Origin of the sequence: Microbacterium sp. Mcb102 (assembly GCF_024519805.1) — a bacterium.
Classification (GTDB): domain Bacteria; phylum Actinomycetota; class Actinomycetes; order Actinomycetales; family Microbacteriaceae; genus Microbacterium.
The window spans coordinates 293,268-349,110 of record NZ_JALJRG010000001.1; the positions used below are offsets into that span (position 1 = coordinate 293,268).

The following is a 55,843-nucleotide window of genomic DNA, read 5'->3' on the forward strand; positions in this document are numbered from 1 at the left end:
TCGGGGTCGGACTCCCCGGGCTTGTGGGCTTCGTGCTGCTGATCTCGAGCGCGCGCCGCGAGGGCGAGCAACGCGCGGCGGAGTGACCTCCGCGGCGCGCCGAGCGTGAACTCCGCGCCGGGTGTCAGGCGTCGATACCGAGCTGCTTGCGCAGGCGCGCCACGTGACCGGTGGCCTTCACGTTGTACTGCGCGAGGACGATCGTTCCGTCCTCGTCGAGGACGAAGGTGGAGCGGATGACGCCCTCGACGAGCTTGCCGTAGTTCATCTTCTCGCCCCACGCACCGTACGCGGTGTGGGTCGCATGGTCGGGGTCGCTCAGCAGCGGGAAGGTGAGTCCGTCGCGTTCGCGGAACTTCGTGAGCGTGGCGGGCTCATCGCGCGAGATGCCGATCACTCGATAGCCCGCGCCCTGGAGCGACGAGATGCTGTCGCGGAAGTCGCAGGCCTCCGTGGTGCAGCCGGGCGTCATCGCAGCGGGGTAGAAGTACAGCACCGTCTTCTGGCCGTGCAGATCGGCGAGGCGCACGGTCTTCCCGTCCTGGTCGAGGAGGGAGAAGTCAGGGGCTGCGGTTCCGGGTTCCAGGCGCTGGGTCACGCCTCCAGCCTAACGGCCGGGAGCTTGCTCCGCTTTGTCTGCGAACGTCTGGAGCAGACGCTGCAGGGAATCGAGCCGCGCACGGCCGGTGTCGCCGAGCTCACCCCGTTCCGCCGCTTCGATGAGCGCGCAGTCGGGGGCGTCCGCGAGGTGCGTGCACCCTCTGGGACAATCCTGAGCGATCGCGGCGAGCTCCGTGAACGCGGCCAGGATGTTGGCGGGATCCACGTGGCCGAGACCGAACGAGCGGACGCCGGGGGTGTCGATCACCCAGCCGCTGCCCCCGGCCCCCTCATAGCGCAGCGAGACGGTCGAGGAGGAGGTGTGGCGGCCGCGTCCGGTGACCTGGTTCACATGTCCGGTGGCTCGCAGAGCCGTGGGCACGAGCGCGTTGACGAGGGTGGACTTGCCGACCCCCGAGTGGCCGACGAAGACGGTGGAGTGCCCGACGAGCGCTTCGCCGATCTCCTCCACGGGCATCTCCTCCTGCGCACTGGTGAACACGCGCAGATCGAGACCGTCGAAGTGGGTGAGGAATTCCGTCGGGTCGGCGATGTCGGTCTTCGTGACGACCAGGAGCGGTCGTATCCCCGCGTCCAGCGCAGCGACGAGGTAGCGGTCGACGAGACGGGCCCGCGGCTCGGGGTCGGCCGCGGCGACGACGACGAGCATCTGATCGGCGTTCGCGACGATGACGCGCTCGACCTGGTCCGTGTCATCGGCACTGCGACGCAGAAGCGAGGTGCGCTCCACGATGCCGACGATGCGGGCGAGCGTGCCCTCGTCGCCCGAGGTGTCGCCGACCACACGCGCCTGATCACCCGTGACGATCGGCATGCGTCGCAGTTCCCGTGCCCTGGTGGTGGTGATCATGCGCTCGTCGGCAGTGTTCTCACCGAGGAGCACCGAGTACCGGCCGCGGTCGACGCCGAGGACCCTGCCCACCTGCGCATCCTCGTGCGCGGGGCGGCGCTTGGTGCGCGGGCGGTTCGCCTTGGGGTTCGGGCGCGTCCTGATGCTGCTCTCGTCGAAGTCCTCGAAGTCGTCATCGAGGTCGTCGCCGTCGTCGAGCCAGCTCACCATCAACCTCGCAGCATCCGCTCCCAGAGCATCGTGAACTCCGGGAGGGTCTTGGCCGTGGTTCCGATGTCGTCGATCTCGACACCGGGAACGCGCAGGCCGATCAGTGCACCGGTCGTGGCCATCCGGTGATCGTGGTGGGCGGCCCAGCTGCCGCCGTGCAGCGGGCGGGGGATGATGCGGAGCCCGTCCGGGAGCTCCTCGGCCTCCCCGCCGAGCGCGCGGAGGTTGCCGATGAGCGCCGCGATCCGGTCCGTCTCGTGGAGCCGGATGTGGCCGATGCCACGGATCGTCGTCGGGGACTCCGCGAACGCGGCGAGGCCGACGAGTGTCGGAGTCAGCTCGCTCGCCGCGGAGAGATCGAGGTCGAGACCGCGTATGCCGGAGCCGGCGCGCACCGTGAGGGTGCCGCCGTGTCGACCCACGTGCGCTCCGGCGGCCTGCAGGATGTCCGGCAGCAGCGCCCCCGGCTGCGTGGAGTGTGCCGGCCAGCCGGTGACGGAGACGGAGCCACCGGACACGAGGGCTGCCGCGAGGAACGGTGCGGCGTTGGAGAGATCCGGCTCGATCGCGATCTCCTTCGCACGCGGCACGCCGGCTTCGACGAGCCACTCGCCGACCGCCGGACGCTCGATGCGGATGCCGCGGCGGCTCAGAGCCTCGATGGTCATGTCGATGTGCGGAAGGCTCGGGAGGTGCTCGCCGACGTGGACGAGATGGAGTCCGACATCGAATCGAGGAGCGGCGAGCAGGAGCCCGGAGACGAACTGACTCGACGCCGACGCGTCGATCTCGACTCGACCGCCGCGGATGCGCCCGTGACCGCGGATGGTGAACGGGAGCGCCCAGGTCCCCTCGTCGTCGATGTCGACGCCGAGGTCCCGCAGCGTGCTGATCAGCCCGCCCATAGGGCGATGCAGTGCGGTCTCATGCGCCGTGAGGTGCACGTCGTGCTCGGCGAGGCCCGCCAGCGGGGCGATGAAGCGCATCACGGTGCCCGCCTGGCCGCAGTCGATCGTCGTGCCACCACGGAGCTTCGCCGGGGTGACAACGAGGTCGGGGCCGAACTCGTGTCCGGCCTCCACCTCTTCGATGCCGACGCCGAGGGCGCGCAGAGCATCGACCATGCGTGCCGAGTCATCGGAATGGAGAGGAGCGATCAATCGGCCGGGGCCGTCGGCGATCGCAGCGATCATCAGCTCGCGATTCGTCAGCGATTTCGAGCCCGGAATCGTGAGCTCGGCGTGCACCGGCACGTCGGTGGTGGGCGCAGGATAGGTGCCCTGCACCCGGGCGGGGGAATACCTGTTGGCGCTCATCGGTTCTCACCTTAGTAAACGCGGGAAGCTTCGTCGCGAAAGACAGGCTCCTGAAAGCGAAGGAGAGAGAATGCCGGCGACCTTGGAGCGCGAGGTGATCGACCTCAGCGGCCTAGACTGGCCGGTGATGGATGACACCGCAACCGCAGACATCGTCGGCGACCCCCGACGCGAGTTCGAGGAGCAGGCGATCCCTTTCATGGATCAGCTCTACGCCGCCGCGATGCGCATGACGCGCAACCCCGCTGACGCCGCCGACCTCGTGCAGGAGACGTTCGTGAAGGCGTACGGCTCCTGGTCGACGTTCTCGCAGGGGACCAACCTCAAGGCGTGGCTCTACCGCATCCTCACGAACACGTACATCAACATCTACCGTAAGCGCCAGCGCGAGCCATTCCAGGGCACGATCGATGAGCTCGAGGACTGGCAGCTGGGCGGTGCGGAATCCACGACGGCTTCGCACAGCCGTTCCGCCGAGGCGGAGGCCATCGACCGGATGCCGGCATCCGTGGTCAAGGACGCGTTGCAGGCCGTGCCGGAGGACTTCCGCCTCGCGGTGTACCTCGCGGACGTCGAGGGCTTCGCGTACCAGGAGATCGCCGACATCATGAAGACCCCCATCGGCACCGTCATGAGCCGCCTGCATCGTGGCAGGCGAATGCTGCGGGAGCTGCTGGCAGATTACGCCGCCGAGCGGGGCATCGCCGCGGCTGAGACGAGGAGCAAGAAATGAGCGACTGCGGCTGCGACAAAGCGCGTCAGGATCTGGAGGAGTACCTCCGCAACGAGGTGTGCAAGACCGAGCACACCGAGATCCGTGAGCACCTCGAGCACTGCCCGTCCTGCCGTGATGAGGCGCTCGTGGCGACGACCCTCACCGAGGTCATCGCCCGTGCATGCAAGGAGACCGCTCCCGAGCAGCTGCGCGACCAGGTGTTCGCTCGCCTCCGCGAAGCCCAGGCTGCCCAGCACTGACCGCGCGTCCGAGCCCGTCGGTAGTGTGGATGGATGAGCTCCATCGATGCGCGGGATGTGCCCGCAGACACCACCTCGACTGAACGACTGGCGGCCGCCGGACTCGAGTACCGCGTCGTCGATCTGAACGATGACGCGAGCGCCGTGGCATTCCAGCGTGCGGTCGACCGCGGGTTCCTCGGCGCAGAACCGAGCAGTGAGATGCTCGCCCAGGTCACGAAGACCTTCGCCGCACGACGCAACATCGGCGTGTTCGAGAAGTCGGCAGCGGAAGCGGCGCTGCCGGTCGCGACCACCAACGCGTGGGCGACTCCGCTCACGCTTCCGGGCGGCGGCGAGATCGACATGTGGGCGATCAGCGTCGTCACCGTCGCGGCGACCCATCGGCGCCGAGGCATCGCCAGAGCCCTTCTGGAGGGGGAGCTGCGGGCCGCAGCATCAGCCGGTGTCGCCGTCGCGGGTCTCACCGTGACGGAGGCGACGATCTACGGGCGCTACGGCTTCGGCTCCGCCGTTCCGGTCGCGCGCCTGACCGTGGACACACGACGGGCGGGGTGGGGCGGCGAGACCTCGCCGGGACGCCTCGAATACGTCGACCGCGAGACACTCGCCGCCGACCTCGGGGCTGTCCACGAGCGCGCGCGTCGACGAACGGCCGGACAGATCCCCGGCTGGCGCGGCCGCTGGGAGGGGTATGCGGGCGTCGCGCCGACCGCAGATCGGGATCAGGCCCGTGGCGTGCGCTATCTCGACGAGGACGGTGCGCTTCGAGGCGTCATGGCATACACCGTGAGTGAGGCGAACGGCACTTTGCGCTTCCGCCTGGACGTGCGGCTGCTCGTGGCGGAGACCACCGAAGCGCGCGCTGCCCTGTGGCGTTTCGCGCTGCAGCACGACCTCGTCGACGAGGTCGTCGCCGACCTCCGTCCTCTCGACGATCCGCTGCCCTGGCTCGTCGCCGACTCCCGCGGCGTGAAGCAGGAGGTGCATGACCACGGCTGGCTGCGCATCCTCGATCTCCCGGCCGCGCTGACCGCACGACGCTACTCCGCTCCGCTCGACACGGTGCTGCGCGTCGAGGACTCGCTCGGGTTCGCGAACGGCGACTGGCGCGTGCGCATCGACGAGTCCGGTGACGCGACGGTCGAGGTCGCCGAGGATGGAGATCCGGCCGACATCGTGCTCGACGTGTCGGCGCTGTCTTCGCTGTACGCCGGGGGAGTTCGCGCGGCGTCTCTGCACGCCGCCGGTCGGATCTCGGGCGACGCTGCGGCCGTCGAGGCGCTCGACCGGGCGCTGGTCGCCTTCCCCGTGCCGTCCCTCGACATCTGGTACTGAACCGGAACGAGGAAGGGCGCCCCGACCGTGGTCGGGGCGCCCTTTCTCGTCGATGGATCAGCCGAGCGTGACGGCCGAGCGGATCAGTGCGGCCTGCTCGGCCGCGTGCACCTTGGACGATCCCGTCGCCGGCGATGCCGATGCCGTGCGGGCGACGGGACGGAAGGAACGGTCGCCGGGGACGTCGGCGAAGGCGAGCGCGAGGAACGGCCAGGCGCCCTGGTTCTCCGGCTCCTCCTGCACCCACACCAGTTCGGCGTTCGGGTAGGAGTCGGTGATGGCCTTGAGGTCGTCGATCGGCGTCGGGTAGAGCTGCTCGAGCCGGACGAGGGCGACCTCGGGGTTCGGGTTCTTATCGAGTTCGGCGCGCAGATCCCAGTGCACCTTGCCCGAGTGCACGAGGACGCGCTTCACGGCCGAGCGGTCGAGACCGCGGTCGTCGTCGATCACCGGCTCGAACCGGCCCTGGGTGAACGCCTCGACCGGGCTCGTCGCGCCGCGCAGACGCAGCATCGCCTTCGGAGTGAACACGATGAGCGGCTTGCGAGGACGGGCATAGGCCTGGCGGCGCAGCAGGTGGAAGTACGACGCCGGGGTCGACGGACGGGAGACGATCATGTTCTCCTGTGCGCACAGCTGCAGGAATCGCTCGATGCGCGCCGACGAGTGGTCGGGTCCTTGGCCCTCGTAGCCGTGGGGGAGGAGCAGCGTCACGCTGGACTGCTGGCCCCACTTCTGCTCGGCGGCGGAGATGTACTCGTCGATGACGGACTGGGCGCCGTTGACGAAGTCGCCGAACTGCGCCTCCCAGAGCACGAGTGCTTCGGGGGCCTCGACCGAGTAGCCGTATTCGAATCCGAGGGCGGCGTACTCGCTGAGGAGCGAGTCGTAGACGAAGAACCGGCCCTGCGCGTCGGACAGGTTCGACAGCGGCAGCCACTCCTGGCCGTTCGCGCGGTCGTGAAGGGTCGCGTGACGCTGCACGAACGTGCCGCGGCGCGCATCCTGCCCGGCGAGACGCACCGGGGTGCCCTCGACCAGAAGAGAGCCGAATGCGAGCAGCTCGCCGAAGCCCCAGTCGATACCGCCGTTGCGGCTCATGTCGAGACGCTTCTCCAGCAGCTGCTGGATCTTCGGGTGCACCGTGAAGCCCTCGGGCTTGTTCACGAACGCGTCGCCGATGAGCTGGATGACCTCACCCGGCACGCCGGTGACCTCGGGCGCGCCGACCTGATCTTCCACCGGAGGCAGGTCGGGTGCGATCGGCGTCGCCCCGGTCTCCGCCGCGTGGGTCTCGGCGAAGGCGATCTCGAGACGGTTCTGGAAGTCCGCCTTGGCCTCGTCGTACTCCTGCTCCGTGATGTCGCCACGGCCGACGAGCGACTCGGTGTACAGCCGGCGGACCGACCGCTTCGCCTGGATCAGGTCGGTCATCAGCGGCTGCGTCATCGAGGGGTCGTCGCCCTCGTTGTGACCGCGTCGGCGGTAGCACACGAGGTCGATGACGACGTCGCGGTGGAAGCGCTCGCGGTACTCGAACGCGAGCTGCGCCACGTGGATGACGGCCTCGGGGTCGTCGCCGTTCACGTGGAACACCGGTGCCTGGATGGTCTTCGCCACGTCGGTGGAGTACACCGAGGTGCGTCCGTCGTTCGGGGTCGTCGTGAAGCCGACCTGGTTGTTCACCACGACGTGGATCGTGCCGCCGGTGCGGTAGCCGCGCAGCTGCGACATCTGCAGCGTCTCGACCACGACGCCCTGCCCGGCGAAGGCGGCGTCGCCGTGGACGAGGATCGGCAGCCAGGCGAACGTGCCGATCGGCTTGCGGTCCTGCTTGGCGCGGACGATTCCTTCCAGCACGCCGTCGACCGTCTCGAGGTGCGAGGGGTTGGCCGCGAGGTAGACCGGCAGCTCGGACTTGTCGTCGGCGACGAAGGTGCCCTCGGTGCCGAGGTGGTACTTCACATCGCCGGAGCCGCGCTGGTTGCCGGGGGTCTGGGTGCCCTCGAACTCCCGGAACACCTGGCCGTACGTCTTGCCGGCGATGTTCGTGAGCACGTTGAGGCGGCCGCGGTGGGCCATACCGATCGCGGCACCCTCGAGACCTGCGGTCGCGGCGCCCTGGAGGATCTCGTCGAGCAGCGGGATCAGCGACTCGCCGCCCTCGAGCGAGAAGCGCTTCTGGCCGACGAACTTCGTCTGCAGGAAGGTCTCGAACGCCTCGGCCTCGTTCAGCTTGCGGAGAACCCGCAGCTGCTCGTCGTGGCCGGGCTTCTGGTACTTGACCTCGACCTTCTCCTGGAACCAGCGACGCTGCTCCGGGTCCTGGATGTGCATGTACTCGATGCCGAGCGTGCGGCAGTACGAGTCGCGGAGCACTCCGAGGATGTCGCGGAGCTTGGCGACGCGCCGACCGCCGAATCCGCCGGTGACGAATTCGCGGTCGAGGTCCCAGAAGGTGAGCCCGTGGCTCTCGATCTCGAGGTCGGGGTGTGACCGCTGCTGGTACTCGAGCGGATCGATGTCGGCCATCAGGTGGCCGCGGACGCGGAAGGAGTTGATGAGCTCCTGCACGCGGGACTGCTTGTCGACGCGCTCGGCGAGGTCGACCGCGATGTCGGGGTTCCACCGGATGGGGGCGTACGGGATGCGGAGCGCCGCGAAGATGTCGTCGTAGAAGCCGCGCTGGCCGATGAGCAGCTCATGCACCTTCTTGAGGAACTCGCCCGACCCGGCACCCTGGATGACGCGGTGGTCGTAGGTGCTGGTGAGCGTGATCGTCTTGCCGATCGCCAGTTCGTTGAGCGTCTTGTCGCTCGCGCCCTGGAACTCGGCGGGGTACTCGAGGGCGCCGGCGCCGATGATGCACCCCTGGCCCTTCATGAGTCGCGGCACGGAGTGCACGGTGCCGATGCCGCCCGGGTTGGTCAGCGAGACGGTGGTGCCCTGGAAGTCGGCGGCGGTGAGCTTGTTGCCGCGCGCGCGGGTGACCAGGTCTTCGTAGGCGCTGAGGTACTCCGTGAAGGACAGGGTGTCGGCGCGCTTGATGCTGGGCACCATGAGTGCGCGAGTTCCGTCGGGCTTGGGCAGGTCGATCGCGATGCCGAGGTTGACGTGCGCCGGGGCGACGACCGAGGGCTTGCCGTCGATCTCGGCGTAGAACACGTTCTGGCTGCGGAACTCGTCGAGCGTGCGGATGAGCGCCCAGCCGATGAGGTGGGTGAAGCTGATCTTGCCGCCGCGGGTGCGCGCCATGTGGTTGTTGATGACGATGCGGTTGTCGATCATCAGCTTCGCGGGCACGGTGCGCACGCTGGTCGCGGTCGGGACGGTCAGCGACTCGTCCATGTTCGCGGCAAGGGTCTTCGGCAGGCCGCGCAGCGGAGTGACCTTGTCCTCCTCGACCGTCTCGGCGGCTTCCTTCGACTCGGGCTTGGGCGCGGGCTTGGGCGCCTGGGCCGGGATCGGCGCGGCGGCCGCGGGCTTCGCGGTCGTGCGGGCGACCGGCTGCGAGCCGATCACCGGGATCGGGGCGGTCACCGGATGTGCCGACGTGTCCGCGGCGGCGGGTGCCGATGAGGACGTGTCCGAGTGGTACTTCTCGAGGATCGGCCACCACTCCTTGTCGACGGAGTCGCGGTTCACCTTGAACTGCTCGTAGAGCTCTTCGACGAGCCAGGAATTGGCTCCGAACCCCCCGTCGCCGTTGACGCCGGTCACCTGGTTCGACACTCTCGATCGCCCTCTTTCATCGCTGAAGCTCTCTGGTGCGGACGTCGACGCAGGATGCGTTCGGATCCGCACACTCTCGACCAACAAGCCTAACGTGTTTCGCTCGAGGAATCGTCGGAAGCGACGCGCCCACGCGGCTGCGATCTGGGTACCGTGGAGACATGGAGTTCTCTGGAGCGCAGCCGACCGTCGACCTGACCTACTCGGACGTCTTCCTGGTGCCGCGGCGATCCGGGGTCACCAGCCGTCTTCAGGTCGATCTGGCACCACTGGACGGCACCCCGGCCACCCTTCCGATCGTCGCCGCGAACATGAACTCCGTGACCGGACCGCGCATCGCGGCGGTGCTCGCCCGCCGAGGTGCGCTCGGCGTCCTTCCCCAGGACCTGCCGCTGCAGGACCTCGATTCCGCGATCCGCGACGTGAAGGCGCAGCCGGTCCTCTGGGACACCCCGATCGTGCTCCCGCCCGAGGCCTCCGTCTCCGACGCCCTCCGTCTGCTCCCGGCCGCCGCCGGCCACGGGATCGTGGTGGCGCAGGGTGCCGCGCCGATCGAGGTCGGCCGGATCCTCGGCGTGCTCCCGGCGACCAGACTCGCCACCGCTCTGCCGGATGCCCAGCTCGGAGATCTCGTGCACCGCGGGACGCCGTCCATCGACGCGGACGACATCGGTTCGGAGCGGCACGCCTTCGACGTCATCACGGACGCCGACGTCGAGATGGTGACCGTGGTCCATCACGGACATCTCGTGGGCACCCTGAGCGCGCGCAGTGCGCTGCGCTCGACCCTGTACCGCCCGGCCGTCGATACCGACGGGCGTCTGGCCGTCGCCGCGGCCGTCGGAATCAACGGCGACGTCGCAGCGAAGGCCAAGGCGCTCGCCGGAGCCGGTGTCGACGTGCTGGTCGTCGACACCGCGCACGGCCACCAGGAGAGCATGCTGCGCGCTCTGCGTGCGATCGCCGAGCTCGACCTCGGCCTGCCCATCGTCGCCGGCAACATCGTCACCGCCGACGGCGTCGCCGACCTGGTCGATGCGGGCGCGACGATCCTCAAGGTGGGCGTGGGCCCGGGGGCGATGTGCACGACGCGCATGATGACCGCGGTCGGCCGCCCCCAGTTCTCCGCGGTGCTCGAGACCGCCCAGGCCGCCAAGGAGCTCGGCGCCCATGTCTGGGCCGACGGTGGCGTGCGGTACCCCCGCGACGTCGCGCTCGCGCTCGCGGCCGGCGCGGCATCCGTCATGGTCGGCTCGTGGTTCGCCGGCACGATCGAGGCGCCGGGGGAGCTGCAGCGCGACGGCGACGGACGCCTGTTCAAGGAATCCTGGGGCATGGCGTCGACCAAGGCGGTGCAGGCGCGCTTCGGCCGACTCGACGCCTACGAGCGGGCCCGCAAAGAGCTCTTCGCCGAGGGCATCTCCTCGTCCAAGATCTATCTCGACCCCCTGCGTCCCGGCGTGGAGGACCTGCTGGACATGATCACCTCGGGCGTGCGTTCGTCGTTCACGTATGCGGGTGCGTCGTCCGTGCCGGAGTTCCACGATCGCGCGCTGGTCGGACTCCAGTCGGCGGCGGGGTACGAAGAGGGCAAGGCGCTGCCCGTCAGCTGGTGATCGCGAGCGCGAGCACAGTCGTCTTCTGTACAATCGTCCGCATAATGGACGACCCTCCCAGTTGCAGAACATCGCCCCACTGTCCGCCTCTCTCGCAGGAGAGGAACCGCTGATGGACTACATCATGTTGGGCGTGGGGCTCCTTCTCACGGTCGGCACCGGCCTCTTCGTCGCCAGCGAGTTCGCGCTGGTCAACCTTGACCGCGCCGAGCTCGAGGCGCGACAGGCCAGAGGTGAATCCCGGCTCTCGCTCACGATCGGCGCCCTCAGGCACACGTCCACGCATCTCTCCGCAGCGCAGCTCGGCATCACGCTGACGACGCTGCTGACCGGTTACACGATGGAGCCGGCGCTGTCGAACCTGCTTCGTCCGACGCTCCTCGCCTGGAGCATCCCGGAGGCGGCGGTCGCGCCCATCGCGACGATCGTGGCGATGCTCGTCGCCACCGTGCTCTCGATGATCCTCGGCGAACTCGTGCCGAAGAACTTCGCGCTCGCCCTGCCGCTGGCGACGGCGAAGCTCGTCATCCCCTTCCAGGTCGCCTTCACGACAGTCTTCAAACCGGCCGTGGTCGTGCTCAACGGCAGTGCCAACGGCGTGCTGCGGAGCATGGGCATCGAGCCCAAGGAGGAGCTCTCCGGTGCCCGCAGCGCGGAGGAGCTCTCCTCGCTCGTCCGACGCTCCGCCAATGCGGGCCTGCTCGAGGCCGACACCGCGACGCTGCTCGACCGCACCCTGATGTTCTCCCGGCTGACCGCCGCCGATGTGATGACCGCGCGGCCGAGCATGCACGCGATCGCCGCGGGCGACTCGGTGGACGACGTCATCCAACTCGCGCGACGGACCGGCCACAGCCGCTTCCCGGTCTACGACGACGATCTCGACGACATCACGGGCGTCGTGCACCTCAAGGCGGCCATCTCGGTGCCGCGTGATCGCCGGATCGACGTCCCCGTCGGTGCTCTGGCGACCGAGCCCCTGCGCGTACCCGAGACGGTGCACGTCGACGCCCTGATCTCCGAGCTCCGTGCTCGCGGTTACCAGCTCGCCGTCGTCGTCGACGAATACGGCGGGACTGCGGGTCTCGTCACCCTCGAAGACCTCGTCGAGGAGCTGGTCGGCGAGGTCGCCGACGAGCACGATCGCACCAGAGCAGGAGTCATCCGCAACCGGGAGGGTGTGACCTTCCCCGGCGAGCTGCGGCCCGATGAGCTGCGCCGTCGCGCGGGCGTCGAGGTGCCGGAGGGCGACGTGTACGACACAGTGGGCGGCTACGTCATGAGCGTGCTCGAGCGCGTGCCCTCGGTCGGCGACGAGGTGCCGCTCGACAGCGGCATCCTCCAGGTCGTCCGCATGGACGGCCGGCGCGTCGACCGCGTCCGCTACGTTCCGAGTCCGCTCGACGGGGGAGAGGAGGCCACCCGATGAACGATTGGGGAGGACTCGCCTGGCTCGTCGTGCTTCTGATCGCGAACGCGTTCTTCGTCGGTGGAGAGTTCGCGGTGATCTCGGCTCGTCGGTCGCAGATCGAACCGCGCGCAGACCAGGGCTCGCGTGCAGCGAAGACGGCGCTGTACGCGATGGAGCACGCGACTCTGATGCTCGCGACCTCGCAGCTCGGCATCACCATCTGCTCGCTCCTGATCCTGAACGTCTCGGAGCCCGCGATCCACCACCTGCTCGCCGTGCCGCTGCATGCGCTCGGCTGGCCGGACGGTGCCGTCGATGCGGTCTCCTTCGCGATCGCGCTGCTGATCGTCTCGTTCCTGCACGTCGTGTTCGGCGAGATGGTGCCGAAGAACCTGGCGTTCTCGGTGCCGGATCGTGCCGTGCTGATCCTGGCTCCGCCGCTCGTGTGGGTGTCGAAGGTATTCATGCCGGTGATCTGGGTGCTCAACGCGGCCGCCAACGGTGTGCTGCGCCTCTTCCGGGTGGAGCCGAAGAACGAGGCCGCCTCCACGTTCACGCTCGACGAGGTCGCGACCATCGTGAGCCAGTCGCGACGTGAGGGTCTGCTGATGGACACCGCGGGAACGGTCGCCGCCGCCGTCGAATTCACCGACAAGAAGGCGCGGGATGTCGCCGTGCCGCTCGGCGATCTCGTGACGCTGCCGCAGTCGACCACGCCGGACGACATCGAGAAGGCCGTGTCCCGCTACGGGTTCTCCCGCTACGTGATCGTCGACCACGAAGCGGTGCCGATCGGATATGTCCACCTGAAGGACATCCTCCGCGCATCCGAAGGGCCGGATGCCGAGACGAAGATGATCCAGCCGGTCCCGGCCAAGCGCATCCACCACATGGTGCCGGTGCAGGAGGATACGGATCTGGAGGATGCCCTCGCGGTCATGCGCCGCGCGGGCCGCCACCTGGCCAAGGTGCGCGACGCGCAGGGGAACACCACCGCCGTGCTGTTCCTGGAGGACATCCTGGAGGAGCTGGTCGGCGAGGTGCAGGACGCGACGCGTCGCTTCCGCGGACGCTGATCCGGACAGATACGCGAAGGCCGCCGACCCGGGAGGATCGGCGGCCTTCGTCGCGTGCGCGCCCGCTCAGCGCCAGTGCGCGCGCTCGTACTGCGGGGGCCAGGCGATCTCCGCACCGAGCTCGTGGGCGGCGCGGAGGGCGAAGTGCGGGTCACGCAACCACTCCCGACCCGCGAAGATCACGTCCGCCGCGCCGTCGGCGAGCACCTGCTCCGCCTGGGCCGACGCGGTGATGAGCCCGACCGCGGACACCGGGATGCGGCCCCCCTGGCGCACCGTCTCGGCGAGCGGCACCTGGTAGCCGGGGAACACGTCGATCCGCTGATGCGCGACGAGGCCGCCGCTGGAGACGTCGATCAGGTCGGCCCCGTGCTGTGCCGCCCAGTCGCCGACGATCGTCGCCTCCTCCGGGGTGAAGCCGCCGTCCGCGTGATCGGTGGCCGAGATGCGCACGAGCAGCGGCACCTCGGCGCCGGCGGTGGCACGAACGGCGTCGACCACGCGGAGCAGCAGTCGGGCACGGTTCTCGAGCGATCCGCCGTACTCGTCGTCGCGCAGGTTCGACAGCGGCGACAGGAACTGGTGCAGGAGGTAGCCGTGCGCCCCGTGGATCTCTATGACGTCGAAGCCGGCGTCGAGCGCGCGGCGCGTGGCGGACGCGAACCCCTCGACCACCCGGTCGATGCCCGCCAGGTCGAGGGCCACCGGTTCCGCGAAGCCGTCGAACGCCACTGCCGAGGGCGCCGTGGTCGTCCAGCCGCCGTCCTCCTGCGGGACGGAGCCGCGCTGGGGAGCCCAGGGCCACCAGGTCGAGGCCTTCCGTCCCGCGTGCGCGAGCTGGATGCCGGCGTGCGCTCCGCGGTCGTGGATGGCCTGCACGATCGGCGTGAGTGCGTCGCGCTGCTCGTCGTTCCAGAGGCCGACGTCGCGAGGGGAGATCCGGCCCTCGGGGACGACCGAGGTGGCCTCGGCGACGATCAGCCCGGCGCCGCCCGAGGCGAACTGGGCGAGGTGGGCGTGGTGCCACTCCTGAGCGACGCCGTCGACGGCGCTGTACATGCACATGGGTGAGACCCAGAGGCGATTGCGGAAGGTGACGGATCGGATGCTCAGAGGGGAGAAGAGAAGACTCACCGTTCGACGCTACCCCCGCGGGCGTGCGCCTCGGGCCGCCGCACTAACGTGGAGTCATGATCGAGGTGCGGGAGTGGTCACGCAGCGATACGGCACGCCTGTTCCGTGCGCCCACGGCGGAGGACGACAAGTACGCCCGCGGGGTCGTGGCGCTGCGTACCGGATCTCCCGCCTACCCCGGCGCCGCGGTGCTCGGAGTCGAGGCGGCCTGGCGGGCCGGGGCGGGGTTCGTGCGGTACGTGGGCGCGGAACGGGTGGCGGACGCCGTGCTGGCTCGGCGACCCGAGACCGTCGTGGGAGCGGACATCGGCAGTTCGCGCGTCGGAGCCTGGGTGATCGGCTCCGGGACGGATCCGATGCACCGCACGGACGCGGAGAGCGTCGCGCTCCGCGAGATCCTCGCCGGTGCGGTCCCCGTGGTCATCGATGCGGGTGCTCTGGACCTCGCGCCGGGAGCGCGGGCGCCGTTCCTCGTCACCCCGCACGCACGGGAGTTCAGCCGGTTGCAGGAGCGCCTCCGCGTGCAGCCCCACGACGACGAAGACGACGATCGGGCGGATGTGGCACGGCAGGTGGCCGCGAAGATCGGCGGCACCGTGCTGCTCAAGGGGGCACGGACGCTGGTCGCCGACCCCGACGGAGCCGTCATCGCCGTCGAAGCGGGAACGGGGTGGCTGGCGACGGCCGGTACCGGAGACGTGCTCGCCGGCGTGCTCGGGGCGGTCATGGCCGCGAACCCCGGAGCGGCGCTCGCCGAGGTCGCCGCCGCCGGGGCCTGGCTGCATGGTCATGCCGCGCGGATCGCGGCCGGCACGCTCGTCGGCGGCCCGGGTCACCCGATCGTCGCGATGGACGTGGCCGAGGCGCTCCCGCACGCGATCCAGGACGTCCTGGCGTGAGCCGCGACTCGACGATGAGGGTGCTCGTCCTGTGGGGCGCATTCCTCCTCGTCCACCTGCTCACCGCTCTCCTCGGGTGGGTGTATCCGAGCCAGCCCATGGGTGATGTCGTGCTCGTGTACGAGCCGTGGGCGTCGGCGGCTCTCGGGGGCGGACCGATCGTCGGCATCACCGAGACCTGGGTCTACCCCCAGCTCGCGCTGGTGCCCCTGCTGCTCGCCGCCGGACTCGCTGCCCCTCTGGTTCCCGTGCTCGGCGTCTCGAGCGCTTACCTCGTCGGCTGGGCCGTGCTGGTCATCGTCCTCGATGCGGTCGCCTTCGGCGTGCTCATCGGGCGCTCACCCTCGCATGCGCGGCGGGTCGCGGCCTGGTTCTGGTGCGGCGCCGTCCTGCTGCTCGGACCGATCGCGCTGTACCGGATCGACGCGATCACCGTGCCCCTCGCCGTGATTGGGGGTCTCTGGCTCGTCGCGCGACCGATGATCGCCGCCGCCCTGCTGACGGCCGGCGCCTGGATCAAGATCTGGCCCGGCGCGCTCGTCGTGGCCGCCGTCGTCGCGGTCCGCGCGCGGTGGCGTGTGCTGCTCGCGGCGATCATCGTCACGGGTGGTGTCGTGGTGCTGCTGCTCCTGTTCGGCGCGGACACCGAGATCCTCGGGTTCCTGACCGAGCAGACCGGGCGCGGGCTGCAGATCGAGGCGGTGGCGGCGACGCCGTTCCTCTGGCTCGCTGTCGCGGGGGCTGCACGCATCGAGTACAGCTTCGAGATCCTCACCTTCCAGGTGACGGCGCCGGGGGTGGATGCCGTAGCCGCGGCCCTCACCCCGCTGATGATGATCTGCGTGCTGGCGGTCGCGGCGATCGGCGCGGTGAAGGCGATGCGCGGTGCCGCCTTCCCCCGGTTGTTCCCGCCGCTCGCCCTCACACTCGTGACGCTGCTCATCGTCACCAACAAGGTCGGCTCGCCCCAGTTCCAGACTTGGCTCATTGCGCCGGTGATCCTGTGGATCGTGCTCGACCGTGCCAGAGCGCGCACGCCCGCGGTCATCGTCCTCGCACTCTGTCTGCTCACCTGTCTCGTGTATCCGCTGGGCTACGACGCCCTCCTGCGCGCTGAAGCGCTTCCCGTCGCGGTGCTTACGGTGCGAAACGTCCTTCTCCTCGTCCTGCTCGTCCTCGGCATCCGCGCTCTCCTGCGCGTGCCCGTCCGTCATCCGAATCTCCAGGAGTGAACCCATGCTGATCGCCTTCTCCGTCGCCCCGAGCGGCACACCCGCCGAAGGAACCGAGCGGACCGATGCCTCCGTGCACGACGCGGTGGCCGCGGCTGTGCGCGTGGTGCGCGAGTCAGGTCTGCCGCACCGCACGACGAGCATGTTCACCGAGATCGAGGGGCCGGACTGGGACTCGGTGATGGACGTCGTGAAGCGCGCCACCGAGGCCGTCATGCCGTTCGGCTCGCGGGTGTCGCTGGTGCTCAAGGCCGACATCCGCCCCGGGTACTCGGGCGAGCTCGAGGCGAAGATCGAGCGACTCGAGGCGGCGATCGAGGAGTCGGATGACTGATCGGCGCGCTCCTGCCGAGGTCCGGACACGTCCGGCTGTCGACGATGACGTCGACTGGATCGCGGAACTGCGGGCGATCGTGCTCCGGTCCGATCTGACGAGGCTCGGTCGCTATGACGACGTGCGTGTGCGGCAGCGGTTCCGGGACGCGTTCGCGCCGGAGGAGACCCGCGTCATCATCGTGGACGGAGAGGAGGTCGGCGCCGTCGCGCTCCGTGACGAAGGCGGGTCGCGCTGGCTGGAGCACTTCTACATCGCTCCTTCGCACCAGGGGGCCGGCGTCGGAGGTCGCATCCTGACGATGCTCCTGGACGATGACGTGCCCCATCGTCTCAACGTGCTCCAGGGCAGTCCTGCCCGGGCGCTGTATGAACGCCACGGTTTCGTTCTCGAGAGGCAGGACGAGGTCGACGTCTTCATGCGGCGTGAGCGGACGAGCACGGACGGCGTGGCGTCGGACGGCCGCTAGGCTGTACCGGTGAATCCCTCGACTGAATCGAGGGGTGCGGCGAAGTGGGCGCTCCTCTCTCTCGCCATCGGCAGCTTCGGCATCGGCATGACCGAGTTCGTGGTCATGGGTCTGCTGCCCAACATCGCCGCCGACCTGCTGCCCTCGCTCTGGGCCACCAGCCAGGAAGACGCGCTGAGCCAGGCCGGTTGGCTGATCTCGCTGTACGCGCTGGGCGTGGTGGTCGGTGCGCCGACCATCGCCGGATTCGTCGCGCGCTTCCCGCGGCACCGGGTCATGATCGTGCTGGCCCTCGCGCTGACGGTCTTCAACGCGCTCACAGTCATCCTGCCCACGTTCGAACTGGTCGCCGCCTCCCGGTTCCTGGCGGGGCTCCCGCATGGCGCGTACTTCGGCATCGGCGCCCTGGTCGCGGCCGACGTCATGGGTCCGGGGAACCGCGCCAAGGGTGTGGCGTTCATCCTCACTGGCCTCACGGTCGCCAACGTGGTCGGCGTGCCGCTCGGCACGTTCCTCGGACAGCAGTGGGGGTGGCGCGCGGCGTTCGCCGTCGTCGCGCTCGTGTTCGCGTTGGCGACGGTCTTCATCGCGGTGTTCGTTCCGCAGCACCCCGGTGATCCCGGACGCACGATGCGTCAGGAGCTGCGAGTCTTCCGCATCCCGCAGGTGTGGTTCACACTCGGCATCGGTGCGATCGGTTTCGGTGGTTTCTTCGCCGTCTACAGCTACATCGCGCCTCTCGTGACCGAGGTCGCCGGGTCGCCGGACTGGGCGGTGCCGATCGTCCTGGTGCTGATGGGGCTCGGCATGACCGCGGGAAACCTCGTCGGCGGCCACCTCGCAGACATCGACCTGCGCCGCACGCTGCTGTTCGGGCTCGCGGCCCTCGTCGTCGTCCTCGGCCTGCTCGCGGTCCTGGCCTTCTGGATCGTGACGCTCGGGCTGCTGGTCTTCGTGGTCGGCTTCGTGTCGTCGGTGCTGAGCCCGACGATCCAGACGCGACTGATGGATGTGGCTGAAGACAACCAGTCGATCGCGGCGGCGATGAACCACTCGGCCCTCAACATCGGGAACAGCCTGGGCGCTTTCCTCGGTGGCCTCGTGATCGCGGCAGGTTGGGGCTTCACGGCTCCCGCATGGACCGGTGCCGCGCTCGCCGTGGCGGGATTGCTGATCGCCCTGCTGTCCTACCGCGTGGAAGCGCGTCGTCCCGCGGCCAGGGAACGCGTCGCGTCGTAGAGTGACGGGGTGATCGCGCCCGATTCCTCACTCCCCGTCGCCGGCACGGTCGTGCTGCTGCGCGCAGCCGACCCCGGCTTCGAAGTGCTGCTGATGCGGCGTCCCGATCGTGGATCATTCGCGGGTGCGTGGGTCTTTCCCGGTGGCAAGGTCGAGCCGGCCGACCTCCGAGACGGTGACGAGGAGGTCGAGGACGCACGTCGTGCCGCGATCCGGGAGACCTTCGAAGAGGTCGGGGTCGTCGTCGAGGAGCTGGTGGCGTTCTCCGAATGGCATCCGCCGGTCGAGGCACCCACGCGCATCCGCACCTGGTTCTTCCTCGCCGCGGCGCCGGCCGCCGATCCGTCACCCGCCGAAGACGAGGTGGCCGCGATCGCCTGGGTCCGTCCTGCCGAGGCTCTCGCGCGGCACGGTGCAGGGGAGTGGATGCTGTACCCGCCGACCTGGATCACGCTGCATCAGCTGTCGGCGTTCACCGACGCGGCATCCGCGTTGTCTTCCGGCGGTGCCGTGCAGCTGTTCCAGACACGTGTTCTCGGTGCGGGCGCTGGGCAGGCGTTCGCGTGGGAGCAGGGGCGTCTCGAGGCGGGCGAACTGCCGTGGCGGTTCGTTCCGGGCTGAGCGACGCGGATCAGCTCTCGAGCAGCCGCCGCAGGTTCGCGCCGACGACCTCGGTCTCGATGAGGAAGCCGTCGTGCCCGAAGTCGCTGGAGACCACCACGGCCTCCCCTTCGATCACGTTCCGGATGCTGCGGGCGATGCGCTGCTGTCCGTCGACGGGGAACAGGCGGTCGCTGTCGATACCGAGGACGAGCGTCGTGGCTGTGACCGCGTGCAGCGCCTCTTCGACACCGCCGCGCCCGCGGCCGACATCGTGCGAGTTCATGGCCTCGACGAGCGTGATGTAGCTGTTCGCGTCGAAGCGACGGGTGAACTTGTTGCCGTGGAAATCGAGGTACGACTCCACGGCGAAGCGCCCGCCGTGACCGAGAGGTGAGACATCCGACTGCCACGACCGCTGGAAGCGTTGGTTCAGCTCGATGGGGCTGCGGTAGTTCAGCAGAGCCATCCGGCGTGCCAGCGCGAGTCCGCGGTGCGGGCCGTCGCCGTCTCCGAGGTCGTAGTACTCGCCGCCCTGGAACCGCGGGTCCATCCGGATGGTCTCGAGCTGCACGGTGTTCAGCGCGATCTGGTCGGCCGTCGTCACCGGGGGAGAGGAGAGCACGGCCAGCCGCTGCACGCGCTGGGGATGCGTCACCGCCCACTCCAGGGCGTGCATGCCGCCCATGGATCCGCCGATGACCGCGGCCCAGCTGTCGATGCCCAGCGCATCGGCGAGCCGCACCTGCGCCGCCACCTGGTCGCGGATCGTCAGGTAGGGGAAGCGTGATGCCCATTCGTAGCCGTCGGGGGCGACGCTCGCAGGCCCGGTCGACCCCTGGCAGCCGCCCAGCATGTTCGGAGCGATCACGAACCAGCGGTCGGTGTCGAGCGGTGCACCGGGGCCGGTGATGTCCTCCCACCACCCCACGGTCGGATGGCCGGAGCCGGCGGGGCCCCGCACATGGCTGTCGCCCGTGAGCGCATGCAGCACGAGGATCGCGTTGTCGCGCGCGGCATTCAGTTCGCCCCACGACTCGTAGGCGATGCGGATTCCCGGCAGCTCCTGGCCGCTCTCGGTCGAGAAGGCGCCGAATGCGGCGAAACGCCTGCCGCCGACCGGGTCGCCGTCGCGCCATGCGCCCGTCGCCGGTGGGCGGGCACGGAGCAGCCGGACGTCGGCCTCCGTCACGGGTGCCGACGGCACCGTGTCCTCGGAGGTCGTCTGCCAGTCCATGCTTCCATTGTCGCGTGGTCCAGGACCCACCGGTGGCAGGTTACGACCCGGTGTCGTGTCGCTGTGCGCGCGACGGCTCGGACGAAGGGGCGTGCGACTCAGCGCACGCGGGTCATCGTGGCGAGGTGGTCGCTGTTCCCGGCACGTCGGGTGCTCGAGGCGACGACGTCGAGTCCGCGGACGAACACCTGGTCGATCCGGACGAGCGGGAAGGCGGCGGGCCACGTGAACCCGAGGGTTCCGTCGGTCGGCCGTGCCCAGTCCGCTTCCGCTCGCAGCGCAGCCAGGCTCGGGTCCGTCGACGGTGCGTTGAAGTCACCGACGACGACGAGCGCGGTGGCTGCGTCGGAGGCGACCTGCTCGGCGATGCCGTTGAGCATCGTGTCGCGGTCCTGTTGCTGTCCGGGGCGCACGGATGCGGCATGCAACACGTAGACGGCGACCGGTCCCGCGGGGCTCTGCACCTCGACGCGGAGCGCGCGCTTCCAGCTGAGCCCGAGAGTGAGCGGTTCGGCGCTCGCCAGGGGGTATCGACTCCACAGCGCCACTGTGCCGACCGTGTAGGAGTGCGGGTAGGCGTCGGCGAGCACCTCGCTCGCGGCGGAGAGGCTGTCGCCGTCGAGTTCGGTGAGGGCGATCACATCCGCCTCGCTCTGCGCGAGTTCTGCGGCGGAGGCGGCAGCGCTGCCGGAGTGCGCGCGCACGTTCTGGCTGGCGATCGTGAGCTCGCTCTCCGCACTGGCTGATGCCGGGAGGCCGGGGAACGTCGCGGCCATCGCGAGGAACCAGAGGAGCGTCGGCACCAGGAGGAGGACGATCATGCGCCGCGCGAGGAAGAGCGCGATGACGACGAGTGCGAGGAGGACGAGTCCGAGCCAAGGGAGTGCGGCGGCGACGGCGGTGCCGACCACACCGGGAATCCAGCCGCACATGAGCAGGATCAGCACGGTGATGCCGGCGATCGCGATACGGCGGGCATGGCGCGTCGTGGTTCGTCGGGCGAGCGGTGGTCGGTGTTCGACGTCGATCATGCTCTCCTCACAGCGGGGATCCCATTCTCAACGGAGCCGCCTGTGGGTCGGCCGGGTGGTGCCCGCACCCCGCGAACGCGAGGATGCCCCGGACCGCGTGGTCCGAGGCATCCTCGTGGTGGTGCGTGTGGAACGTCAGGCGCGAGCAGCCTCCGACACGGCGCGTGCCGCAGCGAGAGCCTGGTCGAGGTCGGCCTTCAGATCGTCGATGTTCTCGATGCCCACGGAGAGGCGGACGAGGCCCGGGGTGACACCCGCGGTGAGCTGCTGCTCGGGGGTGAGCTGCGCGTGCGTGGTCGACGCGGGGTGGATGACGAGCGAGCGCACGTCGCCGATGTTGGCGAGGTGGCTGAACAGCGACAGGCTGTTCACGAACTCGCGGCCGGCCTCGACACCGCCCTTGAGCTCGAACGACAGCACCGCGCCGACGCCCTTGGGGGCGTACTCGTTCGCCTTGGCGTACCACGGCGAGGAGGGAAGGCCCGAGTAGTTGACGGTCGCGACGTCGTCACGGCTGTCGAGCCACTCGGCGATCTCCTGCGCGTTCTGCACGTGACGCTCGATGCGCAGCGACAGGGTCTCGATGCCCTGGATGAGGTTCCACGCGCTCTGCGGCGCGATGGCCGAGCCGAGGTCGCGCAGCAGCTGCACGCGGGCCTTGATGATGTAGGCGAGCGGGTCGCCGACCGCGGCGGTGTAGCTGGCACCGTGGTACGAGGGGTCCGGAACCGTGAGGCCCGGGAACTTGTCGACGTTCTTCGACCACTCGAACGTTCCGCCGTCGATGATGGCGCCGCCGATGGTGGTGCCGTGTCCGCCGAGGAACTTCGTGACCGAGTGCACGACGATGTCGGCGCCGAACTCGAACGGGCGGATCAGGTACGGGGTGGCGATCGTGTTGTCGACGATCAGCGGGACGCCGGACTCGTGTGCGATGTCGGCGACGGCGCGGATGTCGAGGATGTTGATCTGCGGGTTGCCGATGGTCTCCGCGAAGAACAGCTTCGTGTTCGGGCGCACCGCGCGGCGCCACTCCTCGGCGTCATCCTGGTTCTCGACGAAGGTGACCTCGATGCCGAGCTTGGCGAGGGTGTACTTGAAGAGGTTGTAGGTGCCGCCGTAGATCGAGCTCGAGGCGACGAAGTGGTCGCCGGCCTGAGCGATGTTGAGGATCGCGAAGGTCGAGGCTGCCTGGCCGCTGGCGAGCACGAGTGCGCCGGTGCCGCCTTCGAGCGCGGCGAGACGCTGCTCGAGCACGTCCTGCGTCGGGTTCTGGATGCGGGTGTAGATGTTGCCGAACTCCGCGAGGGCGAAGAGGTTGGCCGCATGGTCCGCGCTGTCGAACACGTACGACGTGGTCTGGTAGATCGGCGTGGCGCGGGCCTTCGTGACCGGGTCGGGGGCGGCGCCGGAGTGGATCTGCTTGGTCTCGAAGCGCCAGGACTCGGGTGCGGACATGATTTCCCCCAGGAGTGGTCGGAAGGTCGGATGGCGGATGCCGTTGCAGCGAGAGTACGGAACATCGGCCCGTGTCAACAACAACCGGGAAATGTGACGTAACACGGCGGAGGCCCGGAATCACGGGGGAGAGAGGGTTCTGCGACAGCCCCGTGCGGGACTCCGCAATCTCGGCGGAACATCGTACGGTGGAGGCATGGTGAACAGACGTGCAGTGGTGACAGGTGCGAGTTCGGGAATCGGCGCGGCGACGGTGCGCGCACTCCGGGCACGAGGATGGGATGTCGTCGGCGTCGCCCGACGTGAGGACCGTCTGTCTGCGCTCGCCGCGGAGACCGGTGCTTCGGCCATCGCGTGCGACCTGACCGACCCGGCAGCCGTCGATGCGCTGGTCTCGGAGCTCGAAGCGTCGGGACCGGTGCACGCGCTCGTGCAGGTGGCCGGCGGTGCCCGGGGGACCGACCGCATCGAGGATGCCTCGGCCGCGGACTGGCAGTGGATGTTCGACGCCAACGTGCTCGCGTCGCAGCGCCTCGTCGCCGGACTGCTCCCGCTGCTGCGCCGGGCTGCTGCGGCAGACGGCCACGCCGACACGCTCTTCGTGACCTCGACCGCCGCGCAGTCGGCGTATGCGGGCGGCGCCGGGTACAACGCCGCGAAGGCTGCCGAGGGCATGCTGGTGAAGGTCCTTCGTCAGGAGCTCAACGGCGAGCCGATCCGCGTCGTCGAGGTCGCGCCCGGCATGGTCCACACCGAGGAGTTCACGCTGAACCGTCTGGGCGGAGACGCCGTCGCCGCCGAGGCCGTCTACTCGGGGGTCGAAGCGCCTCTTCTCGCCGAAGACGTCGCCGACGTGATCGCCTATGCGCTGGAGTCGCCGGGACACGTCAACCTCGACCTGATCACGATGCGCCCGGTCGCGCAGTCGGCGCAGCACCTGCTCGCGCGCGGACCCCTGCGCGTGCGCTCCATCGACTGACGATGGCGCGGTCTCTCGCCGAGCTCGCCGCGGACGGGCGGATCGACGCGGGGTGGGCGGAGGCGCTCGCCCCGGTTCAGGACACCATCACCGAGCTCGGCGAGCGACTCCGCGCCGAGCAGGAGGCGGGGCACGGGTACCTGCCGTCCGGTGAGAACGTCCTTCGGGCCTTCCAGCGTCCGTTGGCGGATGTGCGGGTACTGATCACCGGACAGGACCCCTATCCGACGCCCGGCCACCCGATCGGTCTGTCTTTCGCGGTCGATCGTGATGTGCGCCCGCTGCCGCGCAGCCTCACCAACATCTACAAGGAGCGGGAGAGCGACATCGGGATCCCGCCGGCGCCACACGGCGATCTCACTGCGTGGAGCGATCAAGGCGTGCTCCTGCTCAACCGCGTGCTCACCGTGCGGCCCGGTGCCGCCGCCTCGCACCGCGGCTGGGGGTGGGAGAAGGTCACCGAGCTCGCGATCCGGACGCTCGTCGCCCGTGATCAGCCGCTCGTTGCGGTGCTGTGGGGGAAGGACGCCGCGAACCTGCAGCCGATGCTGGGTTCGACGCCGATCATCGCCTCGGCGCATCCGTCTCCGCTGTCCGCCAGCCGGGGCTTCTTCGGCTCCCGCCCGTTCTCGCGCGTGAACCACCTCCTCGTGGAGCAGAGTGCCGACGCGATCGACTGGCGGGTGGGGGGCGAGCCTGCGGAGCACGACCGTTTGATTTAGGCGCTCCCTTCCGGGGGGAGTGTCGGTCGCGCTGAGCGCGTCAGGGACGAACGGTGTGTCAGCGTCGTGGCAGTATCCGAGTCTTCTCGGGCACACGCTGGTGACCGGTGACGGGGCTGGCCACGGGGCACTGCAGCTTTACGAACCGTTCGGTCAGCCGTTGGATATGACCACGTTCGCGATCGGCACTATCGCCGCCAATGCCGCCGGGCAGAACGATGGCGCGAGCGGATGGCATCAGGGCGCGCGGAAGCCGGTTGAAGCGGAATCAACTGTCCTGATGATCGAGATGGGGGCGAGGCTCTATGTGCCGGCCCTCGGTCGATTCCTTCAGGTCGACCCCGTCGAGGGCGGCGTCGACAACGACTACGTCTGGCCGACAGATCCCATCGGGATGAGTGATCTTTCTGGTAAGGCATGGGACTGGGGCCTAACACTCGAGATCGGGCTGACGGTGTTGTCGGCGGCGCTTCTGGTGACAGGCGTTGGGGCACCGCTGGCCGGCGCGTTGCTGGTTGCTAGAGCGGCGACGTTCGCGGTGCGCGCGGCTAAAGTGGTGAAAGACGTGGTGCAAACAACCCAGATCGTTGTTCGCGCTTCTCGGTATACGCGCGGTGTAGCTGGCGCGGCCCGAGAGATGGTCGCGTCCCCCCGCGCTGCTAGTTGGGCAGGGCGTGCCTGGTCGCAGGGCGCGAAAGCGAGCGAGCGTCTATCAAGTCACGCAACTCGCATGCGCACTGGTCCGAGCGGGCGTTGGGTGCGCGGACCAGGCGTCAGTCAGACTGGAAGGATCAAGATGAACCTCGGGCGGAACGGAGTTCGCTGGAACTTCCACGTGTGGCTGCAATGAGCGGGGTAACGGGTTCGACCGCAGATGCAGTGACGCGCATCCTCGCTGGTGGTGCCATCGGTTTTTCTCGCACTGCGGACTGGGGGCCGTTCTACCTGAAGTTCGTGACCGAGTCGCGGCCGCAAGACGTCTTGATCGAGGTGACGTTCAACCCGGAGTTCGTCGTGCTCGATCCACCGCATCCGACTGATGTCCTGGTCTTCTGGGGCGATCGAAACGAAGTGAGCGAGCGGATATCTGCGCTTCTGGCGGAGTTCGTCGTGGAACTGTGCCCCCTGCCGCAAGAGAAAGAGGCTGATTCGTATCTCTTCCGAACCGGTGCAGACGAAGTGCAAGTCATCGACCCCGAGTCGCCGTGGCGGTTCACAGATCATTAGCGTGATCGCGCCTGCGGCACCCAGAAGTCCAGATCTACCGCCGCGGAACGTGCTCCCAATAGGCTGAGCGCATGCAGTTCGAACCGGGGGATCGCCGCCGTGTCCTCCCGCGCCACCTCCGCCCCGAGGTCGCGCCCGAGGTCTTCTCGTACACGATCCGTGTGGTGCGTCCGGCGGACCTGCCTCACGTCCGCGAGATCTACAACCATTTCGTGAGCAACTCGGCGGTGACGCTCGACGAGCGGCGCAGCAGCATCCCGTACTGGCGCGACAAGTACGCGCTGCTCACCCGCCTGGAGCTGCCGTTCCTCGTGGCGGTCTCGCCGGCCGGCGTGGTGATGGGATACGCGCTCGCGCAGCCCTGGGCCGGCAAGAACGCCTACAAGTACACCGTCGAGGACTCGATCTACCTCGGTCCGGGCGCGGGCGGGAAGGGACTCGGCGCGGCCCTGCTGCAGGCGCTCATCGATGCCTGCGAGCAGATCGGTCTGCGCGAGATGGTCGCGGTGATCAGCGACAGCGGGGCGGAGGCATCGATCCGGCTGCACGAGAAGCTGGGGTTCGTCGAAGCCGGCCGCATGGGCCGGGTCGGATACAAGTTCGGCCGCGACCTCGGCACGGTGTACATGCGGCGTGTGCTCAAGCCCACCGGACGTCGTCGGAGGCTCTTCGGCGCGCGCTGACGACGGACCCGAGTTTCGCGGCAGCTCAGTCGCTGGAAGGGCGAGGGGGAGCGCCCGGGATCACCGGGATCGCCGCGAGCAGCGTCTTCGTGTAGTCCTCCGTGGGGTGCAGCAGCACATCCTGAGTCGAACCTCGCTCGACGATGTGGCCGTCCTTCATCACGACGACCGCGTCGCACAGGTTCTGCACCACGCCGATGTCGTGCGACACCAGCAGCAGGGTGAGATCGGTCGTGCGGCGGAGCTCGATCAGCAGCTCGAGGATCTGTGCGCGCACCGTCACGTCGAGGGCGGAGAGCGGCTCGTCGCCGACGAGGATCCGGGGGCGATGCACGATCGCCCGCGCGAGCGCGATCCGCTGGCGCTGGCCACCCGAGAACTCGTGTGGATAACGGTCGCCCATCTCGGGCTCGAGCCCGACCTGCGCCAGCACTTCGCGTACTCGCGCCCGGTGGTCTCCCTCGATGCCGAGCGCCCACAGCGGCTCTCGCACGATCTGTCCGGCCGTCATGCGCGGGTCCAGCGACGCGTACGGATCCTGGAAGACGAGTCCGGTCTCGCGCCGCAGCCAGTGCAGCGACTTCGCGGATCCCGTGGCATCTACGGGGCGTCGGTCGATCGACACGGTCCCGGACGTGGGGCGGTCGAGACCGAGGATCAGTCGGACCAGCGTGGACTTTCCCGACCCCGACTCGCCGATGATCCCCACGGATGAACCCTCGACGACATCGAGGTCGGTCGCCGCCAGCGCCGTCTGCGTGCGCGTGCGCTCGAATGCGGTCCGCTTCGGGACGATGAAGTCCCGGCGGAGTCCCCGTGCCTCGATCAGGCTCATGCCGCACCGCCGTTCGGCCGCCAGAGAGTCGCGGTGGCGTCCCGCAGCAGACCCTGGGTGATCGGCGAGGCCGGAGTCGACAGCAGCGTCGAGACGGCGGCGGCCTCGACGACGCGTCCGTGCTCGAGCACCACGCCCTCGGTCGCGACCTGCGCCAGCACGGCGAGGTCGTGGGTGATGAACACGAGCGACATCCCCTCGTCGGCGACGAGCGCGAGCAGCAGGGAGAGGATCTCGGCCTGGATCGTGACGTCGAGCGCCGTGGTCGGCTCGTCGGCGATGAGTAGCCGCGGGCGGCACGCGAGTGCCATGGCGATCGCGACGCGCTGCCGCTGCCCGCCCGAGAGCTGGTGCGGATAGCGGTCCACGATCGTCTCGGGATCGGGGAGCCGTACGCGTGCCGCTTCCGCGATCGCGCGCTCCCGGGCTTCCCGACGACCGAGTCCCTCGTGGATGCGGATGGACTCCGCGATCTGCCGACCAACCGTCCGGATGGGGTTGAGCGCCGTCCGGGGCTCCTGGAACACGATGCCGATGTCGTCCCCGCGGAGCTTCGCGAGCTCCCTATCCGGCATGCCGATCAACTCGATGCCGTTCCAGCGGATACTGCCGCTTGCGGTCGCGCCGTCGGGGAGCAACCCGAGGACCGCGAGGGCGGTGAGCGACTTGCCGGATCCGGATTCACCGATCAGCCCGAGCCGCGCACCGTCGGGTACCTCGAACGAGATCCCGTTCACGACGCGGCGCCCGTCGATCTCGATCACCAGATCCCGCACGGACAGACTCATGCGACCACTCCCGGGGTGTGGACCTCGGCGGCGCGGTGCCGCAGGGTCGGATCGGTCGCCTCGCGGAGCCCGTCTCCGAGGAGGTTGAGTGCGAGAACGGTGATCGTGATGGCGAGCCCGGGCCAGATCACCGACAGCGGGTGCACGCCGATGTAGCGCTGGAGATCGGCGAGCAGGAGCCCCCAGCTCGGCTCGACCACCGACGCGCCGAATCCGAGGTACGACAGACCGGCCTCGGCGAGCACGGCGACGGCCATGGACCAGGAGAGCTGCACGATGAAGACCGGGGCGACGTTCGGAAGCAGGTGCCGCACGAGGCTCTGCGTCGGCGTGAGACCTGCGGCGCGGGCGGCGAGCACGAAGTCGCTCTGCTGCACCCGGCGTAGCTCGGGTCGGGTGACACGGGCGATGTTCACGCCGAAGCCGATCCCCACGGCCCAGATCACGACCCAGAGCGACCCGCCCCAGACGGACGAGATCATCATGGCGATCAGCAGCACGGGGAAGGCGATCAGGATGTCGACGAGCACCGCGACGGTCTCACGCATCCAGCGAGCGGTGAGGGCGCCGAGGGCGGCCAGGGCGATGCCGACGAGCGTGGCCACGATTCCCGCGCCGACGCTGACGAAGACGGTCGTGCGCGCGCCCGCCATCAGCAGGCTCAGGATGTCGCGGCCGGTGTCGTCGGTGCCGAGCAGGTGCGGCCCACTCGGCGGCAACCAGCGGTCGCCGATGTCCGACGCCTGCGGGTCGAACGGGGTCCAGAACAGCGCCACGATCGCGGTCAGGGCGATCACGACGACGACGATGATCCCGAAGCGCCCCGTCGGGGTGCCCCAGAGTCGGCCGAGCCAGCGCGGCGTCATGCGGCCTCCCGCTGTCGAGGATCGATGGCGCGGTGCAGCAGGTCGACGACGAAGCCCACGACCAGCACGAAGCCGGTGAGCACGAGGAGCTCGCTCTGCACCTTGATGAGGTCGCGGGTGCCGACGTCGGCGACCAGCATCCGTCCGATCCCGGGGAGGGTGAAAAGCTGCTCGATGATGACGGATCCGACGATGATCCCGGCGACCTGGAGTCCGAGCACCGTGATGATCGACAGTCCCACCGCAGGGATGCCGTGCTGGATGAGCGCGCGGGTGCGGGTGAGTCCCTTCGCCGCGGCCGTGCGGACGAAGTCCTGTCCCGCGGCCTGCAGGGTCGCGCTGCGCACGAAGCGCATGAGCATGGCCCCCTCCACCACGCCGATCGTCAGCGCGGGGAGGAGCAGCGACTCGATCGCACGCCCGGGCGTTGACCAGCCGGTGCGGGGGAACCCCTGCGGCGGGAGCCAGCCGAGCCAGACCGAGAACACGACGATGAGCATCATGCCGGCCCACACGACGGGCACGGCGGCCAGCGTCTGGGCGCCGACGCTGAGGGCGGTGCCGGTGCGGCGGCCGCGCAGGAGGGCGGCGAAGATCCCGAACGGCACCGCGATGAGCACGGCGATGAGCAGCGACATGATGCCGAGGGGCACGGTGACCTGGGCCTTGAGCAGCAGTTCCTCGCCCACCGAGGCGCCAGAGAGCAGCGAGGTGCCGAGGTCGCCCCGGAAGATGCCTCCGATCCAGTCGGTGTACTGCGCGAGCAGCGGCTGGTTCAGCCCGAGCGACTCCCGGAGCGCGTCGACCTCGGCGGGGGAGGCCTGCGTGCCGGCGATCAGCTGAGCGACATCTCCCGGGAAGACCCGGAGGGTGAGGAAGATGAGCACGCTCGACACGAGGAGCCCTGCGATGAGCAGGGCTCCTCGGACGAGCGCGTAGCGGATCACGGAGGGGTGACCGCTTGCTACTTCTCTGCGGAGACGGTCACGCCGGCGAGGTTGATCCGGGAGTTGATCGAGTCCTCGGGGAATCCGGCGACGATCGGTGCCACGGCCGTGATGGTCTCGCCGTTGTACAGCCAGTCGGCAGCGTGGTCCTCCGACACGATGCGCGCGGCCTGCGCCAGCAGCTCGGCGGACTTGTCGGGGTCCACCTCGGCGAGGGCCTTCGAGTACAGGTCCTGCACCTCCGCGTTGTCGTAGCCGAAGTAGTAGTCGGGGTTGGCGAAGTTGCCGAAGTCGCGCGGCTCGACGTGCAGCACGAAGCTGAGGTCGTAGTCCTTGTTCGTGTACACGTCTTCGAGCCAGGTCGGGAACTCGACAGAGTTGACGTCGAGGGCGACGCCGACCTTCTTGAAGTCGGAGATCAGCACCTTGGGCACCGTCGTCCCGTAGAACGCGGGGATCGTGAGGGTGAGCTCCAGGTCTTCCTGGCCGGCTTCGGCGAGCAGGTCCTTGGCCTTCTCCGGGTCGTACGAGATCACGTCCGACAGGTCTTCGTAGCCGGGGTCGAGCTCGGGGATCGGGCCGAACAGCGTCGTGCCCGCGCCGACCGCCTCGATGAGGGCATCGTGGTCGATGGCCAGGCGGAGTGCCTCGCGCACGCGGACGTCGTCGAGCGGCGCCTTCTTGTTGTTGAACGCCAGCGTGGCCTTGTCGGTGGTGCGGCCCTTCGTCAGCGCGAACTCTCCGGAGTCCTCGAGCTGCGGCGCGAGGTTGGGATCGACGGCGGTGAGCACCTCGACGTCGCCGGCGAGTGCGGCGTTGACGCCCGCCGTGAAGTCCGGGATGTACTGGAACTCGACCTGCGCGACACCGGCCGGGTCTCCCCAGTACTCGTCGTTGCGGGCGAAGGTGATGGTGCTGCCCTTGTTCCAGCGGGTCAGCGTGAACGGTCCGGTGCCGTTCTCGGCCGACTTCAGGTCGGTGGTGTCGCCGGTCTTGAAGACCAGCCCCGCCGGACCCGTCAGGGCGAACAGGAAGTTCTGGTTCGGCTCGGTGAGCACGATCTGCACCGTGGTGGCATCCGGCGCCGTGATCGACGAGACCGCTGCGAAGTCGGCGTTCCCCTGCACGGTGGCGTCCGTGCGGACGGTCTCGTACGAGGAGACGACGTCGGCGGAGGTGAGCGGGGTGCCGTCGTGGAAGAGGATGCCCTCGCCGAGGGTGAAGGTGTAGGTCAACCCGTCGTCGGAGACCTCGTAGTCCGTGGCCAGTCGCCCTTCGATCTCGTTGTCCTGCGTGCGGGTGACGAGGCCCTCGTAGATGTTGTCGATGAGGATCTGCTCGAGAGCTGCGCCGCTGGTGTGCCGGATGTCGAGGTTGGTCGGTTCGAGGACCAGTCCGACGTGCAGGGTCGCGTCGGGGTCGGGCTCGCCGGCGCTCTCGGAAGGGCTGGGCGCAGGGGAGCCGGCGCAGGCGCTGAGTATGACGGCGGTGGCCGCGAGCGCGGAGATCAGCGCGAGGCGTCGGGTGCGTCGGAACATGGGCGTTTCCTCTCGGTGCGGCAGTTGCTGTGTGCCGTTGTGTCGAGCCTAGAGTTGCGTGGCAGGGTGCGGGTCGGGTGTGGAATGGAACGTCATATTCCGCGAGCGGCGGATGCCGTGGCGATGAGGCCGGCCAACTCGACCGGAGCGGTCTCCTGCACGTTGTGCGTCGCGTCCAGGGTCACCACGCGGGCCTCGGGCACGCGCTGCTGGAAGTCCGCGGCGTCGGTCTCGCTGACGAAACCGCGAGCGGCACGCACCAGGGTGATCGGGGCGCTGACCCCGGACAGGTCGTCCCACCCGGTCTCGTGCAGGACCGAGGGTGCGGTGGGCGAACCCGGATCGTGCGCGGCGAGGGCCTGTGCGGCGAGGTGTGCGAAGTGGTGCTTCCACTCCACTCGTCCATCGGGTCGCACGCGGGTGTTGAGGAAGACACCGCGCTCGGTCTCGGGGCGGCTGCCGCCGAAGCCGAGCGACATCGCCTTGTCGACGAGTTCGTCCCTGGAGGCGAAGTCCGTGGGGCCGGCGTAGAACTCGCGCAGCGCGGCCGGTCCGGCGGTGACGTCGATGCCGGGGGTGATGTCGACGATCACGAGCTCGGAGACCAGATCGGGTCGGGAAGCGGCGAGGGCGGCGCCGGTGAGTCCGCCGAGCGACTGTCCGACGACGACCTGCGGCTGTGAGGTCCAGGCGTCGAGGGCCTCTGCGACATCGCCTGCGAGGGTGCGCGGCGTGTAGTCGACGTCGTCCCGCCAGGAGGAGTCGCCGTGGCCGGCCAGGTCGATGGCGAGCAGCGGACGCTGGAGCGCGAGGGTGGTGGTGTCCCACGTGTGCGCGTTCAGGCCCGCGCCGTGCAGCAGTGTGACCTGCGGCTCCGCCCCACCGAACCGCAGAGCGCCCACCGAGCGTCCATCGGCGAGGGGGAGGGTGAGGCGCTCCACTTCCGGGAGCGGAACGCCGAGCGCTTCGGCTTGTGCGGGAAGATAGCTGAACTCGCTGATGTCGATCGCCACGTGGATATTCTGCTCCTCCGCGATGATGCAGGAGAAATGCTGGAGCAATGCGACAAGCGAGAACCCGGAATCGCTTGGCTTTATGTCGCGCATAGCGTCCTTTAGTGTGGCGTTGTGCATTCTTCGTTGTCGACGCGAGCCACGACCGCGAGGGCGAGCGCCGAATATCATGGAGTCATGAGTGAGACGCGTGTGCACCTGTCCAAGACCGAGCCGACCGCGTATCAGGCGCTCGATGCGTTCTCGAAGACCGTCGGGCAGATCTGCGCGGCGAACGGCATCGACGATCGCCTCAAAGAGATCGTCATGATCCACTGCTCGCAGCTCAACGGGTGCGCATACTGCGCCCGCATCCACGTCGACCGCGCCGTCGCCGCCGGCATCGACACCGACACGCTCACCCAGATCCCGACCTGGCGCGAGAGCGGCGTGTTCAGCGAGCGCGAGCGCGCGGCCCTCGAGCTCGCCGAGGCCTTCACCTTCATCTCCGAAGACGGCGTGTCCGACGAGGTGTACGACCTGGTCGGCAGCGTCTTCACCGAGAAGGAGTACGCGGCGCTCAGCTGGGCGTGCGTCTCCATCAACGCGTTCAACCGCGTCGTGATCGCCGGACGCTATCCGGTTCCCGCCCGGACTCCGCAGGCGCAGGCGTGATGATCCTCGACGTCGACGGGGTCACCAACGCCCGCGATGTCGGCGGCATCCCGACGTCCGGCGGCCACATCCGGGCGGGCGTGCTGCTGCGGTCGGGTCAGCTTTCGGGCGCCACGACGAACGGAGCGGCCGTGCTCCGTGCGACGGTGCAGCACATCGTCGACCTCCGCGACGGCGAGGAGGTGGCGGCGGAGCCCACCGAGATCGAGGGACCGGACACCACGCACCTCCCGCTGTTCCTGGGCTCGGTCCGGTCGTTCTTCGAAGCCGACACGAGCCTCGACGATCTCTACCTGCATCTGCTGGAGGAGAGTGGGGAGCGCCTGGTCGAGGCCATCCGCATCATCGCAGCAGGGGCGCCCACCCTGGTGCACTGCACAGTCGGCAAGGACCGCACGGGGGTCACGGTGGCCCTCGCCCTCTCCGCCGTCGGCGCCGATCGTGAGGCCGTGATCGCCGACTACGCACTCACGGAGTCGCAGCTGCCGGCGGAGCGTTCGCGGCGCATCGCCGCGTATCTCCGCGCCGAGCACCCCGAGGCGGTGCATGCGGTGGCCCTCGCGACGCAGTCGCCCGCTTCGGTGATGCGGAGTCTGCTGGAGCAGGTCGATGAGCGCTGGGGTTCCGCCGCGGGTTACCTGCGGGCCAACGGGATGACCGAGGCGGAGCTCTCCGCGCTGACCGCCGCCCTCGTCGAGCCGGCCGAGTAGCGCGCATCGGGACCGCGCCCGGCCCGAGGAAGCAAGGTAAGGCAAGCCTTCACTTGGTGTACCATGAGAGCATCATGAACACCTCGCTCGAGACTCGCAGCACGCGCGCAGCACGCCGCGCGGCACGTCAGCGCGCGCACCACCTGGTGACGGCGGACGAACAGTCCCTCACCGAGCTCGAGGTCTTCCTGACGACGCTGCCGCTGTGCGCCTCCGGCCGCATCTTCATCGAGGTGCCCACGGTCGCCGATATCGGCGTGATCGAGGCTCCGGGACGGATGACCGTCACGTGGCTCGCGCGCGAGCAGCGTTCCGGTGCTCCCGGCAGTGGCCGCGCCTGCGCCCCCGGTCAGGCCCTGGCACGCGCGACCTGCGCGTGGGCCGACGAGATGATGTGCGACGACGAGATCGAGACGCGCGTCACGCTGCTCGGTGGCTACCTGGGCACCGCCGACATCGTCGAACACCTGACGAGCGCGCTGCAGGTCTCGCCCGCACTCATCCGCACCCCCGAGCGCTTCGGCCTGCTGCCCGCCGACCGCTGACCACGCGAGCGCGGCGTCAGCGCGACCGGCGCACGTAGTTGCCGTCTTCCAGCCCCGCCTCGATCTCGAAGCGGTTGCGCAGAGGATCCCGGCCGGCGAACAGATACAGCACCGGCATCAGGAAGCCGTAGCGGAGCCACTGCTCCTTGTGCACGGCCTCGTGACGCAGGACGGCATCGCTCGGGCGGGCGTCACCGGTGAGGAAGCACCCGCCGACGCACACGCCCCCACGGTTGAAGGTCCAGCTCGGCATGCCCCGGAAGATCCACAGCCCGGCCCGCCTCTCGACGGGGCCGGTGCTCCACAGCGAACCCCAGAGCCACCCGACAGCCGTGCCCCAGGCATAGCCGAGGCGACTGATCGGCGAACGCAGCAGGAACGCGGGGATCCGACGGTCGAGGCGACGCCCGCGGGCCAGCGCCTCGTCGGCGGCAGGACGCCAGTCCGCAGCCGGGTTCACGCCACGGCTCCGACCAACCGGAGCAGTGCTCCGAGGTCGTCGACCGCATCGGCTGGCGTTCGCGGGGCGAATCCGGCGATCGTCGCGCCGGCCAGTGGGATCTCGGTGCGCAGCGCGCGGATGGCAGTGCTCAGCGCTGCGGGGGAGAGCCCGAACGGCACGGAGGAGGAGACGCCGGCGAAGTCGGAGGGGTCGAGCACATCCACGTCGATGTGGACCCAGACCCGTGATGCCCCGGTCGCTCTGACCGCGTCGAGCAGCGCATCGGGTCGTTCGAGGTCGTCGACCGAGAGGTTCGTCAGACCCTCGAGGGGGGCGACCTCGGCGTCGTCGAGATTGCGCACGCCCACGGTTACCACCCGGTCGGCGCGGATCGCGGGGGAGAGGACGAGCTGCTCCTCGCCCTCGCCGAGCAGGGCGCGCAACGCCATTCCGGAGAAGGCTCCGGAGGGAGAGGTATCGGGCGTGTGGAGGTCGGCGTGGGCATCGCACCACACGACGGCGAGATCGTCGGTGCCGCCCGGGAGCGCATCGATCGCGGCGACGGTGATGCTGCAGTCGCCGCCGATCACGACCGTATCCGAGTCGATGTGCCCGTGGGTGAGCTCGCGTGTGCGCAGCAGCGCGCTCAGGCGGCGCACCCCGGTGCCGAGGGATTCACCCGCCTCGACCGGCACCTCCAGCACGGTCGTGGCTGCCCGAGGAAGGTCTCCGGCGATGGCTGCGGCACCGTCGACGAGGAGCATCGCGCGCGGTGCGGGGGAACCCTGCCACTGCGGGATGACGAGGAATCGCACCATGGGTGCCTCCGAGAAGAAGAGCGCGGATGTCCCGGGCGTACGGCCCGGGACACCCGCTGGTGGTGTCAGTTGCCTTCGATGGCCTGACGGGGAGCGCTGCCGCCGGCCTTGAGCTCGGCGAGACGCGCCTCGACCTCGGTCAGCTCGCCGAGGTCTTCCAGGCTCTCGAACTGCGCGTCGAGGCTGGACGCCGCGAGCTCGATCTTGCCCTGAGCGATGGCCTCCTGGCGACGGACCTTGTCTTCGAACCGGCCCAGCTCGCTGGTGGGGTCGAGCACGTTGATCGAGCCCACAGCGTCCTGCACCTTGGTCTGCGCCTCGGCGACCTTGGCACGCGCGAGAAGCTCGCTGCGCTTGTTCTTGAGCTCGACGAGCTTGTCCTTCATGCCGTTGAGGCCGCTCTTGAGCTTGTCGACGATCTCGGTCTGTGCCGCGATCTGGGGCTCGGCGCCGGTCGCCTCGCGCTCGGCGCTGATCTGGCGCTGCAGCGCGATCTTGGCGAGGTTGTCGAACTTGTCGGCATCGGTGGCGTCGCCGCTCTTGCGCATCTCGTCGGCCTTGCGGCTGGCGGCGAGGGCCTTGTTGCCCCACTCGGTCGCGGCCTGCACGTCTTCCTCGTGGTCACGCTCGAGGAGTCGCAGGTTGCCGATGGTCTCGGCGATCGCGGACTCGGCGTCGGCGATGCTGTTCGTGTAGTCGCGAACGAGCTGGTCGATCATCTTCTGCGGGTCTTCCGCGGAGTCCAGGAGGGAGTTGATGTTCGCGCGGACGAGGGTCGAGATACGTCCGAAGATGGACTGCTTGGTCATGCGTGGTTCCTTTCAGAGGGCGTCTTCGAGAGCTTGGCGTAAATGTCTGTGTGGCGGATCAGAAGCGTCTACCTCCGGATCGACCGCTGCGGCCTCCACCGCCGCGGGATCCCCCGCCGCCGAAACCGGAGCTACGGAAACCACCGCCCCCGGAGGAGCGCCAGCCGCTGCTGCTGCGGCGGGACGACCCGCCGCCACCACCGGCGAGGAGTCCGCCGATGATGCCGCCGAGGATGTCGCCGCCGATTCCGGAACCGCCGGACGAGGAGGTGGATCCGCCGAACGGGCTGCCCCAGCCGCTGTCGTACCCGGGCGGGTTGTACGCCTGGACGTCGGACTGGGCGGCGGAAGTGGCCTGGCCGGCGAGGGCGAGTGCGCGGTTCGCCTCGGCCAGAGACGCTTCGGGGTCGGTGGCGCGCAGGTTCAACGCCTGGGTGAGACTGGCCTCGGCGTTGGCGAGCCGGGTTCGTGCGGTCGAGCCGACCGTGCCGCGTCGGGTCTCGATGAACTCGCGCGCTGCACGGATCTCGGAATTCGCCTGCGCGAGGGTCTGCTCGAGCATCTGCTGCAGGCGGCGCGAGCGCTCGACGCCTTCTCGGCCCTGGGCGATGGCCGCATCGATCTCGGCGTTCGCGGCACTCAGCGCCTCGAGCACCCGCTGCGGATTGCGCTTCGTGCTGGCGAGGTCGGCCTGCGCCAGTTGGAGCTGCTGTGCGGTCGCGGAAGAGGCCGCCGCGATCGCACCGGTCGTATCCGGCAGCTGCTGTGCCGCGGCGAGGTCGGCCTGAAGTTCCGTGACCAGCGCCTGCGACTGTGTCTCGATGGCGGCCAGCTCGGCGCCCAAGGTCGAGACCGCCTGGGCGAGCTGTGCGGCCTGTGCGACCGACTGCTCGGCGGTGCGGATCGCGAAGGCTGCTTCGCCGGATCGGCCGGCCGCGATCGCCTGGGCGGCCGCCTCGATCGAGCGGTCGGCCAGGTCGGCGCGCTCCTGTGCCTGCGCGGGGTTGTCCGCGACCGTGCTCAGGGCTGCCGGGTCATACGTCGCCGACAGCGCGGACAGAGCCGGGGAGGCGGAGGCGAGGACCGGGTTCAGCGCCGCGCGTTCGCCGCGGACCCTCTCGAGTTCCTGCGGCGCATTCTGCTCGAGCTTGCGAAGGGCGTCGAAAGCCTCGGTGTTGTCGTCGAGCACATCGTCGATCTCTTCGGCGATACGGATGATGCGGATGTGCCAGGCCCGGCGGTCGTGGATCGTGTCCTCGATCTCGTCGTCGAGCTTCTGCTTGAGGTCGAAGGCCTCAGCGATCTTGGCCTTCGCCGCGTCGACGACGCGGGTGAACTCCTCGGTGGCGCCCTCACCGAACTGTGCGACCGCGAAGCCGAGCTCCTCCTTGCTGGAGGTGATGGCGTCATCGGCCTGCACGAGTGCGAGCCCGGCCTGCGTCTCGACCTGTTCGTCGGTGAGGGTGGAGAACGGATCAGCGGGGTCGGGTGTCTCCGGCATCGCGCCGCGTCGGCGGATCTCGGCCTTGCGCCGCGCGCGTCGGACGAGCGCGACGATGAGCCAGATGAGCAGAGCGGCCGCGATGACGGCCACCACGATCAGCGTGACACGGAGCGCTCCGGCACCCCCATCGCCCTGGATCTCATCGGCGGCGAGAGTGATCGCCCCGACCCAGTCGCCGTCGGCGGCGAGCGGGACCATCTTGTCTTCGATGGCGTCGAGCTGATCGAAGCTCACCGGCCCGTCGGGCGCCGCCGAGATGTAGTAGCTGCGGCCGTCGACAGCGATCGCGAGGAGATACTGCTCGCTGCCGATACGGTTCGCCTCCGCGACCGCGTCTGCCCAGGCGGCGCTGTCGCTCGGGTTGGTGAAGTCGTCCACCAGCACGACGAACAGATCGGCGTTCGAGTTGGCGGTCAGCTCCTCGAGCCGGGCCTCGACAGTGGCTTCTTCATCGGCACTGAGCGCGTCGGCCTGGTCGGTGACGTATCCGGAATCGAGGGTGAGCGGATCGGTGGCGGAGGCGGCGGACGCGGTGAACGCTCCTGCCACGGCGGCCAGCGCGAGTGCGGCCAGCGTGAGCCACCGTTTCGTCATCGTGTTCCCTCCGACCGGCAGCCGAGCCCCATGCCATGAGTCTATGCACAGAGCCCGACACGCGACAGCACCAGCGGCGGGTTCGCCGTTCGCCCTCAGCGGAGGCACATACCCTGGAAGGCATGGACGACATGTACGGTTCGGATGTGCTGGCGACAGGCTGGCGCGAACGCGGCGCGAAGAAGGTGCCGCAGGTCGCGGCGGAGGCGGATCTGGTCGTCGAGGTCGCCGATGACGGCTTCTGCGGCGCGGTCACCCGCGTGCAGGCTGGCAACGTCGAGCTGGAGGATCGCGTCGGCCGTCGACGCCTGTTCCCCCTCGGTGGCGGGTTCCTCATCGACGGCGCACCGGTGCGGCTCGTCGTGCCGGCGGCGAAGGAACAGGGTCCGCGGCGCACCGCATCCGGATCGTTCGTCGTCGCGGATCAGCGCGCACGCGTCGCGCTGCCCAGTCGCATCCTCGTCGAGGGCAGGCACGATGCCGAGCTGGTGGAGAAGGTCTGGGGCGCCGATCTGCGCGTCGAGGGCGTGGTCGTCGAGTTCCTGCAGGGCGTCGATCTGCTCGACGATCTGCTGAGCGCCGAGCCGCCCAGCGCCACCCGCCGATACGGCGTGCTCGTCGACCACCTCGTGCCCGGTTCCAAGGAGACCAGGATCGCGCAGGCCATCGCGCGCGGCCCGCACGGCCGGCACCTCCGCATCGTCGGACACCCCTTCATCGACGTCTGGCAGTGCGTCACCCCACGAGCCCTCGGCATCGCGAAGTGGCCGGAGATCCCGCGCGGCATCGAGTGGAAGGTCGGGATCTGCCGGGCCTTCGGGTGGCCCCATGAGACACAGGCCGACATCGCCCGCGCGTGGCAGCACATCCTCTCGAAGGTGACCACCTATCGGGACCTGGAGCCTGCGCTGCTCGGCCGTGTGGAGGAGCTCATCGACTTCGTCACGGCCCCGGCGGGCTGACGCCTCCCCGACGGACGCAGGGAGCGCGGGGCGCCGACGACTACCCTGGAATCATGCCCGAACCCCGTACCTTCCGAGACGAGCCGGTGTCGTTCGTACGCCGCAGCGGCCGGATGTCCGAGGCGCAGGAGCGCGCCTTCACCGAGCTCGGCCCGCACTACCTGCTCGACGTCCCGCGCGACGTCGCCTGGACCTCGGTGCACCCGGAGGCCCGCCTCGATCCGGCGACCGAGTACGGCCGTACCGCCGACCTCTATGTGGAGATCGGATCCGGTCAGGGGCACGCGATCGTCGCGGCGGCCTCCTCCCGTCCCGATGACGACTTCCTCGCCGTCGAGGTCTTCCGTGCCGGCCTCGCCCGGACGATGCTCGATGCCGACAGGGAGGGTGCCCGAAACGTCCGCGTCGTCGAGGCGAACGCACCCGAGGTTCTCTCGTCGTACCTTCCCGAGGCTGCGGCACGCGAGGTGTGGATCTTCTTCCCCGACCCGTGGCACAAGAAGAAGCACACCAAGCGGCGTCTGGTGCGGCCGGGATTCGGCGACACCGCGGCGAGGGCGCTGAAAGACGGCGGCCTGCTGCGTCTCGCGACCGACTGGGAGGACTACGCCCTGCAGATGCGCGAGGTGCTCGACGCCGAACCGCTGTTCGAGCGCGCGTTCGACGGGGAGTGGGCCGAGCGCTTCGACGGCCGGGTGATGACCGCGTTCGAGCGCAAGGGCATCGCGAAGGGGCGCGACATCCGCGATCTGGTCTACCGGCGCCGGGCGCGCCCGTGACCGAGGTCCGGCGGGAGACGACGCTGCGCCTCGCCTTCGTGCCGGCGTTACTCGTCTGTGCCGCTGCTCCGGCGTTCTTCGTGCTGGAGATCCCGTGGCTGGGCTGGGCGCTGCTCGCCCTGGGGATCCTGGTCGCCTGGCTGCTCGAACGCGGCCGGCCGGCTGAGGACCAGGTCGTGAGCATGGGTGCACGGCGGGAGACCGCGAAGGTGATCGGCGTGCATCGGCCGCCCTCGCTCACCAGGGACCTCTCCCTGATCGCCGTCGGCCTGCTGATCGTCAGCGTCATCCCGCTCGCCGCCGAACTCGACAACCTGGCGATGCTGCGTTTCACGCTCGCGCTGGGCGGTGCGGTCGCGGTGCCCTACGTCATCTCCCGGTTCGTCTACCGCGACCGCGCCATCAGCTTCCCGTGGCGCACGCACCGTCGATGGGGTCGTCTGCAGTGGGGATGGCTGGTGGCGGTGCTGATCCTGGGGTGGTTGATCCTGCCCTTCTACTTCATCACCAGCGGCGTCTACCAGAACTGGCCCGTCGTCGACACGCCCGAGCTCATCGCCCGGCTCTTCGTCGGAGTCGGCGCCGTGGGCATCTGGGACGAGCTGTTCTTCATCTGCACGGTGTTCGCGCTGCTGCGGCGTCACTTCCCGAACCTGGTCGCGAACCTGCTGCAGGCGATCGTGTTCGTCTCGTTCCTCTGGGAGCTGGGGTACCGCGAGTGGGGTCCGCTGCTGACGATCCCGTTCGCGCTGCTGCAGGGCTACATCTTCCTGCGCACCCATTCGCTCGCCTACGTCGTCACCGTGCACCTGCTGTTCGACGCCGTGGTGTTCGCGGTGCTCGTGCATGCGCACAACCCCGGGCTGCTGCCGATCTTCCTGGTCTGACAGAATCAGCACATGCTCATCGTCGGTCTCGTCCTCGCCGCAGCCGCCGCTGCGTTCCACGTCTTCATCTTCGCGCTCGAGTCGCTGCGGTGGACCGAGCCGGAGACGAGGAAGATCTTCGGCGTCGCCAGCGAGGCGGATGCCGTCACGATGAAGCAGCTGGCCTTCAACCAGGGCTTCTACAACCTCTTCCTCGCACTCACGACCCTGCTCGGTATCGGCCTCGTGATCGTCGGTTCGGCCACCGTCGGACTGACCCTGGTGTTCGCCGGCACCGCGATGATGCTCGCCGCCGCATTGGTGCTCATCCTCTCGGACCGCGCGAAGGCGCGTGCCGCACTGATGCAGGGGACGCTCCCCCTGCTCGCCGTGGTCGTCACCGCGATCGGCGTCGCGATCGGCTGATCGCCGACCGACCGGGAGCCCGGAGCGGGGTGACACGCGCGCTTCCAGCCGCCACACTCGTTGCATGGCCGACTGGGTGCTGCACGTGGACATGGATCAGTTCATCGCCGCGGTCGAGGTGCTGCGCAGACCGGAGCTCGCCGGGCTCCCGGTGATCGTGGGCGGACGCGGTGACCCCACGGAGCGCGCCGTCGTATCGACCGCATCCTACGAAGCGCGCGCGTACGGCATCGGTTCGGGGATGCCGCTCAAGATCGCGGCACGCAAAGCCCCGGAGAACGCCGTCTTCCTGCCCGTGGACCAGGAAACGTACGCGGTCGCCTCCGGCGAGGTGATGGCCGCGCTCCGGTCGTTGCCCGACGTGGTGCTCGAGGTCATCGGGTGGGATGAGTGCTTCCTCGGTGTGACGACGGAGGACCCGGAGCGGATCGCCACCGCTGCACAGGCGGCCGTGCTGGCCGCGACTGAGCTGCACTGCTCCGTCGGCATCGGGGACAACAAGGTGCGTGCCAAGATCGCGACCGAGTTCGGAAAGCCGCGCGGGATCTTCCGGCTGACGGCGGAGAACTGGTTCGAGGTGATGGGCGACAAGCCCACCCGTGACCTGTGGGGCGTCGGCTCCAAGGTGCAGAAGCGACTGGCCGCGCACGGGATCACGACGGTCCGAGAACTCGCGGACGCCGACGAGCAGGCGCTCGCCGCGGAGTTCGGTCCGCGGAGGGGGGTCTGGTATCACGGGCTCGGCTCGGGGCTCGGGCCGAGCGTCGTCGACGACACGCCGTGGGTGGCACGCAGCCACAGTCGTGAGACGACCTACCAGCAGAACCTCACGACGACCGCGCAGGTCACCGCCGCCGTCCGGGAACTCGCCGTTCAGGCCTTCGACGACTGCGCCGCTGAAGGAAGACCCGTCGTCCGCGCGCATCTCAAAGTGCGGTACGCGCCGTTCGAGACGAAGACGCTCGGGCGCAAGCTCTCTGCACCGACGACCGATCCGGAGGAATTCGTGGCGGCCGCCCTCGCGCTTGCCAAGACCCTCGACACTGAGCGGGAGGTGCGTCTCCTGGGCGTGCGCGCGGAGATGACGATGCCCGACGAGGGCGACACCGCGGAGCGGACGCCGGTCCGAGGGAGGATCTGAGCCCGCAGTCGGGACGTGGCGCCCCCGGCCGCGGGGGGATCAGGCTCGGATGACGGCAGCCACCGCGCTCACTTCGATGAGCGCACCGGGAACCCCCAGGCCGGCGACGAGAGCCGCCGTGACCAGAGGCGGTGCGCCTTCTCGCGCGAGCCGGGAGGCGACCGCGCCGTACGCCGCGCGCAGGTCGGCGTCTTGATGGATCAGGACTGTCCAGCTGATCACGTCGTCGAGTCCGGCGCCGGCGGACTCCAGCGCGATGCGGGCGTTCTCGACGGCGCGCAGCGATTGGTCGGCGGCATCGGACGAGACGATCGCTCCGGTGGCATCGATGCCGTTCTGGCCGCCGACGTAGATCGTGGTCGCGCCCGGCGGCACGACGGCGACGTGGCTGAATGCGGGACTGACGACGAGCCCCTCGGGGCTGGCGAGTGTGATCTCCATGCCCACACTCTGCACCGGGGCTCCGACGTGCGGAACCCCGATGTCGAGGCGTGGATCAGAAGCGCAGCAGCACCTTTCCGATGCGTCCGGCGGTGTTGCTCGCCTGCACGGCCGCGCCGATGTCGGCGGCGTCGAAGATGCCGGCGACCGGAAGGGTCAGGGTGCCGTCGGTGACGCGCTGGACCAGTTCGCCGAACAGCTCGCCGCGTGTGCCGGGGTCGAGGCTGGGCATGACCTTGCTGCCCCAGAAGCCCTTCACCGTCGCCTGCTTGAAGATGACGTCGGACGAGGCGATCTCCATCGTGGGGGAGTCCATGGCTCCGAAAGCCACGAGCGTGCCGCCCTCGGCAAGGAGCGACAGCACGTCGCCCGCCGAAGACCCGCCGACGGAGTCGACGCCCGCGACGATCGGTGCGCCGCCGGTGATGTGCGCGACCTGATCCCGCCAGTCGTCCTGGTCCGTGGCGATGACACCTTCGATGCCCTGGGTCCGGAGCTCCTCGATGCCGGCGGTGCGACGGACGAGTCCGAGGACGTTGACGCCGCGGGCGGCGCCGAGCTGGGCGAGCATGCGGCCCACCGCGCCGTTGGCCGCATTCTGCACGATCCACTCGCCCGGCTGCACGTCGAGGAATCGCAGCAGGGTGATCGTGCTGAACGGCATGGAGACCAGCTGCGCTGCGTCCTCGTCCGAGAGGGCGTCGGGCACGGGGATCAGACCTGCGGCGTTCGCGAGGAAGTACTCCGACCATGCGCCGAACGTGCCGCCCGTCGCGACGCGCTGGCCGACGGCGAGGTGATCGACGCCCGCACCGAGAGCGTCGACGATGCCGACCGCCTCGGTGCCCGAAGCCGCGGGGAGGTCGGGCTTGAAGCCGTACGTGCCGCGGACGGTCCACAGATCGTGGTTGTGGATGGGGGAGAGGACCGTCCGAAGACGAACCTGGCCGGCGCCGGGCTCGGGCAGGGGGCGGTCTTCGATTCGGAGGACCTGCTCGGGATCGCCGAACGTCGGGTGGATGAGTGCGCGCATGGGACTTCCTTTTCGGGTGGAGGGGTTCAGTGGGTGGCGTCCGCCGGGGCGGGCGCGGAGAGACTCGCGGTGAGGAGCTGGAGCCGCTCGGTGATGTCGTGCAGTTCGGCGATGAGCTCGCGCCGACGGTCGTCGTCGCTCAGCCCGGCAGCTTCGGCGACCGCACCGTGGATCGGGGCGACCTCGGTGCGAAGTGCCTGGCCGCGTTCGGTGAGCTGTACGGTCACGACCCGTTCGTCGGCCTCGCCTCGGACTCGGGTGACGAGTCCCGCCTGTTCCAGACGACGCACGAGGGGCGAGAGCGTGCCGGAGTCGAGTCGCATCACCGCCCCGAGCGAGCTGATGGTCTGCTCTCCTTCGAGCCACAGTGCGGCCAGCACGAGATACTGCGGATAGGTCAGCCCCCAGGGGGCGAGGAGTGTGCGGTACGCCTGCGTGGTCGCGCGTGATGCGGAGTACAGCGAGAAGCACACCATCTCGTCGGTCATGGCCATGCGATGAGTATTGCACGCAAGTAAGTTGTGCACAACTTAAAGCGGGTGGCCCGCCTTGGCGAAGGGCCACCCCTGCAGGGTGAGATGCGGTTCATGGTGAGTCCCGACCGCAGTACGCTCGGCCGGACGACCACACGGAGGCAGGAGGATGCAGTGACCAGACCGTCCTGGCTGTTCAGCACGCTGGCGGGTTACCAGACCAGATGGGTCGTCCGAGACGTGGTCGCCGGACTCTCGGCCGGTGCCGTGGTGATCCCGCAGGCGATGGCGTACGCGACGATCGCGAACCTTCCCGTCCAGGTGGGGCTGTACACGTGCATCGTGCCGATGGTGGTCTACGCCGCCCTCGGAGGCAGCCGGGCGATGAGCGTCTCGACGACCTCGACGATCGCGACGCTCACGGCGACGACCCTCGTCTCCGCCGGGGTCGCAGCCGGCGCGGAGGACGCGATCGGCTCCCTGATGATGCTCACGCTGCTGGTCGGAATCATCCTGCTTCTCGCCCGGGTCGGCCGACTCGGCTCCCTCGTCGAGAACATCAGCGGGGCCACCGTGCTCGGACTCAAGATCGGCGTCGGCGCCACGGTGGCCGTCGGTCAGCTGCCGAAGCTGCTGGGGGAGACCTACAACTTCTCGGGGCACGGGTTCTTCCGATCGTTGGCCGCCGTCGGAGAGGCGTTCGGCAGCGTCAACTGGCCGACGGTCGCGCTGTCGGCAGGCTCGGTGGTGCTGCTGGTGGTGCTGAAGCGCTGGGTGCCGAAGGTCCCGGGGACACTCGTCGTCGTGGTCGGCGGGATCCTCCTGGTCTGGCTCGGCGGGATCGACCGACTCGGAGTGAGTCTCATCGCCGCCGTGCCGAGCGGACTGCCCGTTCCCGGATTGCCCGACCTGGCGCAGGTCACCGCGCTCGTTCCCGGTGCCCTCGCGATCGCCGTCATGGCTTTTCTCGAGTCCGCAGCCGTCGCCCGAAGCCTGCGCACCGCGGACGAACCACAGATCGACAGCAACCAGGAACTCTTCGCCACCGGTGCGGCGAACACCGTCGGCTCGTTCTTCGGCACCATGCCCGCGGCGGGTGGTTTCTCGCAGAGCGCAGTGAACCAGAGCGCCGGGGCGCGATCCCAGCTGGCGACGGTCGTCACGGTCGTGCTCGCCGTCCTGGTCGCCCTGTTCCTCGGGCCTGTCCTCAGCCTCATGCCCGAGGCCACCCTGGCCGCCATGGTCTTCGTCGCGGTCGCGGGGCTCATCAACGTCCCGGAGCTGCTGCGATGGGCTCGGATCAGCCGCGTCGACTTCTGGATCGCGCTGTCGGTCGCGATCATCGGGCTCACCGCGGGATTGTTGTCGGCCGTCGCCGTCGGTGTCGTGGTGACGCTGATCCTCGTGCTGCGCGAAGTGAACGTCCCGAGGATCCGCGTGGTGGGAAGGATCGCCGGCGTGCTCGGCATCCACCTGGAGCGCGGGCTGTACACCGCGAATGCGCTGGTCAACGAGCGCAGGCTTCTCGAGATCGTCGACGGCGAGGAAGAGGAGGTCGCGGCTCTCGTGCTCGGGATGAGGCAGCAGGAGGTCATGACCATCACCGTGCTCGAGGCGCTCGAGAACCTCGACCGGGAGCTCGCGCAGCGCGACACGGAGCTTCACCTGGCCGCGCTCCCTGAACCGGCCGCCGCTGTCGCCGGACGCACGCCGTGGTTCACGGCGCTGCGCGCGGCCGGTCGCGTGCACGACACCGTGCGGGAGGGGATGGAGACGGCCGCCACCGCCCATCGCCCAGCGGCGGCGGGAGGCGGCGTTCACCCTGGTGAACTCGATGATGCACGCTGACGGCTGATCGAGCGGTGCCTAGGCTGAGCCGTGAGGGCGAATGGCGGGAGACCGCCGTCGGCGAACAAGGGGGACGGGCATGCGGAGAGGCATTCGGATCGCGTCGGCGAGGCGGTCGGGGTGGATGACCAGGCCGGCCTGACCTGGCAGTGGGCGAGGTTCGGTCTCGGTATCGCTTTCGCCCTGCCCGCGATGGTCGTCGCTCCCTTCAGCCCGACGCTCGGTCTCGCTCTCGCCGTCGGTGTTCTTCCCGCGGCGGCGTTCCGGCTTCCGCCTCGGCGACGCGGTCGCGCGGTCATCCTCCTCGTCGGAGGTCTCAGTGCGATCGGGCTGCTCGTGGGTTCGCTGCTCGCCACCGTGCCCGCCGTCGCCGTCGTCGCGGTTTTCGGCGCGGCCGTGCTCGCGTGCATCAATGCGGTGCATGGGCGCCTGGCGCAGCTCGTGCTGATCCTCGTCCTGCCGATGATCGGCATCGGTCTGAGCTTCCCCTGGTCATCGGCAGCCGTCGGGCTCGCGGGAAGTATGGTGGCGGGATCGCTGTACGCGTGGCTCGTCTCCCTGCTCTGGCCGGAGCGAGATGGCCCGCCGCCGCCCGCAGCTCCTGTGCCGCGAGGTCGGGCGATGCTGGTCTACGGGCTCCTTCTCGGTGCCGCGGCTGCGATCGCCGCCGCTGTGGGCTTCCTCCTCGATCTGCAGCACGTCGGCTGGGCGACGGCAGCGGTGCTGCTGGTGATGCGTCCTGTGCGCGGGCAACTCATATCGCGCAGCATCGGCCGGGCGATCTCGGTGCTCGTCGGCGCTTTCGCCGCCGCCGCTTTCGCAGTCCTCGCGCCGGGAGATCTCGTCATCGGCCTCGTCGCCGGCGTCGTCGTCGGTGCCCTGTGTGCGACCCAGGGGAGCCGCTGGTACGTGGCCCCGGGCTTCACGACGTTCATCGCCCTGACCTTCATCCTGGTGAACTCCACGGAGCAGCCCGGAGCACGCTTCCTCGAGCGGGCACTGGAGACACTTCTCGGCGTCGGGCTGGCGCTCTTCTTCGGGGCAGCCGTGCCGTCTCTCCTCTCGTTGCTCGCTCTTCGACGGAGGTCGCCCTCGGTCTAGACCTTCGTCCTCTCGGAAGCGCTTGAGCCCTTATCTGCGCGGTGTCATACTGCGGATATCTACTGGCCTGGCGTCGAACGATGGACCGGGGGGTTCCCATGACGGAGAGCATCGGCGACGACGATGCACCGAGGACGTTCGTCCCCGAGGCGGGCGAGGATGACGTCGCGCGTCCACGACTGCTCGACCGGCTCACGGCCGCGATGGACGAGCCCTGGACCTTGACGCTCGTCACCGCCCCGGCCGGAGCCGGCAAGACCAGGCTCCTCGCCCGCTGGGCCCAGATGATCGACGCGGAACCGGACACCGCGGTGGTGTGGGTCTCGTTCCAGCGCGGTGACGTCGATCTCTCGCTTCTCCGATCGGCGCTCGAACGGATCGACGATGCGCGGCTCCAGGAGAGCCTGGCGAAGGTTCCCCGAGCGGTATCGAGCGACACGGGTCGGTCCCTCGCGCGCGTGCTGCGGGCACCCCCCCGCCGCATCGTGCTCGTCTTCGACGACGTCCACCTGATCCGCACACCGGAGCTGGCCGACATGCTGTCGGGGTTCGTCCAGGCTGTCCCCGGCAACGCGCACGTCGTCCTCTCCGGGCGCGGCACGCGGCTGATCCGCGTTGCGCGGCGTCGTATCGCCGGAATCGCTCTCGAGCTCGACAACGCCGATCTGGCGTTCACCCCCGCGGAGGTGCGGTCCTTCTTCCGCGCCAACGGGATCCCGGTTTCCCAGGGGGAGATCACGAAGATTCTCCAGCGGACCGAGGGCTGGGCCGCGGGACTCCGCCTCATGGTGCTCGCTGGAGCGGCGCACGCCGACATCACCGACAGCGCGCTCCGCGGGGATGCGCCGGCGCTGGTCGATTACTTCCTCGAGGAGGTCTTCGCCGACCTGGACGAGGAGCTGCGGGAGTTCCTCCTCATCACCTCCGTCCCGGAGGCGTTCTCGCTCGACCTCGCGTACCGACTCGCCCCCGGTGCTCCCGCCGCCGCGCTCGTCGAGAGACTCGTGCAGCTCAGCGTGCTGATGGGGAGGCGCGGCAGCGACCCCGTCTGGTACCACTATCACCCGCTGCTGCGGGAGTTCCTCGCTGCCCGCCTGCGGGACCGGGGGCGGGCGGTCGTCGATCGCCTCGAGAAGGAAACCGCCGAGTGGTTCGCCGAGCAGCAGGAGCATCTTCCTGCGCTGCGACACGCCACGCAGAGCTCGGATCCGGCGTGCATCTCCGTGGTTCTGCGTCGGTGCGGGATGCAACTGATCCTGACGGGGCACGCCTGCGCCGTGATCGAGGCGATCGGGACAATGCCCGCTCCGTTGCGGTCGGACGCCGCGGTGCAGATGCTGGTCGCTGCCGCGGAGCTCGCGCGCGGCGATGCCTCTGCGGCGGCAGCCGTCCTCGCGACCGCACGCGACCGGGACGGTTCGGCGGCGACCCGTCAGTGGCTGACGGGTCTCGATCTGCACACGGCCGTGCGCCGCGGAGGGATCACGGAAGCCCTCGCGCGGCTCGGTCGTGCGTTCGACATCGTCACGGGAGAGACCCAGCTCGACACCTACGCATTCCTGCAGGCGGCGATGGGCGAGTTGTATGTCGGTCACCTGGACCGCGCCGAGCGCTATGCGCGCTCCGCTGCCGATCAGGCGCGAGCGGCCGGCGCGATCACGGCGGAGCTCCAGGCATCCGCCGTCCTGAACACCAGCGCCCTCTTCCGGGGCAGGATGCGCGACGTCCTCGCCTCGGGGGCGCGACTCGACGCCCGATGGCGCGAACTCGGAATGCCGGACGATCCCTTCTACGAGGTGACCCGAGTGTGGCGGTACTGGGTTCCGTACGAGCGCCTGCAGGCGGTCGACGCGGAACAGACCTTCCGTGAAGCGGCCGCGATCATCGACTCGGGTTCGGAGCCGGCGATATCGAGGGGTCTGCAGGGGCTGATGGCGCTGCTGAACGCCGAAGGCGCTCCCGACCCGCGTTCGGCGGCGACCACGCTGCTCGAGACGCTGGTCCCTCGCGACGACATGCCGCTTCCTCCGCACTGGTACGCGATGCTGGGCACCTTCGCCGTGCACGCCTTCGACCGCCTGGGCGAGCCGAATCTGCGGGACCAGTTCATCGCTGACACCGAGCGCGCACTCGGCACGAGTGGTGAGGTCGTGGTCCTCCGCGCGATCGCGGCCCTGAACGATCATCGGCACGCGGTGGCGCGCGAGACGCTCGCCCCCGTTCTCGACGGCTCGATGACGTGTGCGCTGCCGGCCTCGATGGTGGACGCCTGGCTGGTCGCCGCCGCGCTCGATGTGCATGCCGGTGACTCCGAGCGGGCACAGGCCTCGCTCTCCCTGGCGCTCTCGCTGGCGGAGTCGGAGGAGCACGTCCGCCGTATCGCCGCGGCCGATCCTGCCGTGATCCGACTGCTGGGCGCGCGGGCGACCGCAGGAACCCGGACCCGCTTCGCCGACACCGTCCGTGAGCGTCTCATCGCCGCGGGGTTGCTCGTGGACACGGAACTCACGCATCGCGAACGCATCGTGCTGCTGGCGTTGAGCCGCAACGCGACGCTGCGTCAGATCGCGCAGGAGGAGTTCATCTCCCCGAACACCGTCAAGACGCACGTGCGCAACATCTACCGCAAGCTCGGCGTCTCGGACCGGGACAGTGTGACGGCGGCCGCGCACGCCCTCGGGATCGAGTAGCGCACAGAGGAAGCCGGTCACTCAGAGCAACGCCGCGAGCGCCTTCTGCAGCTGGAGGGCGCCGATCACGAGGAGCAGAGCCGCGTTGAGCACGTGTGTGTTGCCGGCGATCCACGTGCGGACGCGGTCGAGCAGTGGCTGCGCGTCCCGTCCCCGCACGACGACGTACACGACGGGGAGAGCGATCGGGAGGGTGCCCACCACGACGAAGGCGGCTGCGACCCAGAGTCCCGCGGCCGGATCCACGTCGGACAGGGTGATGTCGAGCGCGGCGATGATGGCGCAGGACGCGTCGACCGGGTTCAGGACGAAGAGCCCGATGCCGAGGAGAAGCGTGCGCCCGGGGCGGAAGGACTCCACCGAGTGCAGCCAGCCGGGGAGTTGGGGCGAGGCGGCCACGACATCGCGTGGCGTCGAAGCCGCCGCCATCCGCTGGATGTGCACCCGGCCCTTCCGATACACCCAGACGGCGGAGACGACGAGGAAGAGGCCGACGAGCAGACGCACGAGCGGCACCCAGAGGGGCGGTTCGCCGCGTTGATGCACCTGGAGCACCGGGAACAGCCACAGGAAGAGCGCCATGAGTCCGGCCAGGCCCAGGAACCACCCGAGCAGATACGCGATCCCGTTGGCCCTGGCGTTCTGCGACAGCAGCACCGCGACGAGAGCCATGATCGCGAGCGGGCTCAGCACGACGCCGAGCGCGACCGGAATGAGATCCAGGATCAGCTCGCCCATCTCCGTGCTCCTCTTCTCCGAGTTCGCCCGCGCCGGTCGGTGACGGGTCTAGAAGCTTCCGATGCCCTTGCCGATCATGGACACCCCGATCACGAGCAGCAGGACGGCCATGATGACGGCGTTCTCGGTGGCGAGCCAGCCGCGCAGGGCGTCGAGCGGGCCGCGGAGGCGATCGGCGGCGATGAGATAGCCGACCACCGGGACCAGGACGGTCGAAGCGGCGATGAGGGTGTAGATGACGATCACCAGCACGATGGATCCGCCCGGAAGCGCCGCCGCGCCGATGTCGGTGCCGGCGCCCGCCGCCATGATCAGGTTCTTCGGGTTCACCGCCGACAGCAGGAAGCCGAGCCCCAGCGCGACCGGGAAGGTGATCGTGTCGATGGCCTTCATCCACTTCGGGAGGGCGGCCTCTTCACCGGCCTTCGGCCGCTTGCGCCACTGCCCGAAGGCCAGGACGAACAGGAGCAGACCGAGCACGAGCTGCACCGCACCGCGGATCGGATGGGAGACGTCGGGGTCATCTGCGGGGAGTATCGAGGACAGCAGGGTGAACACCGTGACCGCGGCCACGATGCCGACGACCCAGCCGAGCAGGAACCCGACGCTGGTCACTCGCGCCTTCGGAGAGAGCAGCATCAGGATCGCGGCGATGATCGGTATGGGACTGATCGCGACGCCGAGTGCGAGCGGAAGCATGTCTCCGATGACGGTACCCATCACTGGTCTTCTTTCGGTAGGGATTCGCGTTCGGCCGATGACGGCACCAGACGCGTGATGGCTGAGCGGTTGGTCGAATAGACGTCCTCCGACGTCAGCAACCCGAGGCTGGTCAGTCGGTGCAGCGTGTTCGGGCGGACCCTGCTGAACGAGAGCGACACCGACCGAGCCGCGAGCCAGTCCTTGAGCGATGCGAACGATTCGGCGCCCGTGACATCGACATCGGTCACGGCCTCCATGTCGACGACGAGGTGCTGGACGGCCCCGTCGCCCGCCGAACGGATGGCGTCCTTCACCGCGGTGGAGAAGACCGCCCCGTTCGCGAAGAAGAGCGGGGCGGCCAGGCGGATGACGATCACCCCCGGAGCGGTCACGGTTCCGGCAGGAGCGTCCTCGAGCAGGGACTCGCCCGGATCACCGCTGGATTCCAGGACGTCGATCGCGGGATTCGAAGCGCGTCGCGCGATGTTGATGAGCGCGAGCACGAACGCGACGAGGATGCCCGGGATCGAGCCGATGAACAGGGTGACGAGGAAGCAGGTCGCGCCGATCAGGAACTCGAACCGGTCCTTGCGCCACAGATCGATGAAGTCGCGGATCCCGAGGAGCGGGATGATCGCGACCCCGACGATGGCACCGATGGCGGGCGAGGGGATGTCCGCCAACAGAGCGGTGCCGAAGAGGAGGAGCAGGAGCGTTCCGACGGCGAGGATCAGTGCGGGGAATTGTGTGCGCGATCCCGCCTGGTCCATGGCTGCCGTGCGCGAAGTCGACGATCCGACGGCGAAGCTGCCCTGAGCTCCCGCAGCGACGTTGGCGATGCCGAACGCGAACAGGTCCCGGTTCGCATGGAACGGATAGCCGTGCTTCTCGGAGTAGGAGCGCGAGACCAGGAGCCCCTCAGCGGTGGTGACCAGCGTCAGCGCGATCGCGGACGGAATCAGCGCGAGCCAGAGTGACCAATCGATCATCGGCCAGGTCAGCTCGGGCGGACCCGCGGGGACTTCACCCAGAACGGCGACACCGCGTTGATCGAGACCCGTGAGGACGACCACGAGCGTCGTCGCCACGAGGACGATCAGCGCCCAGGGGATGGCGCGCAGGTACCGGCGTCCCAGCAGCAGGACCGCCACCGAGCACACCGAGATCAGCACGGCCCAGAGATTGATGGTGGCGAGACCTCCGATGAGGTCGGCGACCTTACCCGTGAACTCCTTGCCGGAGTCGATCTTGACGCCAAGCATCTTCGCGACCTGACTGACCATGATGTCCAGTGCGAGGCCGCCGACGAATCCGACCAGGATCGGCTTCGAGAGGAAGTTCGCCAGGAATCCGAGCTTGAACACGGCGAGGAGCACGAACATGCCGCCGCAGATGATCGCCTGTGCGAGGGCGAGCGTCGCGTAATCGGCGCTGCCCGCCGCGGCAAGGCCACCGATCGACGAGGCGACGAGTGCGGCAGCTGCCGCATCAGGGGAGGCGACCAGCTGACGGGAGGAGACGACGAGGGCGTACACGATCGTCGGCACGATCAACGCGTACAGTCCCGCGGTCGGGGGGAGCCCGGCGATCTGCGCATATCCGATGTTCAAGGGGATGGCGATGGCGAGCAGCGTGACGCCGGCTGTCAGCTCCGTGAGGAAGTTGCGCCTCGTCAGCCCCGCGAGTGGACGTTGCACGTCGACTCCCTTCGGGAGCGCTCCGGACGAGCGCGTTCGCGTTCACGATCCCATCGTGGGGGTCGCGGCGACCATGCCCGGGTCGCAACCTCCTCCGGGTGATTTACCGAGACCATGGGTGCCCTTTCATCCGTTGCCACGCGCCCGGCGACGCCGATTCCGACCGCGCGCGACGGGACGCTGTTCCGGTTCGGGCTCCGGCGGCAGGGCCGTGTGGTCGCCGGAGAGCCAGCGCACCCACGTCGACTCAGGATCGCCTTCGAGGACCAGTGTGCGCACGAGCAGGGTGAGGGGGATGGAGAGGATCGCGCCGAGCGGTCCGATGATGAAGGTCCAGAAGATCACGGAGAAGAAGCTCAGCGTGAGGCTGAGGTCGACCGCATCGCTGACGAACTTCGGCTGCACGAGCACTTGGAGGACCACGTTGACGATGCTGTAGACCGCGATGACGCCGAGAAGCAGTGGCCAGCCCCCGACCACGAAGGCGAGGATCGCCGGGGGGATGAGCCCGACCACGAAGCCGACGTTGGGGATGAAGTTCGTGACGAACGCGAGGATCGCCCACACCACTGGCGCCGGGATGCCCATCCACCACAGGGCCAGCCCGTCGATGACAGCCACGATCGCGCCGAAGGTGGCATTGACGATGTAGTAGCGCCGGACGCCGGAGTTCAGGCGGGAGATCCGCGCGAGGGCGGCACCCTTCGTCGCGCCGAACAGAGCGGGCGCTCGACCGTAACGGGCTGCATCGATCGCCATGAAGATGATGTAGGCGCAGACGAAGAACAGCGCCGTCGCGACGCTGAGGACGGTGCCGCCGATGCTTCGTGCGACGCCGAGCAGCGTCTCGGGATCGAGGACCGAGGCTGCCGCGTCCGAGGCCTCCTCGTCGAGGCCGAGTGACTGCAGCCACCCCACCACCTCTGCGGCGGTGTTCTCGAGACCGCCCTGCGACACCAGGTCGCCGATGAGTCGCGCGAACTGCGTGCCGGCGAGCCAGAGCAGAGCGCCCATCGACAGCAGTATCAGGTAGGCGACGACGATGACCGCGGTCGTGCTCGCCCACTGCGGCCAACCGCGCCGATCGAGCGGGCGGCGAAGCGGCTCGCAGATGACGACGATCACGATGGCGAGTGCGATCGGCCCGAACAGATCACGCGCGAAGTACACGCCGGCCAGCGTCACCGCGCTCGCCGCGAGCAGAAGAAGCACGCGCAGACTGGGGGAGAGCATGCGATCGGTGGCGCGCTCGGGCGCAGGCGAGGGGTTCACGCGGCCAGCGTAGCCCGCGGTCGGACGGGAGCCCGGTCGCCTCGCGGACGGCGGACCGGCGGCCCGGGAGATCAGAACGGCTCCGGGGGCACGAGGGGCGGGGGCCCCTGCTGCGGCGTGACCACGGCTTGCAGCCCCGACGCCTCGAGAGCCTCCGCGACGCCGCGCACGGTGTCGGAGATCACGGCACTGCCGTGCAGTGGGTGGTGCCAGATCTGGAGGGTGAGCGTCCAGCGAGTGGGCGAGATCGCGGCGACGCGCACGGTCGGGTGCTCGCGGGCGTGCACGCCGTCGACACCGCTCGCCGCATCCGTGATGGTCGTGACCGCGTCGTCCAGGTCGAGCCCCGTTGACCGCGCGATGCGGATGTCGACGTCGCTTCGGCGCGCGCCGTGACGCGAGTCGTTCACCAGGACCCCGGTGAGCAGCGCGGCGTTCGGCACGTGCACCGTGCGGCCGTCGACCGTCGTGAGGATGACCGAGCGACCGTTGAGCTCCTGCACGGTGCCCCGGATCACCCCGTCGGGGCCGTCGATGCCGATCTCCTCGCCGATCTTCACCGACTGACGGGACTGGATCAGGACCCCGGCAGCGAAGTTGTCCGCGACACCGCGCAGCACCAGGACCAGGACGATCGCGGCGATGACCGTCATCGCGAGCAGAGGCTGCACGTTCGCCCCGAGAAACGCCAGCCCGACCCCGATCCCGACCAGGAGCAGCGCGTACTGCGTGAAGCGCGCAGCCAGCTGCGAGACGGAGTCGGAGATTCCCGGGGTCCGCGCCGCCAACTTCAGCACGCCATTGCGAGCGAGCCGCGAGAGCAGCCAGCCGATCAGCACCGACAGCAGCGCGAGCACGATCTGCCACCCCGACAGGCCCTCCGGGAACAGGTCGCCCAGCGTCACGATCGCCGTCCGCTCGACGTCTGCCCCACGCTCCTCGACCTCATCCGACAAGCATGCGCGACGCGTCTCCCCGGTGCCCACGACACTCATCCTCAACGGGTGAGCACGGCGCGACACACGTGCGGCGGGGCCGGACGGCCTGCTCGGCGAGTCCATCGGCCGCGCTTCACGGCGCCGCATCGCCCCGAAGGGATGAGCCGCTCTCGCCGGTGGTGCAGCGGAGAAGGAGACTGAGCTCATGTCGTCGACGCCAGCAGGGCACGATCTCCTCACGGAAGCCCGCTCCCGCGGGGCCACACGAGAGCGCGCTCGGGAAG

56 protein-coding genes (2 of these 56 only partly in view) are annotated in these 55,843 nt (G+C 69.2%); 30 read left to right on the forward strand and 26 right to left on the reverse strand.

All coding sequences use genetic code 11. The annotated features are described in order from the left end of the window. A protein-coding gene (locus OC372_RS01380; protein ID WP_036303399.1) for a hypothetical protein crosses the window boundary here: on the forward strand, positions 1 to 86 show its 3' end. It extends 301 nt beyond the left edge of the window; 86 of the gene's 387 nt are visible here — the last part of the coding sequence; the start codon falls outside the window, past its left edge; it ends in the stop codon at positions 84 to 86. A gap of 38 nt (positions 87 to 124) precedes the next feature. Here OC372_RS01380 and bcp read toward each other — a convergent pair whose 3' ends face one another. From bcp to aroA, 3 genes are read right to left on the reverse strand one after another with little or no spacing between them, the layout of a single operon-like run. Beyond that, entirely contained in the window at positions 125 to 598 is a 474-nt protein-coding gene (gene bcp / locus OC372_RS01385; protein ID WP_105709680.1) for a thioredoxin-dependent thiol peroxidase, read from the reverse strand. A 9-nt stretch (positions 599 to 607) separates the two neighbouring features. Continuing rightward, the gene (rsgA, locus tag OC372_RS01390) at positions 608 to 1,678 is read right to left on the reverse strand and encodes a ribosome small subunit-dependent GTPase A (RefSeq protein ID WP_262001220.1); all 1,071 of its coding nucleotides are present in this window, start codon (positions 1,676 to 1,678) and stop codon (positions 608 to 610) included. Positions 1,679 to 1,680: 2 nt separating this feature from the next. Beyond that, a complete protein-coding gene (aroA, locus tag OC372_RS01395) occupies positions 1,681 to 2,997 on the reverse strand; it encodes a 3-phosphoshikimate 1-carboxyvinyltransferase (RefSeq protein ID WP_262000720.1) in 1,317 nt (438 codons plus the stop codon). A 70-nt stretch (positions 2,998 to 3,067) separates the two neighbouring features. On the opposite strand from aroA, the gene OC372_RS01400 reads away from it, so the two are divergent. The 3 genes from OC372_RS01400 to OC372_RS01410 are packed head-to-tail and all read left to right on the forward strand — an operon-like array spanning position 3,068 to position 5,310. Continuing rightward, positions 3,068 to 3,730, forward strand: coding sequence for a sigma-70 family RNA polymerase sigma factor (locus OC372_RS01400; RefSeq protein ID WP_029261945.1), 663 nt, complete (start codon positions 3,068 to 3,070; stop codon positions 3,728 to 3,730). Next, complete coding sequence (locus OC372_RS01405; protein WP_029261944.1) at positions 3,727 to 3,972, forward strand: zf-HC2 domain-containing protein; 246 nt, start codon at positions 3,727 to 3,729, stop codon at positions 3,970 to 3,972. The genes OC372_RS01400 and OC372_RS01405 overlap by 4 nt, the downstream gene beginning before the upstream one ends. Positions 3,973 to 4,005: 33 nt before the next feature. Further along, complete coding sequence (locus OC372_RS01410) at positions 4,006 to 5,310, forward strand: GNAT family N-acetyltransferase (protein ID WP_262000721.1); 1,305 nt, start codon at positions 4,006 to 4,008, stop codon at positions 5,308 to 5,310. 57 nt (positions 5,311 to 5,367) lie between these two features. Here the strand turns inward: OC372_RS01410 and OC372_RS01415 are convergent, their stop codons facing one another. Next, a complete protein-coding gene (locus tag OC372_RS01415; protein ID WP_029261942.1) occupies positions 5,368 to 9,042 on the reverse strand; it encodes a multifunctional oxoglutarate decarboxylase/oxoglutarate dehydrogenase thiamine pyrophosphate-binding subunit/dihydrolipoyllysine-residue succinyltransferase subunit in 3,675 nt (1,224 codons plus the stop codon). A 161-nt stretch (positions 9,043 to 9,203) separates the two neighbouring features. On the opposite strand from OC372_RS01415, the gene OC372_RS01420 reads away from it, so the two are divergent. The 3 genes from OC372_RS01420 to OC372_RS01430 all read left to right on the forward strand — a co-directional run bounded on the left by OC372_RS01420 (position 9,204) and on the right by OC372_RS01430 (position 13,145). Continuing rightward, positions 9,204 to 10,658 carry a GuaB1 family IMP dehydrogenase-related protein gene (locus OC372_RS01420; RefSeq protein WP_105709683.1) on the forward strand — a complete coding sequence of 485 codons (1,455 nt, stop codon included), beginning with the start codon at positions 9,204 to 9,206 and terminating at the stop codon, positions 10,656 to 10,658. Between the two features lie 112 nt (positions 10,659 to 10,770). After that, a complete protein-coding gene (locus tag OC372_RS01425) occupies positions 10,771 to 12,087 on the forward strand; it encodes a hemolysin family protein (RefSeq protein WP_029261940.1) in 1,317 nt (438 codons plus the stop codon). Then, positions 12,084 to 13,145, forward strand: a complete 1,062-nt coding sequence (locus OC372_RS01430) for a hemolysin family protein (protein ID WP_262000722.1) — start codon at positions 12,084 to 12,086, stop codon at positions 13,143 to 13,145. The genes OC372_RS01425 and OC372_RS01430 overlap by 4 nt, the downstream gene beginning before the upstream one ends. Before the next feature lie 66 nt (positions 13,146 to 13,211). Here the strand turns inward: OC372_RS01430 and OC372_RS01435 are convergent, their stop codons facing one another. Then, positions 13,212 to 14,279, reverse strand: a complete 1,068-nt coding sequence (locus OC372_RS01435; protein WP_262000723.1) for an NADH:flavin oxidoreductase/NADH oxidase — start codon at positions 14,277 to 14,279, stop codon at positions 13,212 to 13,214. 56 nt (positions 14,280 to 14,335) lie between these two features. Here OC372_RS01435 and OC372_RS01440 point away from each other — a divergent pair, with 56 nt between their 5' ends. From OC372_RS01440 to OC372_RS01465, 6 genes are read left to right on the forward strand one after another with little or no spacing between them, the layout of a single operon-like run. Continuing rightward, positions 14,336 to 15,178, forward strand: a complete 843-nt coding sequence (locus OC372_RS01440; RefSeq protein WP_262000724.1) for an NAD(P)H-hydrate dehydratase — start codon at positions 14,336 to 14,338, stop codon at positions 15,176 to 15,178. Continuing rightward, positions 15,175 to 16,410 carry a hypothetical protein gene (locus OC372_RS01445; RefSeq protein WP_262000725.1) on the forward strand — a complete coding sequence of 412 codons (1,236 nt, stop codon included), beginning with the start codon at positions 15,175 to 15,177 and terminating at the stop codon, positions 16,408 to 16,410. Before OC372_RS01440 ends, OC372_RS01445 begins: the two co-directional genes overlap by 4 nt. Positions 16,411 to 16,414: 4 nt before the next feature. After that, complete coding sequence (locus OC372_RS01450) at positions 16,415 to 16,744, forward strand: MTH1187 family thiamine-binding protein (RefSeq protein WP_262000726.1); 330 nt, start codon at positions 16,415 to 16,417, stop codon at positions 16,742 to 16,744. Next, a complete protein-coding gene (locus OC372_RS01455; protein ID WP_262000727.1) occupies positions 16,737 to 17,213 on the forward strand; it encodes a GNAT family N-acetyltransferase in 477 nt (158 codons plus the stop codon). The genes OC372_RS01450 and OC372_RS01455 overlap by 8 nt, the downstream gene beginning before the upstream one ends. Before the next feature lie 9 nt (positions 17,214 to 17,222). Continuing rightward, positions 17,223 to 18,452, forward strand: a complete 1,230-nt coding sequence (locus OC372_RS01460) for an MFS transporter (RefSeq protein WP_262000728.1) — start codon at positions 17,223 to 17,225, stop codon at positions 18,450 to 18,452. A gap of 9 nt (positions 18,453 to 18,461) precedes the next feature. After that, a complete protein-coding gene (locus tag OC372_RS01465; protein ID WP_262000729.1) occupies positions 18,462 to 19,073 on the forward strand; it encodes an NUDIX domain-containing protein in 612 nt (203 codons plus the stop codon). A gap of 10 nt (positions 19,074 to 19,083) precedes the next feature. On the opposite strand, the gene OC372_RS01470 is transcribed toward OC372_RS01465, so the two are convergent. The 3 genes from OC372_RS01470 to OC372_RS01480 form a co-directional block, all read right to left on the reverse strand. After that, complete coding sequence (locus OC372_RS01470) at positions 19,084 to 20,289, reverse strand: homoserine O-acetyltransferase (protein WP_262000730.1); 1,206 nt, start codon at positions 20,287 to 20,289, stop codon at positions 19,084 to 19,086. A 98-nt stretch (positions 20,290 to 20,387) separates the two neighbouring features. Further along, positions 20,388 to 21,320 (reverse strand): endonuclease/exonuclease/phosphatase family protein, encoded by a 933-nt coding sequence (locus OC372_RS01475; RefSeq protein ID WP_262000731.1) that lies wholly within the window; start codon positions 21,318 to 21,320, stop codon positions 20,388 to 20,390. Positions 21,321 to 21,455: 135 nt separating this feature from the next. Further along, complete coding sequence (locus OC372_RS01480) at positions 21,456 to 22,778, reverse strand: bifunctional o-acetylhomoserine/o-acetylserine sulfhydrylase (protein WP_262000732.1); 1,323 nt, start codon at positions 22,776 to 22,778, stop codon at positions 21,456 to 21,458. Positions 22,779 to 22,974: 196 nt separating this feature from the next. Here OC372_RS01480 and OC372_RS01485 point away from each other — a divergent pair, with 196 nt between their 5' ends. The 5 genes from OC372_RS01485 to OC372_RS01505 all read left to right on the forward strand — a co-directional run bounded on the left by OC372_RS01485 (position 22,975) and on the right by OC372_RS01505 (position 26,389). Next, complete coding sequence (locus tag OC372_RS01485) at positions 22,975 to 23,757, forward strand: SDR family oxidoreductase (RefSeq protein ID WP_262000733.1); 783 nt, start codon at positions 22,975 to 22,977, stop codon at positions 23,755 to 23,757. 2 nt (positions 23,758 to 23,759) lie between these two features. Then, positions 23,760 to 24,479, forward strand: coding sequence for a uracil-DNA glycosylase (locus OC372_RS01490; RefSeq protein WP_262000734.1), 720 nt, complete (start codon positions 23,760 to 23,762; stop codon positions 24,477 to 24,479). Between the two features lie 166 nt (positions 24,480 to 24,645). Beyond that, the gene (locus tag OC372_RS01495; RefSeq protein WP_262000735.1) at positions 24,646 to 25,329 is read left to right on the forward strand and encodes a hypothetical protein; all 684 of its coding nucleotides are present in this window, start codon (positions 24,646 to 24,648) and stop codon (positions 25,327 to 25,329) included. Continuing rightward, entirely contained in the window at positions 25,317 to 25,706 is a 390-nt protein-coding gene (locus OC372_RS01500) for a hypothetical protein (protein WP_262000736.1), read from the forward strand. The genes OC372_RS01495 and OC372_RS01500 overlap by 13 nt, the downstream gene beginning before the upstream one ends. 71 nt (positions 25,707 to 25,777) lie before the next feature. After that, positions 25,778 to 26,389 (forward strand): GNAT family N-acetyltransferase, encoded by a 612-nt coding sequence (locus tag OC372_RS01505; RefSeq protein WP_262000737.1) that lies wholly within the window; start codon positions 25,778 to 25,780, stop codon positions 26,387 to 26,389. A gap of 25 nt (positions 26,390 to 26,414) precedes the next feature. On the opposite strand, the gene OC372_RS01510 is transcribed toward OC372_RS01505, so the two are convergent. The 6 genes from OC372_RS01510 to OC372_RS01535 form a co-directional block, all read right to left on the reverse strand. Further along, entirely contained in the window at positions 26,415 to 27,224 is an 810-nt protein-coding gene (locus tag OC372_RS01510) for an ABC transporter ATP-binding protein (protein ID WP_262000738.1), read from the reverse strand. Further along, the gene (locus tag OC372_RS01515) at positions 27,221 to 28,012 is read right to left on the reverse strand and encodes an ATP-binding cassette domain-containing protein (RefSeq protein WP_262000739.1); all 792 of its coding nucleotides are present in this window, start codon (positions 28,010 to 28,012) and stop codon (positions 27,221 to 27,223) included. The genes OC372_RS01510 and OC372_RS01515 overlap by 4 nt, the downstream gene beginning before the upstream one ends. Continuing rightward, positions 28,009 to 28,878 carry an ABC transporter permease gene (locus tag OC372_RS01520; RefSeq protein ID WP_262000740.1) on the reverse strand — a complete coding sequence of 290 codons (870 nt, stop codon included), beginning with the start codon at positions 28,876 to 28,878 and terminating at the stop codon, positions 28,009 to 28,011. Before OC372_RS01520 ends, OC372_RS01515 begins: the two co-directional genes overlap by 4 nt. Beyond that, entirely contained in the window at positions 28,875 to 29,825 is a 951-nt protein-coding gene (locus OC372_RS01525) for an ABC transporter permease (protein ID WP_262000741.1), read from the reverse strand. Before OC372_RS01525 ends, OC372_RS01520 begins: the two co-directional genes overlap by 4 nt. 17 nt (positions 29,826 to 29,842) lie before the next feature. Beyond that, entirely contained in the window at positions 29,843 to 31,363 is a 1,521-nt protein-coding gene (locus tag OC372_RS01530; RefSeq protein ID WP_262000742.1) for an ABC transporter substrate-binding protein, read from the reverse strand. A gap of 92 nt (positions 31,364 to 31,455) precedes the next feature. Continuing rightward, positions 31,456 to 32,382, reverse strand: a complete 927-nt coding sequence (locus tag OC372_RS01535; RefSeq protein WP_262001221.1) for an alpha/beta fold hydrolase — start codon at positions 32,380 to 32,382, stop codon at positions 31,456 to 31,458. Between the two features lie 171 nt (positions 32,383 to 32,553). On the opposite strand from OC372_RS01535, the gene OC372_RS01540 reads away from it, so the two are divergent. The 3 genes from OC372_RS01540 to OC372_RS01550 all read left to right on the forward strand — a co-directional run bounded on the left by OC372_RS01540 (position 32,554) and on the right by OC372_RS01550 (position 34,285). Further along, the gene (locus OC372_RS01540) at positions 32,554 to 33,030 is read left to right on the forward strand and encodes a carboxymuconolactone decarboxylase family protein (protein WP_029261916.1); all 477 of its coding nucleotides are present in this window, start codon (positions 32,554 to 32,556) and stop codon (positions 33,028 to 33,030) included. Continuing rightward, a complete protein-coding gene (locus tag OC372_RS01545) occupies positions 33,030 to 33,740 on the forward strand; it encodes a tyrosine-protein phosphatase (protein WP_262001222.1) in 711 nt (236 codons plus the stop codon). Before OC372_RS01540 ends, OC372_RS01545 begins: the two co-directional genes overlap by 1 nt. Before the next feature lie 74 nt (positions 33,741 to 33,814). Then, positions 33,815 to 34,285, forward strand: a complete 471-nt coding sequence (locus tag OC372_RS01550; RefSeq protein ID WP_262000743.1) for an SIP domain-containing protein — start codon at positions 33,815 to 33,817, stop codon at positions 34,283 to 34,285. 16 nt (positions 34,286 to 34,301) lie between these two features. Here OC372_RS01550 and OC372_RS01555 read toward each other — a convergent pair whose 3' ends face one another. The 4 genes from OC372_RS01555 to OC372_RS01570 form a co-directional block, all read right to left on the reverse strand. Continuing rightward, a complete protein-coding gene (locus tag OC372_RS01555) occupies positions 34,302 to 34,745 on the reverse strand; it encodes a hypothetical protein (protein ID WP_029261913.1) in 444 nt (147 codons plus the stop codon). Then, positions 34,742 to 35,545 carry an arginase family protein gene (locus tag OC372_RS01560; protein WP_029261912.1) on the reverse strand — a complete coding sequence of 268 codons (804 nt, stop codon included), beginning with the start codon at positions 35,543 to 35,545 and terminating at the stop codon, positions 34,742 to 34,744. Before OC372_RS01560 ends, OC372_RS01555 begins: the two co-directional genes overlap by 4 nt. A gap of 65 nt (positions 35,546 to 35,610) precedes the next feature. Further along, positions 35,611 to 36,354 (reverse strand): PspA/IM30 family protein, encoded by a 744-nt coding sequence (locus OC372_RS01565; RefSeq protein WP_029261911.1) that lies wholly within the window; start codon positions 36,352 to 36,354, stop codon positions 35,611 to 35,613. Positions 36,355 to 36,412: 58 nt separating this feature from the next. Continuing rightward, the gene (locus OC372_RS01570; protein WP_105709702.1) at positions 36,413 to 38,452 is read right to left on the reverse strand and encodes a TPM domain-containing protein; all 2,040 of its coding nucleotides are present in this window, start codon (positions 38,450 to 38,452) and stop codon (positions 36,413 to 36,415) included. A 122-nt stretch (positions 38,453 to 38,574) separates the two neighbouring features. Here OC372_RS01570 and OC372_RS01575 point away from each other — a divergent pair, with 122 nt between their 5' ends. The 5 genes from OC372_RS01575 to OC372_RS01595 all read left to right on the forward strand — a co-directional run bounded on the left by OC372_RS01575 (position 38,575) and on the right by OC372_RS01595 (position 42,626). Further along, positions 38,575 to 39,414, forward strand: a complete 840-nt coding sequence (locus OC372_RS01575; RefSeq protein WP_105709703.1) for a DUF3097 domain-containing protein — start codon at positions 38,575 to 38,577, stop codon at positions 39,412 to 39,414. Positions 39,415 to 39,467: 53 nt separating this feature from the next. Continuing rightward, complete coding sequence (gene trmB / locus OC372_RS01580) at positions 39,468 to 40,193, forward strand: tRNA (guanosine(46)-N7)-methyltransferase TrmB (RefSeq protein ID WP_105709704.1); 726 nt, start codon at positions 39,468 to 39,470, stop codon at positions 40,191 to 40,193. Next, positions 40,190 to 41,080, forward strand: coding sequence for a CPBP family intramembrane glutamic endopeptidase (locus OC372_RS01585; protein ID WP_029261907.1), 891 nt, complete (start codon positions 40,190 to 40,192; stop codon positions 41,078 to 41,080). The genes trmB and OC372_RS01585 overlap by 4 nt, the downstream gene beginning before the upstream one ends. Positions 41,081 to 41,092: 12 nt before the next feature. Then, complete coding sequence (locus OC372_RS01590) at positions 41,093 to 41,485, forward strand: DUF1304 domain-containing protein (RefSeq protein ID WP_105709705.1); 393 nt, start codon at positions 41,093 to 41,095, stop codon at positions 41,483 to 41,485. 64 nt (positions 41,486 to 41,549) lie between these two features. Then, positions 41,550 to 42,626, forward strand: a complete 1,077-nt coding sequence (locus OC372_RS01595) for a DNA polymerase IV (protein WP_262000744.1) — start codon at positions 41,550 to 41,552, stop codon at positions 42,624 to 42,626. 39 nt (positions 42,627 to 42,665) lie between these two features. Here OC372_RS01595 and OC372_RS01600 read toward each other — a convergent pair whose 3' ends face one another. From OC372_RS01600 to OC372_RS01610, 3 genes are read right to left on the reverse strand one after another with little or no spacing between them, the layout of a single operon-like run. Beyond that, the gene (locus OC372_RS01600) at positions 42,666 to 43,067 is read right to left on the reverse strand and encodes a RidA family protein (RefSeq protein WP_105709707.1); all 402 of its coding nucleotides are present in this window, start codon (positions 43,065 to 43,067) and stop codon (positions 42,666 to 42,668) included. Between the two features lie 55 nt (positions 43,068 to 43,122). Continuing rightward, positions 43,123 to 44,100: a zinc-binding dehydrogenase gene (locus OC372_RS01605; protein WP_029261904.1), complete on the reverse strand. Its 978-nt coding sequence runs from the start codon at positions 44,098 to 44,100 to the stop codon at positions 43,123 to 43,125. Between the two features lie 26 nt (positions 44,101 to 44,126). After that, entirely contained in the window at positions 44,127 to 44,594 is a 468-nt protein-coding gene (locus OC372_RS01610; RefSeq protein ID WP_181156182.1) for a MarR family winged helix-turn-helix transcriptional regulator, read from the reverse strand. A gap of 153 nt (positions 44,595 to 44,747) precedes the next feature. Between OC372_RS01610 and OC372_RS01615 the strand changes: the two genes are divergently transcribed. The 3 genes from OC372_RS01615 (at position 44,748) to OC372_RS01625 (ending at position 50,212) form a co-directional block, all read left to right on the forward strand. Further along, a complete protein-coding gene (locus OC372_RS01615) occupies positions 44,748 to 46,421 on the forward strand; it encodes a SulP family inorganic anion transporter (protein WP_262000745.1) in 1,674 nt (557 codons plus the stop codon). Between the two features lie 120 nt (positions 46,422 to 46,541). Continuing rightward, positions 46,542 to 47,522, forward strand: a complete 981-nt coding sequence (locus OC372_RS01620) for an FUSC family protein (RefSeq protein WP_231481856.1) — start codon at positions 46,542 to 46,544, stop codon at positions 47,520 to 47,522. A 98-nt stretch (positions 47,523 to 47,620) separates the two neighbouring features. Then, a complete protein-coding gene (locus OC372_RS01625) occupies positions 47,621 to 50,212 on the forward strand; it encodes a LuxR C-terminal-related transcriptional regulator (RefSeq protein WP_262000746.1) in 2,592 nt (863 codons plus the stop codon). 21 nt (positions 50,213 to 50,233) lie between these two features. Here OC372_RS01625 and OC372_RS01630 read toward each other — a convergent pair whose 3' ends face one another. The 5 genes from OC372_RS01630 to OC372_RS01650 form a co-directional block, all read right to left on the reverse strand. After that, positions 50,234 to 50,950 carry a GAP family protein gene (locus OC372_RS01630; RefSeq protein ID WP_262000747.1) on the reverse strand — a complete coding sequence of 239 codons (717 nt, stop codon included), beginning with the start codon at positions 50,948 to 50,950 and terminating at the stop codon, positions 50,234 to 50,236. A 48-nt stretch (positions 50,951 to 50,998) separates the two neighbouring features. After that, positions 50,999 to 51,670, reverse strand: a complete 672-nt coding sequence (locus OC372_RS01635; RefSeq protein WP_262000748.1) for a GAP family protein — start codon at positions 51,668 to 51,670, stop codon at positions 50,999 to 51,001. Then, entirely contained in the window at positions 51,670 to 53,349 is a 1,680-nt protein-coding gene (locus OC372_RS01640) for a SulP family inorganic anion transporter (RefSeq protein WP_105709712.1), read from the reverse strand. Before OC372_RS01640 ends, OC372_RS01635 begins: the two co-directional genes overlap by 1 nt. Positions 53,350 to 53,475: 126 nt before the next feature. Beyond that, positions 53,476 to 54,621 carry an AI-2E family transporter gene (locus OC372_RS01645; protein ID WP_258133946.1) on the reverse strand — a complete coding sequence of 382 codons (1,146 nt, stop codon included), beginning with the start codon at positions 54,619 to 54,621 and terminating at the stop codon, positions 53,476 to 53,478. A 71-nt stretch (positions 54,622 to 54,692) separates the two neighbouring features. Next, positions 54,693 to 55,607, reverse strand: a complete 915-nt coding sequence (locus OC372_RS01650; protein WP_262000749.1) for a mechanosensitive ion channel family protein — start codon at positions 55,605 to 55,607, stop codon at positions 54,693 to 54,695. A gap of 157 nt (positions 55,608 to 55,764) precedes the next feature. Between OC372_RS01650 and OC372_RS01655 the strand changes: the two genes are divergently transcribed. Continuing rightward, positions 55,765 to 55,843 carry the start of a DUF998 domain-containing protein gene (locus OC372_RS01655; RefSeq protein ID WP_262000750.1) on the forward strand. 989 nt of this gene lie beyond the right edge of the window, so the window shows 79 of its 1,068 coding nt (coding positions 1-79); the start codon lies at positions 55,765 to 55,767; its stop codon lies off the right edge, out of view.

Bases quoted from the DNA above. Each gene is read 5' to 3' on its own strand.
- OC372_RS01590 (WP_105709705.1), top strand. From the start codon at position 41,093: ATGCTCATCGTCGGTCTCGTCCTCGCCGCAGCCGCCGCTGCGTTCCAC.
- OC372_RS01510 (WP_262000738.1), bottom strand. From the start codon at position 27,224: ATGAGCCTGATCGAGGCACGGGGACTCCGCCGGGACTTCATCGTCCCG.
- OC372_RS01410 (WP_262000721.1), top strand. From the start codon at position 4,006: ATGAGCTCCATCGATGCGCGGGATGTGCCCGCAGACACCACCTCGACT.
- aroA (WP_262000720.1), bottom strand. From the start codon at position 2,997: ATGAGCGCCAACAGGTATTCCCCCGCCCGGGTGCAGGGCACCTATCCT.
- OC372_RS01530 (WP_262000742.1), bottom strand. From the start codon at position 31,363: ATGTTCCGACGCACCCGACGCCTCGCGCTGATCTCCGCGCTCGCGGCC.
- OC372_RS01595 (WP_262000744.1), top strand. From the start codon at position 41,550: ATGGCCGACTGGGTGCTGCACGTGGACATGGATCAGTTCATCGCCGCG.
- OC372_RS01420 (WP_105709683.1), top strand. From the start codon at position 9,204: ATGGAGTTCTCTGGAGCGCAGCCGACCGTCGACCTGACCTACTCGGAC.
- OC372_RS01515 (WP_262000739.1), bottom strand. From the start codon at position 28,012: ATGAGTCTGTCCGTGCGGGATCTGGTGATCGAGATCGACGGGCGCCGC.
- OC372_RS01540 (WP_029261916.1), top strand. From the start codon at position 32,554: ATGAGTGAGACGCGTGTGCACCTGTCCAAGACCGAGCCGACCGCGTAT.
- OC372_RS01495 (WP_262000735.1), top strand. From the start codon at position 24,646: ATGACCACGTTCGCGATCGGCACTATCGCCGCCAATGCCGCCGGGCAG.
- OC372_RS01455 (WP_262000727.1), top strand. From the start codon at position 16,737: ATGACTGATCGGCGCGCTCCTGCCGAGGTCCGGACACGTCCGGCTGTC.
- OC372_RS01430 (WP_262000722.1), top strand. From the start codon at position 12,084: ATGAACGATTGGGGAGGACTCGCCTGGCTCGTCGTGCTTCTGATCGCG.
- OC372_RS01570 (WP_105709702.1), bottom strand. From the start codon at position 38,452: ATGACGAAACGGTGGCTCACGCTGGCCGCACTCGCGCTGGCCGCCGTG.
- OC372_RS01545 (WP_262001222.1), top strand. From the start codon at position 33,030: ATGATCCTCGACGTCGACGGGGTCACCAACGCCCGCGATGTCGGCGGC.
- trmB (WP_105709704.1), top strand. From the start codon at position 39,468: ATGCCCGAACCCCGTACCTTCCGAGACGAGCCGGTGTCGTTCGTACGC.
- OC372_RS01470 (WP_262000730.1), bottom strand. From the start codon at position 20,289: ATGGACTGGCAGACGACCTCCGAGGACACGGTGCCGTCGGCACCCGTG.
- OC372_RS01480 (WP_262000732.1), bottom strand. From the start codon at position 22,778: ATGTCCGCACCCGAGTCCTGGCGCTTCGAGACCAAGCAGATCCACTCC.
- OC372_RS01630 (WP_262000747.1), bottom strand. From the start codon at position 50,950: ATGGGCGAGCTGATCCTGGATCTCATTCCGGTCGCGCTCGGCGTCGTG.
- OC372_RS01600 (WP_105709707.1), bottom strand. From the start codon at position 43,067: ATGGAGATCACACTCGCCAGCCCCGAGGGGCTCGTCGTCAGTCCCGCA.
- OC372_RS01625 (WP_262000746.1), top strand. From the start codon at position 47,621: ATGACGGAGAGCATCGGCGACGACGATGCACCGAGGACGTTCGTCCCC.
- OC372_RS01575 (WP_105709703.1), top strand. From the start codon at position 38,575: ATGGACGACATGTACGGTTCGGATGTGCTGGCGACAGGCTGGCGCGAA.
- OC372_RS01565 (WP_029261911.1), bottom strand. From the start codon at position 36,354: ATGACCAAGCAGTCCATCTTCGGACGTATCTCGACCCTCGTCCGCGCG.
- OC372_RS01475 (WP_262000731.1), bottom strand. From the start codon at position 21,320: ATGATCGACGTCGAACACCGACCACCGCTCGCCCGACGAACCACGACG.
- OC372_RS01440 (WP_262000724.1), top strand. From the start codon at position 14,336: ATGATCGAGGTGCGGGAGTGGTCACGCAGCGATACGGCACGCCTGTTC.
- OC372_RS01405 (WP_029261944.1), top strand. From the start codon at position 3,727: ATGAGCGACTGCGGCTGCGACAAAGCGCGTCAGGATCTGGAGGAGTAC.
- OC372_RS01550 (WP_262000743.1), top strand. From the start codon at position 33,815: ATGAACACCTCGCTCGAGACTCGCAGCACGCGCGCAGCACGCCGCGCG.
- OC372_RS01425 (WP_029261940.1), top strand. From the start codon at position 10,771: ATGGACTACATCATGTTGGGCGTGGGGCTCCTTCTCACGGTCGGCACC.
- OC372_RS01635 (WP_262000748.1), bottom strand. From the start codon at position 51,670: ATGGGTACCGTCATCGGAGACATGCTTCCGCTCGCACTCGGCGTCGCG.
- OC372_RS01520 (WP_262000740.1), bottom strand. From the start codon at position 28,878: ATGACGCCGCGCTGGCTCGGCCGACTCTGGGGCACCCCGACGGGGCGC.
- OC372_RS01485 (WP_262000733.1), top strand. From the start codon at position 22,975: ATGGTGAACAGACGTGCAGTGGTGACAGGTGCGAGTTCGGGAATCGGC.
- OC372_RS01450 (WP_262000726.1), top strand. From the start codon at position 16,415: ATGCTGATCGCCTTCTCCGTCGCCCCGAGCGGCACACCCGCCGAAGGA.
- OC372_RS01610 (WP_181156182.1), bottom strand. From the start codon at position 44,594: ATGGCCATGACCGACGAGATGGTGTGCTTCTCGCTGTACTCCGCATCA.
- OC372_RS01560 (WP_029261912.1), bottom strand. From the start codon at position 35,545: ATGGTGCGATTCCTCGTCATCCCGCAGTGGCAGGGTTCCCCCGCACCG.
- OC372_RS01605 (WP_029261904.1), bottom strand. From the start codon at position 44,100: ATGCGCGCACTCATCCACCCGACGTTCGGCGATCCCGAGCAGGTCCTC.
- OC372_RS01400 (WP_029261945.1), top strand. From the start codon at position 3,068: ATGCCGGCGACCTTGGAGCGCGAGGTGATCGACCTCAGCGGCCTAGAC.
- OC372_RS01505 (WP_262000737.1), top strand. From the start codon at position 25,778: ATGCAGTTCGAACCGGGGGATCGCCGCCGTGTCCTCCCGCGCCACCTC.
- OC372_RS01490 (WP_262000734.1), top strand. From the start codon at position 23,760: ATGGCGCGGTCTCTCGCCGAGCTCGCCGCGGACGGGCGGATCGACGCG.